The organism is Haladaptatus sp. SPP-AMP-3 (assembly GCF_049568665.1).
GTDB classification, from domain to species: domain Archaea; phylum Halobacteriota; class Halobacteria; order Halobacteriales; family Haladaptataceae; genus Haladaptatus; species Haladaptatus paucihalophilus.
Genome location: NZ_CP145899.1, coordinates 1 through 57671, shown reverse-complemented (window position 1 = coordinate 57671; position 57671 = coordinate 1). Strand labels below are relative to the sequence as shown.

General features: G+C 59.3%; 55 protein-coding genes. 31 read left to right on the top strand and 24 right to left on the bottom strand.

The window, feature by feature from the left end; all coding sequences use genetic code 11:
* Positions 1-134: 134 nt before the first annotated feature.
* On the bottom strand, positions 135-1571 hold the full coding sequence (locus tag V5735_RS18770; RefSeq protein WP_423746409.1) for a DUF7343 domain-containing protein: 1437 nt from the start codon (positions 1569-1571) through the stop codon (positions 135-137).
* Positions 1572-1834: 263 nt separating this feature from the next.
* Positions 1835-2407, bottom strand: coding sequence for a DUF7344 domain-containing protein (locus V5735_RS18765; RefSeq protein WP_423746408.1), 573 nt, complete (start codon positions 2405-2407; stop codon positions 1835-1837).
* A gap of 525 nt (positions 2408-2932) precedes the next feature.
* Between V5735_RS18765 and V5735_RS18760 the strand changes: the two genes are divergently transcribed.
* The 5 genes from V5735_RS18760 (at position 2933) to V5735_RS18740 (ending at position 9356) form a co-directional block, all read left to right on the top strand.
* A complete protein-coding gene (locus V5735_RS18760; protein WP_423746407.1) occupies positions 2933-4303 on the top strand; it encodes a nucleotide sugar dehydrogenase in 1371 nt (456 codons plus the stop codon).
* Entirely contained in the window at positions 4304-5260 is a 957-nt protein-coding gene (locus V5735_RS18755; protein ID WP_423746406.1) for a glycosyltransferase family 2 protein, read from the top strand. It begins immediately after the preceding gene.
* A complete protein-coding gene (locus tag V5735_RS18750) occupies positions 5257-6318 on the top strand; it encodes a DUF354 domain-containing protein (protein WP_423746405.1) in 1062 nt (353 codons plus the stop codon). The genes V5735_RS18755 and V5735_RS18750 overlap by 4 nt, the downstream gene beginning before the upstream one ends.
* Positions 6319-6362: 44 nt before the next feature.
* The gene (locus V5735_RS18745) at positions 6363-8369 is read left to right on the top strand and encodes a hypothetical protein (protein WP_423746404.1); all 2007 of its coding nucleotides are present in this window, start codon (positions 6363-6365) and stop codon (positions 8367-8369) included.
* A 69-nt stretch (positions 8370-8438) separates the two neighbouring features.
* Complete coding sequence (locus V5735_RS18740) at positions 8439-9356, top strand: NAD-dependent epimerase/dehydratase family protein (RefSeq protein WP_423746403.1); 918 nt, start codon at positions 8439-8441, stop codon at positions 9354-9356.
* Between the two features lie 71 nt (positions 9357-9427).
* Here V5735_RS18740 and V5735_RS18735 read toward each other — a convergent pair whose 3' ends face one another.
* The 4 genes from V5735_RS18735 to V5735_RS18720 form a co-directional block, all read right to left on the bottom strand.
* On the bottom strand, positions 9428-10675 hold the full coding sequence (locus V5735_RS18735; RefSeq protein WP_423746402.1) for a DUF1616 domain-containing protein: 1248 nt from the start codon (positions 10673-10675) through the stop codon (positions 9428-9430).
* A 45-nt stretch (positions 10676-10720) separates the two neighbouring features.
* Entirely contained in the window at positions 10721-12469 is a 1749-nt protein-coding gene (locus tag V5735_RS18730; protein ID WP_423746401.1) for an asparagine synthase-related protein, read from the bottom strand.
* Positions 12470-12667: 198 nt separating this feature from the next.
* On the bottom strand, positions 12668-14191 hold the full coding sequence (locus V5735_RS18725; protein ID WP_423746400.1) for a lipopolysaccharide biosynthesis protein: 1524 nt from the start codon (positions 14189-14191) through the stop codon (positions 12668-12670).
* The gene (locus tag V5735_RS18720; protein WP_423746399.1) at positions 14188-14862 is read right to left on the bottom strand and encodes a glycosyltransferase; all 675 of its coding nucleotides are present in this window, start codon (positions 14860-14862) and stop codon (positions 14188-14190) included. Before V5735_RS18720 ends, V5735_RS18725 begins: the two co-directional genes overlap by 4 nt.
* A 168-nt stretch (positions 14863-15030) precedes the next feature.
* Between V5735_RS18720 and V5735_RS18715 the strand changes: the two genes are divergently transcribed.
* On the top strand, positions 15031-15849 hold the full coding sequence (locus V5735_RS18715) for an FkbM family methyltransferase (protein ID WP_423746398.1): 819 nt from the start codon (positions 15031-15033) through the stop codon (positions 15847-15849).
* A 17-nt stretch (positions 15850-15866) separates the two neighbouring features.
* Here V5735_RS18715 and V5735_RS18710 read toward each other — a convergent pair whose 3' ends face one another.
* On the bottom strand, positions 15867-17318 hold the full coding sequence (locus tag V5735_RS18710; RefSeq protein ID WP_423746464.1) for a right-handed parallel beta-helix repeat-containing protein: 1452 nt from the start codon (positions 17316-17318) through the stop codon (positions 15867-15869).
* A gap of 273 nt (positions 17319-17591) precedes the next feature.
* On the opposite strand from V5735_RS18710, the gene V5735_RS18705 reads away from it, so the two are divergent.
* A complete protein-coding gene (locus V5735_RS18705) occupies positions 17592-18911 on the top strand; it encodes a polysaccharide deacetylase family protein (RefSeq protein WP_423746463.1) in 1320 nt (439 codons plus the stop codon).
* Between the two features lie 63 nt (positions 18912-18974).
* Here the strand turns inward: V5735_RS18705 and V5735_RS18700 are convergent, their stop codons facing one another.
* From V5735_RS18700 to V5735_RS18680, 5 genes are all read right to left on the bottom strand, one after another.
* On the bottom strand, positions 18975-19205 hold the full coding sequence (locus tag V5735_RS18700) for a hypothetical protein (RefSeq protein ID WP_423746462.1): 231 nt from the start codon (positions 19203-19205) through the stop codon (positions 18975-18977).
* A gap of 171 nt (positions 19206-19376) precedes the next feature.
* On the bottom strand, positions 19377-21629 hold the full coding sequence (locus V5735_RS18695; RefSeq protein WP_423746461.1) for a polysaccharide biosynthesis C-terminal domain-containing protein: 2253 nt from the start codon (positions 21627-21629) through the stop codon (positions 19377-19379).
* 91 nt (positions 21630-21720) lie between these two features.
* Positions 21721-22626: a hypothetical protein gene (locus V5735_RS18690; protein ID WP_423746460.1), complete on the bottom strand. Its 906-nt coding sequence runs from the start codon at positions 22624-22626 to the stop codon at positions 21721-21723.
* Positions 22627-22689: 63 nt separating this feature from the next.
* Positions 22690-24147 (bottom strand): hypothetical protein, encoded by a 1458-nt coding sequence (locus V5735_RS18685; RefSeq protein WP_423746459.1) that lies wholly within the window; start codon positions 24145-24147, stop codon positions 22690-22692.
* Positions 24148-24591: 444 nt separating this feature from the next.
* Positions 24592-25842 carry a glycosyltransferase gene (locus V5735_RS18680; protein WP_423746458.1) on the bottom strand — a complete coding sequence of 417 codons (1251 nt, stop codon included), beginning with the start codon at positions 25840-25842 and terminating at the stop codon, positions 24592-24594.
* Positions 25843-26060: 218 nt separating this feature from the next.
* On the opposite strand from V5735_RS18680, the gene V5735_RS18675 reads away from it, so the two are divergent.
* From V5735_RS18675 to V5735_RS18640, 8 genes are all read left to right on the top strand, one after another.
* The gene (locus V5735_RS18675) at positions 26061-26804 is read left to right on the top strand and encodes a DUF4129 domain-containing protein (RefSeq protein ID WP_423746457.1); all 744 of its coding nucleotides are present in this window, start codon (positions 26061-26063) and stop codon (positions 26802-26804) included.
* Positions 26801-27382, top strand: a complete 582-nt coding sequence (locus V5735_RS18670; RefSeq protein ID WP_423746456.1) for a DUF7269 family protein — start codon at positions 26801-26803, stop codon at positions 27380-27382. Before V5735_RS18675 ends, V5735_RS18670 begins: the two co-directional genes overlap by 4 nt.
* Complete coding sequence (locus V5735_RS18665; RefSeq protein WP_423746455.1) at positions 27379-28626, top strand: DUF58 domain-containing protein; 1248 nt, start codon at positions 27379-27381, stop codon at positions 28624-28626. The genes V5735_RS18670 and V5735_RS18665 overlap by 4 nt, the downstream gene beginning before the upstream one ends.
* Positions 28623-29321, top strand: coding sequence for a DUF7519 family protein (locus V5735_RS18660; protein WP_423746454.1), 699 nt, complete (start codon positions 28623-28625; stop codon positions 29319-29321). The genes V5735_RS18665 and V5735_RS18660 overlap by 4 nt, the downstream gene beginning before the upstream one ends.
* A 45-nt stretch (positions 29322-29366) precedes the next feature.
* A complete protein-coding gene (locus V5735_RS18655; RefSeq protein ID WP_423746453.1) occupies positions 29367-30281 on the top strand; it encodes a glycosyltransferase family 2 protein in 915 nt (304 codons plus the stop codon).
* Between the two features lie 356 nt (positions 30282-30637).
* Positions 30638-31234: a DUF7344 domain-containing protein gene (locus V5735_RS18650; RefSeq protein WP_423746452.1), complete on the top strand. Its 597-nt coding sequence runs from the start codon at positions 30638-30640 to the stop codon at positions 31232-31234.
* Between the two features lie 141 nt (positions 31235-31375).
* On the top strand, positions 31376-32599 hold the full coding sequence (locus V5735_RS18645; RefSeq protein ID WP_423746451.1) for a DUF7343 domain-containing protein: 1224 nt from the start codon (positions 31376-31378) through the stop codon (positions 32597-32599).
* Positions 32600-32718: 119 nt separating this feature from the next.
* Positions 32719-32955 (top strand): DUF7563 family protein, encoded by a 237-nt coding sequence (locus tag V5735_RS18640; protein ID WP_007981253.1) that lies wholly within the window; start codon positions 32719-32721, stop codon positions 32953-32955.
* Positions 32956-33053: 98 nt separating this feature from the next.
* Here the strand turns inward: V5735_RS18640 and glmU are convergent, their stop codons facing one another.
* Together glmU and V5735_RS18630 are read right to left on the bottom strand one after the other, a co-directional pair.
* Positions 33054-34235 (bottom strand): bifunctional sugar-1-phosphate nucleotidylyltransferase/acetyltransferase, encoded by a 1182-nt coding sequence (gene glmU, locus V5735_RS18635; RefSeq protein ID WP_423746450.1) that lies wholly within the window; start codon positions 34233-34235, stop codon positions 33054-33056.
* Between the two features lie 52 nt (positions 34236-34287).
* Positions 34288-34656 (bottom strand): hypothetical protein, encoded by a 369-nt coding sequence (locus tag V5735_RS18630; RefSeq protein WP_423746449.1) that lies wholly within the window; start codon positions 34654-34656, stop codon positions 34288-34290.
* 245 nt (positions 34657-34901) lie between these two features.
* On the opposite strand from V5735_RS18630, the gene V5735_RS18625 reads away from it, so the two are divergent.
* Positions 34902-35198: a hypothetical protein gene (locus tag V5735_RS18625; RefSeq protein ID WP_069450747.1), complete on the top strand. Its 297-nt coding sequence runs from the start codon at positions 34902-34904 to the stop codon at positions 35196-35198.
* Positions 35199-35251: 53 nt separating this feature from the next.
* Here the strand turns inward: V5735_RS18625 and V5735_RS18620 are convergent, their stop codons facing one another.
* Complete coding sequence (locus tag V5735_RS18620; RefSeq protein WP_423746448.1) at positions 35252-35557, bottom strand: hypothetical protein; 306 nt, start codon at positions 35555-35557, stop codon at positions 35252-35254.
* 192 nt (positions 35558-35749) lie between these two features.
* The gene (locus V5735_RS18615; RefSeq protein ID WP_423746447.1) at positions 35750-36247 is read right to left on the bottom strand and encodes a PH domain-containing protein; all 498 of its coding nucleotides are present in this window, start codon (positions 36245-36247) and stop codon (positions 35750-35752) included.
* A gap of 191 nt (positions 36248-36438) precedes the next feature.
* Between V5735_RS18615 and V5735_RS18610 the strand changes: the two genes are divergently transcribed.
* Both V5735_RS18610 and V5735_RS18605 read left to right on the top strand, forming a co-directional pair.
* A complete protein-coding gene (locus tag V5735_RS18610) occupies positions 36439-38112 on the top strand; it encodes an NAD+ synthase (protein ID WP_423746465.1) in 1674 nt (557 codons plus the stop codon).
* A gap of 123 nt (positions 38113-38235) precedes the next feature.
* Positions 38236-38436 (top strand): hypothetical protein, encoded by a 201-nt coding sequence (locus tag V5735_RS18605; protein WP_423746446.1) that lies wholly within the window; start codon positions 38236-38238, stop codon positions 38434-38436.
* Between the two features lie 27 nt (positions 38437-38463).
* Here the strand turns inward: V5735_RS18605 and V5735_RS18600 are convergent, their stop codons facing one another.
* Positions 38464-39927, bottom strand: a complete 1464-nt coding sequence (locus V5735_RS18600) for a glycyl aminopeptidase (protein ID WP_423746445.1) — start codon at positions 39925-39927, stop codon at positions 38464-38466.
* A gap of 597 nt (positions 39928-40524) precedes the next feature.
* Between V5735_RS18600 and V5735_RS18595 the strand changes: the two genes are divergently transcribed.
* The 5 genes from V5735_RS18595 to V5735_RS18575 all read left to right on the top strand — a co-directional run bounded on the left by V5735_RS18595 (position 40525) and on the right by V5735_RS18575 (position 44605).
* A complete protein-coding gene (locus tag V5735_RS18595) occupies positions 40525-41496 on the top strand; it encodes a hypothetical protein (RefSeq protein WP_423746444.1) in 972 nt (323 codons plus the stop codon).
* A 283-nt stretch (positions 41497-41779) separates the two neighbouring features.
* On the top strand, positions 41780-43078 hold the full coding sequence (gene hisS / locus V5735_RS18590; protein WP_423746443.1) for a histidine--tRNA ligase: 1299 nt from the start codon (positions 41780-41782) through the stop codon (positions 43076-43078).
* A 154-nt stretch (positions 43079-43232) separates the two neighbouring features.
* Positions 43233-43898 carry a thiaminase II gene (gene tenA, locus V5735_RS18585; protein ID WP_423746442.1) on the top strand — a complete coding sequence of 222 codons (666 nt, stop codon included), beginning with the start codon at positions 43233-43235 and terminating at the stop codon, positions 43896-43898.
* Positions 43899-44154: 256 nt separating this feature from the next.
* Entirely contained in the window at positions 44155-44358 is a 204-nt protein-coding gene (locus V5735_RS18580) for a hypothetical protein (protein ID WP_007981228.1), read from the top strand.
* Positions 44351-44605, top strand: a complete 255-nt coding sequence (locus tag V5735_RS18575; RefSeq protein WP_423746441.1) for a DUF7563 family protein — start codon at positions 44351-44353, stop codon at positions 44603-44605. Before V5735_RS18580 ends, V5735_RS18575 begins: the two co-directional genes overlap by 8 nt.
* A 207-nt stretch (positions 44606-44812) precedes the next feature.
* Here the strand turns inward: V5735_RS18575 and V5735_RS18570 are convergent, their stop codons facing one another.
* Together V5735_RS18570 and V5735_RS18565 are read right to left on the bottom strand one after the other, a co-directional pair.
* Entirely contained in the window at positions 44813-46219 is a 1407-nt protein-coding gene (locus V5735_RS18570) for a PAS domain S-box protein (RefSeq protein WP_423746440.1), read from the bottom strand.
* 189 nt (positions 46220-46408) lie between these two features.
* On the bottom strand, positions 46409-47032 hold the full coding sequence (locus V5735_RS18565) for a response regulator transcription factor (protein ID WP_423746439.1): 624 nt from the start codon (positions 47030-47032) through the stop codon (positions 46409-46411).
* 233 nt (positions 47033-47265) lie between these two features.
* Here V5735_RS18565 and V5735_RS18560 point away from each other — a divergent pair, with 233 nt between their 5' ends.
* Positions 47266-47913 (top strand): helix-turn-helix domain-containing protein, encoded by a 648-nt coding sequence (locus tag V5735_RS18560; RefSeq protein WP_423746438.1) that lies wholly within the window; start codon positions 47266-47268, stop codon positions 47911-47913.
* A 437-nt stretch (positions 47914-48350) separates the two neighbouring features.
* The gene (locus V5735_RS18555) at positions 48351-49424 is read left to right on the top strand and encodes a helix-turn-helix transcriptional regulator (RefSeq protein WP_423746437.1); all 1074 of its coding nucleotides are present in this window, start codon (positions 48351-48353) and stop codon (positions 49422-49424) included.
* Here the strand turns inward: V5735_RS18555 and V5735_RS18550 are convergent.
* Complete coding sequence (locus V5735_RS18550; protein WP_423746436.1) at positions 49421-49981, bottom strand: helix-turn-helix domain-containing protein; 561 nt, start codon at positions 49979-49981, stop codon at positions 49421-49423. The genes V5735_RS18555 and V5735_RS18550 overlap by 4 nt on opposite strands.
* 898 nt (positions 49982-50879) lie before the next feature.
* On the opposite strand from V5735_RS18550, the gene V5735_RS18545 reads away from it, so the two are divergent.
* Positions 50880-51476: a DUF7344 domain-containing protein gene (locus V5735_RS18545; protein ID WP_423746435.1), complete on the top strand. Its 597-nt coding sequence runs from the start codon at positions 50880-50882 to the stop codon at positions 51474-51476.
* A gap of 41 nt (positions 51477-51517) precedes the next feature.
* Here V5735_RS18545 and V5735_RS18540 read toward each other — a convergent pair whose 3' ends face one another.
* Positions 51518-51751, bottom strand: a complete 234-nt coding sequence (locus V5735_RS18540) for a UPF0058 family protein (protein WP_423746434.1) — start codon at positions 51749-51751, stop codon at positions 51518-51520.
* A 219-nt stretch (positions 51752-51970) separates the two neighbouring features.
* Between V5735_RS18540 and V5735_RS18535 the strand changes: the two genes are divergently transcribed.
* Positions 51971-52270 carry a PadR family transcriptional regulator gene (locus V5735_RS18535; protein WP_007981213.1) on the top strand — a complete coding sequence of 100 codons (300 nt, stop codon included), beginning with the start codon at positions 51971-51973 and terminating at the stop codon, positions 52268-52270.
* Positions 52271-52550: 280 nt separating this feature from the next.
* Here V5735_RS18535 and V5735_RS18530 read toward each other — a convergent pair whose 3' ends face one another.
* Positions 52551-53159: a DUF7344 domain-containing protein gene (locus tag V5735_RS18530; RefSeq protein WP_423746433.1), complete on the bottom strand. Its 609-nt coding sequence runs from the start codon at positions 53157-53159 to the stop codon at positions 52551-52553.
* A 158-nt stretch (positions 53160-53317) separates the two neighbouring features.
* On the opposite strand from V5735_RS18530, the gene V5735_RS18525 reads away from it, so the two are divergent.
* From V5735_RS18525 to V5735_RS18510, 4 genes are all read left to right on the top strand, one after another.
* On the top strand, positions 53318-53698 hold the full coding sequence (locus V5735_RS18525; protein WP_423746432.1) for a hypothetical protein: 381 nt from the start codon (positions 53318-53320) through the stop codon (positions 53696-53698).
* Positions 53699-53856: 158 nt separating this feature from the next.
* The gene (locus V5735_RS18520) at positions 53857-54816 is read left to right on the top strand and encodes a transcription initiation factor IIB (RefSeq protein ID WP_007981208.1); all 960 of its coding nucleotides are present in this window, start codon (positions 53857-53859) and stop codon (positions 54814-54816) included.
* 679 nt (positions 54817-55495) lie between these two features.
* Complete coding sequence (locus V5735_RS18515) at positions 55496-55792, top strand: hypothetical protein (RefSeq protein WP_423746431.1); 297 nt, start codon at positions 55496-55498, stop codon at positions 55790-55792.
* 261 nt (positions 55793-56053) lie between these two features.
* Positions 56054-56401: a PadR family transcriptional regulator gene (locus V5735_RS18510; RefSeq protein ID WP_423746430.1), complete on the top strand. Its 348-nt coding sequence runs from the start codon at positions 56054-56056 to the stop codon at positions 56399-56401.
* A 77-nt stretch (positions 56402-56478) separates the two neighbouring features.
* On the opposite strand, the gene V5735_RS18505 is transcribed toward V5735_RS18510, so the two are convergent.
* Both V5735_RS18505 and V5735_RS18500 read right to left on the bottom strand, forming a co-directional pair.
* Positions 56479-56883 (bottom strand): hypothetical protein, encoded by a 405-nt coding sequence (locus V5735_RS18505; protein WP_423746429.1) that lies wholly within the window; start codon positions 56881-56883, stop codon positions 56479-56481.
* On the bottom strand, positions 56880-57671 hold the full coding sequence (locus tag V5735_RS18500; protein ID WP_423746428.1) for a ParA family protein: 792 nt from the start codon (positions 57669-57671) through the stop codon (positions 56880-56882). Before V5735_RS18500 ends, V5735_RS18505 begins: the two co-directional genes overlap by 4 nt.

Genomic DNA, 57671 nt, shown 5'->3' with positions numbered 1-57671 from the left:
GTATCTTAGCAGGGATGTAAGACGAATGTATGAGTGCTTGCCGCCGTTCCCCCCCGTTCAAATGTGATTTCTACTACCTAAACCTTCATCCGATATGGGTGGAACGAGTGGAAAACCGGCGGTTTCAGCGACTTTTACTGCGGCTTCTCGGATGTGCTGTCCGTATTCCCGGGTTCCTGTCCGTAGAGGATGACAATGTTCTTCCGCCCGATGTTGATCTTGCTGATCTGCTTCCGATCTTCCATCTTCGAAAGGAGGCGACTCACTTTCGATTTCGACCAGCCGGTTCGTTCGATAATCTTTCCCTGTGGAAGCCGTCCGCTGTTCTCGTGCAGGAGTTGCAGCACGCGGTCCGCGTCCGTCGTCACCGTTCCGCCCTGAACCGGTGGCTCCGGTTCGGGTTCGTGACTCGCCTCGTCGCCACCTCCCAACACCATCGGGAGCCAATCCGTCCCGTTCCGTTGTACCAGCAACACCGTTCCGACGAGTAGACTGAGGAGGACGAGGTACAGACCGCCGGTGAGAACGCGACTGTTCGGATTCGTCCCGAAGCGGTGTTCGAATCCGTCGTTCAGACCGTCGCCGTCGCTATCTTTGTTCAGCGGGTTTGTCCCGATCGTGACTTCTTTTCCGTCTTTCAGTCCGTCCCCGTCGGTATCCGCTCTCGATGGGTTGGTGCCGAACTCCTTCTCTCGTCCGTCGTCTAATCCATCGCCGTCGGTGTCCGGTTTGGTTGGGTCCGTGACGCTTGCGACCTCTTCGCTGTCGCTCAGGCCGTCTCCGTCGGTATCCTTCTTCACGGGGTTAGTTCCGACGTCCACCTCCGCGACGTCGGTTAGTCCATCGCCGTCGGTGTCCGCCCGACTGACGTTCGTTCCGAGTTCCTTTTCGCGGCCATCGGTCAACCCATCCGCGTCCGTGTCCTTTCGGGTCGGGTTCGCACCGAGACTTATCTCTTGATAGTCACGGAGTCCGTCGCTGTCCGTATCCGCTTTCGTCGCGTTCGTCCCGTAGTTGTTCACCTCCTCCCCGTCTTCGATACCGTCCTTGTCCGAATCCTTGCTCGATACGTTGGTTCCTATCTCGATCTCCTTTTCGTTCGTCAGCCCATCGTCGTCATCGTCACCCGTTTTCACCATGACGTATACTGAAACAGTCTGCTGTGCGATGACGGTTCCACCGTTTTCGACCGTAACGACGGCTGTTTGAGCGCCATTGATCTTCGACGGAATGCTACCGAACGAGAAGTTGATACGCTCCACCCCGTCCGAGGAGAACGACGCGGCTTGGCACGTCGCGGTGTTCGTAGTCGTGGTATTGTTCGGCGCACGGAAACTCGTACAGATTTGGAACCTCCCGGAGCGGTTTCCGGTGTACACCGTCACGCTCTGGTTGTGTGGTTCGGATCGCCACAGGTAGGTCGTATTCGCCCCGCTTTCCGCGACACCCGACCCAGCGTACGTCACGCTTTGAATAGTGAGCTGGTTACCCGACGGTGTTGCACCGACGGAGGAGGCGGTGGCGAGGAGAAGCAGACAGACGGAGAAGACGGCTAGTTGCCTGTTTGTCATATTGATGTGAAGTCTAGCACCCTGTTTCGTGCGGTGAACCGTTCTATGTTTGGTATTTCCGCGCTCGGTATTTTTCCTTTGGGGTTGGATTTCTACTGCTTCTACCTTTTGTATTTAGCCTGTCTTACTAGTAGGTTACGACCGATATTTACCGTCTTTTCGGGAAATATCGCGAATAGAGATGTGTAAACATGAAAAACACTACTTGTATTAGTGCCAAACTAATACGGAAACGTATCCGTTTTCTCCACTTTGTTCGGTCGTTAGGCGAGCCGTTGTCCAAGCGTTAGCGTCCAGAACATTCCGAGAATCGCGAGACCAACCGTGCCGTGTGGGAGCAGTGCGAAGGGTGAAAATCCGAGCGTCGACCCGGCGAGAAGGGTCGCCCCGAGGCCGGATGCACCGAGGTAGTAGCGCTCCCATCGGGTCGGCTCGTCGTCGCTCCCGTCATCGCTCGTGTCGTCGGCCGTCGTCGGTTCCAAGTATTCGTACAGCACGTTCGCCGTTTCCGTCTTTGTGACCGTCCCGCGACTCTGGTCGTAGTCGATAACCCCTTCTTCGTCGAGTTTCGGCAGGTGGGACTGGTAGAGTGGAATGTACACGCGTTGGCGCTCGCTGGACGTAATCGCCTGAACGGTGCTATCGTTCTCCCACGCGGCGACCTGTTCCGCGAGGTCGCGCATCGAGACTTGTCCCTCCGTGTCGTGGAGGTACCGAAGAACGTTCCGTCGTCGCTCGTTCTGAAGGAGGTGATAGATCTGATCCTCGCTCAGTTCTACGGACGTCATGTCCGTGGAGTTAGACTGTTCTTCGACCTGTTGTGTCGTTGCGCTCATACATGCTGGATTTTTCGGGAAGGTAATAAACGGAGAAGCTACTCCCGGAAGTTGCAGCCAGTTTTCCACATTGTTCATTTTGATTTTCTTACTTTTCAGACCGTTGTATCGAGTTTATCACGGTTCCATCTTGCGATTTCTCACTTTCATGTATTTTCATACTGGATGTGATACGGTATCCTCCTCGGATATCGGATACCATCTCGGATGAGTGTGTTATCTCGAACGAGTGTATTCGTATTACGCGCCCGCGACTAGTCCCTTTAGATACTTGTTAGATGATTGTCTGTGATTCGAGATCTGTTCTTTGTCCCCGTTCCACAATGTACTCGCCCCGAAAAACAGCAATTCTGCGGTGCGAGGCCCTTAGTCAGTGTATAATAAAGCCTACAGGGTTTAATGGATTTCAACGAGGATCGCGTCCGACCGGAGAACCGAGGGTAAGCATCTACCTCCTCTTCCCCTCGCGACTGGTCTCCGGTGTCGGTCGGTAACGGAGAGCAACCGAATGGAGGACAATCACCCATGAACTCGACGATAGGAGACATCGACAGCCAGCGAGACTACGCTGGAAGTGACCAGAGTGACGTAAACGATAGCCGAGAAGCGACGATATGCGTCGTCGGTCTCGGCTACGTTGGACTCCCGTTGGCGGTCGGTTTCGACCAGGAAGGGTACAACGTCGTCGGCTTCGATATCGACGACAGCAAAGTCGAAACCCTTCGCGGCGGCATCGACACGACGGGCGACCTCGGCGACGACGCAATCGCCGAGAGCGAGATCACCTACACGAACGACCCCGAAGATATCACCCGCGCGGACTACGTGATGATCACGGTTCCGACGCCGGTGGACGAACACGACCAGCCGAACCTCGACTTCGTGAAGGCGGCCGGGCGGACGGTGGGCGACTACATGTCCCCCGACACGACCGTCATTCTCGAATCGACGGTCTTCCCGGGTGCGACCCGAGAAGCCCTCGTCCCTGCAATCGAGGAAGCGTCGGGACTGACGTGCGGCGAGGACTTCTTCGTCGGCTACTCGCCCGAGCGCGCGACGCCGGGCGACCCGGAGCACGGTCTCCGTGACGTGGTGAAAGTCGTCGGCGGAATGGACGACGACGTGCGCGACGACATCGCCGAACTGTACTCGACGGTCATCGACGCGGGTGTCCACAAGGCCGCGTCACTCGAAGTTGCGGAGGCGAGCAAAGTCGTGGAGAACGTCCAGCGCGACTTGAACATCGCCCTCGTGAACGAGTTGGCGATGGCCTTCGACAACATGGATATGGACATCGACACGCGTGCGGTGCTCGAAGCCGCTGGCACGAAGTGGAACTTCCACGACTATCGCCCCGGACTGGTCGGTGGACACTGCATCCCCGTCGACCCGTACTTCTTCATCCACCGGTCTAAGCAGGCCGGATTTTCCCCCAACCTCATCCAAAAAGGGCGCGACGTGAACGAGTCTATGCCCGCTCACGTCTCGAACATGATGATAAAGGAGCTGAATCAGGCCGGGAAAGCGCTCCGGGACAGCCGCGTCCTCATCTTCGGGATGACTTACAAACCGGATGTGGCCGACATCCGGACCTCGAAAGTGGACGGCATCATTCGACAGCTCCGCGAGTTCGACATCGAAACCGTCGGCTACGACCCGCACGGCGACAACGACCTCATGGGCGAGAAGTTTGGGATTCCGATTCTGGAGGACGAGGAGTTCTCCGTCGAGGGATTCGACGGCATCGTCCTCGCGACGCCCCACCACGAGTTCTACGACCTCGACTTGGCGGAGCTCGCGGCGGTGATGAACGACGACCCGTGCTTCGTGGACATCACGGGCGCGTTCAAGCCGGAGAAAGTAACCGACGCCGGATTCGCTTACCGGAGGGTGTAGATGTACGAAGGGCACACGATAGGCGTCGTCGTGCCCGCGTACAACGAAGAAGGGTTCGTTGGCGACGTCCTCGACTCGCTTCCCGACTTCGTAGACCGCGTCTATGCTGTCGACGACGCCTCGACTGACGGTACGTGGGACGAAATTAGAGCGCACGCGGCGCTCGAACGTGCGCCGCGTGCTGGCGAGAGCGACGACACCGACGGACAGGTCGTCGCTATCCAGCACGAAGTGAACAGAGGTGCTGGCGCGGCCATCAAGACGGGGTATCTCGCCGCCCGTGAGGACCAGACCGACATCACCGTCACCATCGACGCGGACGGCCAGATGGACCCCGGCATGATGACGCGGTTTCTCGACCCCATCGTGGCGGGAGACGCGGACTACGCGAAAGGGAATCGCCTTTCGAATCCCGAATTCCGCCACGAGATGCCGCGGTTCCGCCTGCTCGGCAATTGGATGCTGACGTGGTTGACGCGCATCGCCAGCGGCTACTGGGACGTGACGGACCCGCAGAACGGTTACACTGCGATTTCGCTCCCCGCGCTCGAAGCCATCGACCTCGAAGGGATGTACGAGTACTACGGCTACTGCAACGACATCCTCGTGAAACTGAACGTGGCCGGAATGCGCGTGACGGACGTGGATATGCCCGCGACCTACGGCGACGAGGAGAGTAGCATCGAGTACAACGACTACGTTCCGAAGGTGTCGCTCATGCTCCTCAGGAACTTCCTCTGGCGGCTCGGGTCGCGCTATCGCACCCATCCCCTCGGTATCGCCTACCTCGTCGGCATCGTTAGCGGCGTGGTTGGTATCGCGCTCGGCGTTCGGGCCGCTGGCGCGACGCTCACCGGCTCGGAGAGCGACGACGGCCGAAAGTCACTCACGTCGCTCGTCGTCGGCGTGGTCGGCATCATCGTCGGGGTCGTTCTCGACCGGAGGGAGAACACATGAAGGTGTTCGTCACCATTCAGCACCCGGCACACGTCCACTTCTTCCGCAACGCCATCGCGGAACTGGAGGCGGACGACCACGACGTGCACGTCTTCGCCCGCGAGAAGGAGATGGCGGTCGAACTCCTCCGGCGATACGATATCAGCCACGAAGTGCTGGCCGGTACCGCCTCGGGGCTGTCGCAACTGGCGCGAGTACAGGCGACCTACGAGGCACGTCTGCTCCGCCGCGCGGTCCAGTTGAAGCCCGACGTGATAACCGCTATCGGCGGCGTCGCGGCCGCGCACGTGGCGAAAGTCACGGGTGCACGGAGCGCCATCTTCTACGACACGGAACACGCGAAGCTCATCCAGAATCTCGCGTTCCCGTTCGCGGACGCCGTTTACACCCCTGATTGCTATACGAGAAACGTCGGCTCGAAACAGGTGCGGTATCCCGGGTATCACGAACTCGCGTATCTCCACCCCGACCGCTTCACCCCCGACCCGACGGTGGTCGAAGACCTCGGCCTCGACCCGGAAGAGACGTTCACCGTCCTTCGTCTCGTCGAGTGGGGTGCCTCACACGACGTTGGGCAGGGTGGATTCGACGACGTGCGCGACGTGGTGGAACGGTTGGAGGACGCCGGTTCCGAGGTGCTCATCACCTCGGAGCGGACGCTCCCCTCGTCGCTCGAATCGCGCAGGGCGACCGTTCCGCCCCATCGGATGCACGACCTACTCGCCTTCGCCGACCTGTTCGTCGGCGAGGGTGCGACGATGGCCGCGGAGAGCGCCGTTCTCGGCACCCCGGCCATCTACGTCAACACGCTCACGATGGGCTACACGGACGAACTGGACGAGCGCTACGAACTCCTGTTCAACTATCAGCAGGAGGACCGACACGCGCGAGCGCTCGAACAAGCAGTCTCCATCCTCGAAGGCGACGCCGACTGGCAGGAACGTCGGCAGCGACTGCTCGACGACAAGGTGGACACGACAGACGTCATTTTGCGTGCGATTACGGGCCGCTCCCGGAATGCACGCGGTCGGACGGCGCAGACCGGCGCGGAGGTTTAAATACGATGAACGAACCACGATTCGACGAACGGAGGCACTGATCGATGTTCGGGAGAATGTCCGGCTGGCTGAAACAGCGACGCTTCGACGTTGATGCCGCGATTATCGGCTTCGTAATCGCGCTCGGGCTGTTTCCGCTGCGGTTTTTCGCCTCACAGATATACATCAAGACGATTCCCATCGTCCTCGGACTGGGGTGTGCGCTCTACCTGCTCGCGGTTCGCAACGACCGCGAGACGATGAACGCGTATCCGTCCGTCTCACGGCTCGTGGCCCAGATACTGCCGACCATTGGTTTCCTAACGATGGCCGCGATGGTCGCCATCGCGCTGCACGCGGGTCAGCGGTCCCTGCTCTTCCACGTCCTTTCGGGCGCGACGGGGACGCTCATCATGCTGCAAATCCTGTTCGTCGACGACGAGGACTTCCTCCCGTCGCTCCTGCTGGTGCAGATACTCTCACTCGCGTTCGTCATCCGATTCATGGCGGTGTACACCACGCCGTCGTACATCGGAATCGACATCTGGACGCACATGACGCAGTTGGCGGGAGGCGTGCTCGAACAGCACTCCCTGTCCGCGATGAACGGGAACAAACACATTGCGGCACCGCTGTTCCATCTGCTCGTCGCGTCCTCGTCGATGTTGTACGACGTATCCCTCCGCAACGCGCTGTACCTTTCCATCGGGGTCGTGATGCCCATGACGATAGTGTTCGTCTACGGGGCGACGAAACTGCTCGTCCCGGCTCGATGGGCCGTGTTCGCGGCGATGCTCTACTCCGTCGGTGACTATTTCATCGAGTGGGGAATTCACCTCATCCCGACGAGCCACGGCCTGTTGTTCTTCGTCGCCATCGTCTACGCGCTCCTGCGCATCATGCGATTGGAGTACAACGCACGGGACTTCAGCCTGCTCGTGTTCCTCTCCATCGCCATCATCCTAACCCACCAAGTCTCGACGTTCATCATGCTCGTCGTGCTGTTCTCGGGACTGCTCGCCCAGTTCGTCCTCAAACTGGGACTCTTCCAGACGACCGCGCGTCGGCCGGGCGTGTATCGCAAGCTGGAGCCGGTCAACCTCGCGGGACTGCTCGCGTTCGACGTGGGACTTATCACCTTCATGTGGTCGTTCACCCCGTACAACGGGAACTCGTTCCTCGAAACCGTGCTGTTGTATCTCGAACAGACGCTGGTGTCGAGTGCGGGCCTGTTGAACCTCGCGAGCAACAACTCCCAATACATCTCCCTTCCCGCCCCGACGTTCATGCAGAAAGTGGCGACGTACGTCGATACGATGGGATTCCTCATCCTGTTCGGGTTGACGGTCGTCGGTTGTCTGTACGTCCTTCGGCGGAAGCGCATCTCGCATTCCGTGTTCACGCTCCTGTTCGCAACCGTCGTGATGACGGGGTTCACACTCGGACTGCCGATGTTCGGTATCCGTAATTTCATCCCGCAGCGATGGTTCGCGTTCCTCTACGCGCCGATGGCCATCCTCGCCGCTCTCGGCGTCGGGTATCTCGTCCACAATCTCAACCGAAACGTCGTCGTCGTGGCGTTGCTGGTCGTCGCGCTCGTCTATCCGAGCGTGATGGTGATGTCCAGTCACGGCGCTATCGACAGCCCCGTGTTCAAGGACGAGCAGGCGCGCTTGACGTACACGAAACCGGAAGTCGCCGCCGTCTACACCATCTCGGACATGACCGGTTCTCCCGACTCGGCGAACATCTTGTCGAGTCAAGTGATACACACGGACCACCCGTATCAGACGGTGTTTTCGAGAACGGGGTCGTATCCGGCGGCGGCGGCCAACCTCTCCGCCGACAATCGGGACGGACCGACGGACCACCCGATAACCGTTTACCGTCGGTATCAATCCACGGGGACGCCGAAGTTCGTCCTCGTGAAGCACGTCACGAAGGACGGCGAGCCGATAACCGCCACCGTTCCCGTTCGGCGGAAGGTGTCACAGCAACAGTTGTGTCGCCCCGACCAGAGCATCCTCTACAACAACAGCGACGTGATGCTCTGTGCCAACCGGACGATATAGAGAGCACCCGCTTCTTTCATTCTCCTAAAGAGAGCAACCCTTTTCTCACATCCTCTTGCATGCTGTATCATGCACGGAAAACGCGTCCTCGTCACCGGGGGTGCCGGATTTATCGGTTCGAATCTCGCCAATCACCTCGCCGAAGCGAACGACGTTATCGCCATCGACGACGGCTATCTCGGCACCGAAGAAAACCTCGACGAGGCGGTCGAATTCCACGAACGAAGCGTTCTCGAAGACGACCTGCCGACGGACGTGGACGTCGTCTTCCACCTCGCGGCGCTGTCGTCCTACGCGATGCACGAGGAGAACCCGACGAAGGGCGTTCGGGTGAACGTCGAGGGATTCGTCAACACCGTCGAACAGGCCCGAAAGGACGGCTGTGATACCGTCGTCTACGCGACGACCTCCTCCATCTACGGGAGTCGAACGGAACCGTCCCCGGAAGAGATGGACGTGGAAGCTCGAACCGGCTACGAGGCGTCCAAACTGGCCCGCGAACGCTACGCGGAATACTTCGCCCACCACTACGACATGAACATGGCCGGAATGCGGTTTTTTTCCGTGTATCAGGGCTACGGCGGCGCGGAAGAGCACAAGGGCGAGTTCGCCAACATCATCGCCCAGTTCGCCGACGACATCGCGAACGGTGACTCGCCGGAAATCTACGGTGACGGCGGTCAGACGCGCGATTTCACGTACGTCTCGGATATCGTCAGCGGTCTCGAACTCGCGGCCGAGAACGAACTCACCGGCGTCTACAACCTCGGTACGGGCGAAAGCTACGACTTCGATACCGTCGTCGAGTACATCAACGAGGAACTCGGGACCGACGTGGAACCGGTGTACGTCGAGAACCCCATCCCGGAGGACGTGTACGTCCACGACACGATGGCCGACGTGAGCAAGTTCACCGAAGCCACCGGCTGGGAACCGGAGATCACCTTCGAGGAAGGCGTCCGTCGCGTCTGCTCCCAGTACCAGTAATCCGTTTTCTTTCTTTTCGGCCGTCGTTCGAGACGACAGCGGTTCGTCGTGTGGGGTACGGGTTCCGACCTTTACGAGAAGAAGCCGCCGTCGTCGGTAGTCGTCGTGGTGGTTCCCGTCGTAGTGGTCCCCGTCGAAGTCGTCGTGGTGGTTCCCGTCGTAGTGGTCCCCGTCGAAGTCGTCGTGGCGGTGGTCGTGGTGGTGGTCGTCGATGGCGGTTGCGAACTCGTCGACGTCGTTTGCTGTTGTGTCGTCTGTTGTTGTTCCGTCGTTTGCCGTTGTGTCGTTTGCTGTTGTTCCGTCGTCTGTTGGTCGTCTCCGCCGTCGCTACTCGTTCCGCTGTCTGACCCCTGGTTATCGCCTCCCGCATCCGCCTGTTTCGAGAGCCCGCTCCGCGAGGAAACCCACGCGCGAGCCTTCGTGTACGGTTCGCCCGACGCAGACCCCTTGTACAGGAGGAGTTGGACGCGGACGTTCTCGCCGGTGAACGCCGGGTCGCCGGTGAGTTTCACCTGCTTTTTCTCCCCGGCATCGACCGTCACCTGCTCTTTGGCGAACTGGGCCTGCTCCGTGACCTCTCCTCCGTCGACCTGCTGGATGACCGCGACGACGGTGTACTTCGTCCGCTCTCGCTCGTGATTGTGAACGCTGACCGTCACGCCGTCAGCGGCGAGGTCGGTGTCGTACATCGTATTCGTATTGCTGTTCACGTCGTTCGTGTTGCTCACGTAGAATTCCGTGAACGCCTTCCCCTGTGGTGGGTTGAGCACCGCGAACCCGACGCTTGACGCCAACAGGAGGAACGCGATTACGATGCCGACGTTCAGCGCTACCGTTACGCCGCTTCCCGAACGGCCGCTCGGATTGAACAGCACGCCGGGTACCCCGGGCGAATATCGTCGCTCGGCCGGGACGCGCAGTCGCCGTATAAACGCGATAACTCCGAAAATCGCGGTGAACCCGACGATACCGTACAGAATCGGATGGACGCGAACGCCCCACGGCGTGAAGTTCGAAAGCGCGGCGATCATGGGGACGACGGCGACGCTGAGCGCCGCCGCGAGCGCCACTCGCTCGGGTCCGCCGACGGCGTACGCGGCGTCGTCGTTCCCCGATCCGAACGTCCGCGTTTCGCCCTCGCTGCCCTCCGGGAACAGTGCCGAGATGAGCACGTATCCCGGGAGAAAGACGACGAGCGGGAGTACGAGGGCGACACGTACCCGTCCACCGAGTTCAACATACGCCGCTACTCCGCCGACAGCGGTCAGCATAAGCGCTAGTACGAGGTCGAGAAACCACCAGCGGCTATTCGTACTCATTGACGTGAAAATCGACCGGAGCGGGTTTTATTATACGGCTCCTAATCAGTTCTCCGACCGTACTTCGTCGGCTCCGCGCCGCTTCGACCCCGCGTCGTCGGTTCCCTGTGCCTCGGTCGGCATGTGCAGAACGTCCGTCGGGTTGACCATGTTCTCCGAACACTGCGCGACCCAACCGACCATATCGTTGATCCGGAGCTTGTGACGCGACGGCAGGTCGTGAATCGTCTCGTTTTCGGGGAACAACCGCTGGTCCAAGTTGTAGCGGTCGTACACCTTCTGCCGGTCGGGCCACGCGGGTTGGAACTCCGTGATGAACGGGAGTTTTCGGCGCACGAACTGCTCCATCTGGGACAAGAACGTCGACGTGTACGGCCGATCCGGAGGACGGTGGCGGAACAGGTCCTCGTCCAACTGCCGAATCGCCCGGATGAACGTCGACGTGTTCCGGTACTCCGGCGGCGTTTGCAGGTGCCACTCCAGCAGTTCCGTGTCGGCCGCGATGAACGATTCGAGGTAGTTGTCCGCGAGGTGGGTCCGCGACGGAATCGTCGGCTGGTTCCGGATGCTGAACAGCGCGAGGGCGTTCTGCACGGAGTCGGTCCGCGTCCAGCAGCGGTCGAACTCCGAATCGATGGCTTGCCGGACGAACTTTCCGGCGGCGTCCGGGTCGGACGTGTACTTCTCCGCGACCTTCCTACTCCGCTCGGGGAGGTAGCCGAAGTTGTCGAGCGACGCCTCGACCGGGTCGGGGTCCGACTCCATCTTCTTGGTCGGGATGGTCTTGCCGAACAGTTTCAATTCGGTTCGCTTGTGGCCGAATCCCTTCAACAGCGTGTCGAACAACAGGGCGTGGTACATCGTGTCCACTTCCATCTCGCTGTTGTAGCCCGCGTGGTGGATGTGGATGGACTCCTTGATGCCCTGCGTGTCGCGCACCTTCTGTTCCCCGGGCGTGATGTACCGGTCGTTCGTCACCAGCGTCGTGTGGTCCACGTTGTACTGTTTCGCCAAGCGCCGGGCGACCTTCACCTCCTGTGCGTCCGGCATTCCGACGGTGTAGCTGTGGTCGAGGTCGGGGAGCTGTGACAGCAGCGTCCGCGAATCGTACCCCGCCGACAGCAACAGACCCTTCTTGCCCGGCTGACGCGAACGGAGTCGAATCGCACGCTGCATCCGGTCCGCGAGTTCGCTCGCGTAGTCCATCTCCCGCTCCTCGTAGACGAACCGGTCGAGTTCGCCCGCCTCGTCCGGGGTCAGATAGCCGTCGAACGGCGCGCGATGGAGCTCGTGAAACAGCGTTTTGTCGCCGAGGACGACGCCCATGTGGAGGAACTCGCCGACCGACTGTCGGCGCATCGTCGGGTTGTCGATGGTCTTTGCGACCTCCGCCGCATCGGACCCGAACACGCGCACGCCGGGGTCGTCGGTGTAGAAACACTCCCACGACCGGATGGAGTCGGTGAGCACGATGGTGTCCCCGTCGTGTTCGATGAACGCGAGGTACGACCCGTTGAGCGACCTGATGGCGTCCACTCCCTGTTCGGCGTACCGTTCCAACAGCCAGCGGGCGGGTTCGGACCAGCCGCGTTTGTTGGGGTACGCCTCTCCCCAGATGATACACGACCCGAGTTCGCCCGAGTACGAGGCACTTCGACCGGGAATTCCGAGTCCCGTATCTCGAATTCCGACGGTAGCAACGTCGCTCGTCACGATATCGTCGAACTCCCGCTCGGAGCGGAACCGTTCGAACTCGTCTCGATCACCGAAGACACCAAATATCTCTTTGTTCATCCTTCGTGCTCCTCCGTTGGGTCTGTGGGCGGTCGCTCCGTGCCACGGCGGCATCGGACTGCGCGCCGATTTCGTCTCGTGCCTTCCTCTCTCGCTCGTGTCACGGTTGGCTCTACTGCTGTCTATAGCGTCAATGAGGGTTAACTATACACAGTATAACATCAGGAAAATTGTGTTTAGGAGCCTCTAAAACCGTTTTCACTCCCCGACAGCACCGACCATCGTCCGGAACACGTCGCGGATTCCGTAGTTCCCCCACAGCTCCATGGCGACGATGGCGGCACCGTACACGACGACGCCCGTTGCGACCATGAGGGCGAACTTCGGGATACCGCCGATATGCACGTTCATTCCGACGAAGACCACGACGGCCACCATTCCGATGCTCGCCGCGAGCGGGTACAACAGGAGGCGAAGGAACTGCCTGTAGCTCCCTTCCACCTCGCGGACGGCGAGGTAGGTCGAAACCGGCTCGGAGAACAGAACGGAGTTGCCGACGATGACCGCGCTCGTTCCGATGACCCCGTACGCCGCGGTTGCCGGGTAGATGGTCAACAGGATGATGGCGAGCTTTCCGACCTGTATCTTGGTGGCGAGGTCGGGTTTGCCGACCGCCTGAAACAGCGGCCCGGTCGTCGCTCCGATGGACCGGAGCAGGCCCCACACCGCGAGCAACTGCATGATGGGAATCGCGGGCACCCACTCCGGACCGAGGAACGCGTGAACGAACGCGGGCGCGACCGCCACGATGCCCGCCGCCAACGGAATCGAGATGAACGTGGTCAGTTGCACCGTCTTGAAGAACGCGCGGCGGAGGTTCGCGGCGTCGTTCTGTAGCTTCGAGTACGTCGGGAAGATGACGCTCGTCAGCACCTTCGTCACCTCGGTCGCCGGGGCGTTCGACACCTTGTACGAGTACTGGTAGAGGCCGATAGCGGCGCTGCCGAGCAACCATCCGACGAACACGTCGTCCCCTTCCGTGATGAGGAAGACGATGATTCCCGACGCCGTGATCCACTTTCCGTACCCCACGAGTTCCCGCGTCTGGTTCATATCGATGCTCGGCCACGGTCGGTATCCGTGGAGGACGTACGACAGCGACGTCGCCACCACTACGCCCGCGATGTCGCCGACCACGAGCGACCACACGTTGCCCCAGAGCAACGCCAACCCGATGGTCACGCTCACCGCGGCGACCGCTTTGCCGACGAGGTAGACGAACTGCTTGTCGTAGTCCAAATCCTTGCGGAAGTAGACGATGCCGGGGTTCTGAATTCCGGTTATCAACGGCACCAACGACATCACCTGAATCACCTGCGTCGCTGGCGGTTGCGCGCCGAAGAAGTCGCGCGCGATGTACGGTGCCGCGAGGAACCCGATGGCGGCCAGTATCGTCCCGCGCACCGCCGATAGCGTCCACGCGGTGTCGAGGTACTCGTTGATGTTGTCCTCTTCTTTCTGGATGAGCGCCTGCTTGATGCCGAGGTTCGAAAAGCGGCGCATCGCCGCCAACGTCAACAGCGCGTATGCGACCAATCCGAACTGCACCGGAGTCAGAATGTTGGCGAGCACGACGAGTTTGACCAGTTGCAGGCCGCGTCCGATGACGTTCGCCATCGACGCCCAGATACCGCTCGTCACCGCACGACCCGAGATATCGTCACCCGGCGTCAGCGTCGCTTTCACCCACCGAAGTAGTTCGATCGGCGACCGTCCGCTCATCGTCTCTCCTCCTTCGTGTTCCGCCCGTTCGCGCTCGGTTCACCCGTCACACCCGCCGCTTCGCCGTCCGACGCATCGTCTGTGCCGCCGTCGGTGACCGCTTCCGCCGAGCCGTTCACCTTCGTGTCGTACGCATCGCTTTCGGGGAACCGCGTCTCGACCGGCCGGTCGTCGGTCGCCGACCGATACACCGCCGCCGTCCATTCGCCGACGACATCCCAGTCGAACGACATCGAGCGTTCCCGTGTTTGCCGTCCGATTTCGTCGAGGTCGAGCGTCGGTGCGCGTTTCATCGCCGCCCGAAGGTCGTTCGGGTCGTCAGGGTCGTACAACAGTTCGGTTTTCGGTCCGAGCACGTCGGGTAGACAGCCCAGTCGCGGCGCGATGACCGGCGTTCCGAACGACATGGCGAGGATGACGCTCCCGGACAGCACTTCGAAGGCGAATCGGACCGCGGCCACGTAGCTCCGCGTTCGCGTCCGCTCGATTACGGACTGGTGGAGCCAGTGAAAATGCAACACGTCCGGGTCGTTTCGTGCGACTCCGGAGAGAACGGGAGCGAGGCCGCTGGAACTCCCACGCGAGACGGAGACGCCGTGTGATTCGAGCGCATCCGCCAGCAGCAGTTGGTCCGGATTGTCGTCGTGGTTCGGAAGAAACAACGCGTTCATCGGTGTGATTTTGCATTCCTCTCGTACGCCGTATGTCGGCAACCGGTGCTCATCGAAACAGATACTCTTTGCGACCTTTGTTATGGGGCTGCTAAGTCGCCCGTCCGCCTCCGTCCTCCCGTTTATCGATGATATATATTTATCAGTCGACCTCCGATTGTGCTTTGTATGCGTGATTTGGAGCGATGGGCCGCCCAAAGCCGTCTGTGGAATTTCTGTAAGCAGGCGGGTATCGCGCCAGCGGTCGCGACACTCTACTGGCACGCGAAACTGGCACTCCATCTCTGGTCCGTCCCCGTGACCGTCGGGGGATATACGGTCGAATTCGCCACCGACTCTCGGACCGAATATTCCCGCGTGACATCGCTCGTCGGCGAACAACCCGTCATCGAGTCGCTGCTCAACGATGTCCGTGAATCGGACGTGGTGTACGACATCGGCGCCAACATCGGGACACACACCTGTTTCGTCGGGAAACGGCTCGATAGCGGCGTGGTCGTCGCGTTCGAACCGATGCCGACGAATGCGATTCGACTTCGACACAACCTCTCCGCGAACGTCCCCGTCAACCGATGGGATATCGCCGAGTTCGCCCTCTCGGACCAGGACGGTGCGGGCTCACTCGCCGTCGAGAGCCGAAACTACGGTGAGGGAAAACACGCCCTTTCGGTCGATGGCGAACTCGAAATCGACGTGTTTCAGGGGAAAACGCTGGTCGAGACGGGACGGTACCCCGAACCGGATATCCTCAAAATCGACGTCGAGGGTGCCGAACTCCAAGTTCTCCGTGGGTTCGACGACATCCTATCCGACGTTCGCGTCGTCTACGCGGAACTTCACCACGAGTTGAGCGAACAGTACGACTCCTCGACGGCGGAAATAGAAGCGTATCTCCGCGAACATGGGTTCGAAATCGAACGCCTCAGCGAGCGCTCGGACGCGTACCATATCCGCGCGGTAAACTTCCGAGGTACCGAGTCGAAGTGAGAGCGGGCGGTCGGTCGTTAGAACTCGTTGCCCCAGCCGTCGTATCCGTCGGCGCTGTTGTCCTCGATGCCGTTTTCGAGGTTGCACTTTTTGACGTAGACGTCCTCGGCCTCTGGTTTGAGCAACAGGCCGACGTCGCCGCGCCGCGACCGAGCGGAGACGCCTTCTATCCACGTTCCCGTCCCCTTGTCCGTTATCGGGCGGTCCTCCGAGACGTAGTCCCCCTCGTAGATGAGGCAGTTGTCTCCGGTGTTCGTCAAGGCGCGTCGGCCCCAGCCACCGCCGTAATCGACGTTGACGCCGCGGAAATCGCAGTTGTCGCGGTAGTTCTGGATGGCGCTTCGGGTCCCCTCGGTGGGCGATTCGCCGGTGATAGTAACGTCTTCGAGGTAAACGGGTTCGTCGCCATCGCGGATCTTGATGACCGGGCCGCCGCCGGTCTCGTGTTCCACGTGCGTGTGCTTGATGCGCGTCCGTCCGCCCGATCCTCGAATCGAGATTCCCGTACACGGGTCGTCGGTGTGAACGGCAACGGTACAGTTATCGATGTAGTTGTAGTTCGCACCCGCGGTAATCCAGATCGCCGGGCTATCCGAGACGTTCGTCTGGAAATCGACGTTCTGCGCGACGAGAAGGCTCCCGTCTTCCATGCGGAGGCCCCGTTGGGAAATCCCGTGCGGGTTCTCCTTGTCCACGATGATCGTCGCGTCCTTGATGTAGCTGTCGTGCCCTCCGAGACGTACGTTCGCGCCCGTGCTGTTCTGGAAGCGGCCCCCCTCGATCTGAATCGAGCCGGAACCGTGTGCGGCGTACAGGCCGTTGTCCGGGAAGCTGCCGAGGATGCAATCGCGGAAGGTGAGCGTCCCTTTGTTGTGATTCGAGAGGATTCCGGTCGGACCGCGCCACAGCGAATCGCTCGGCGTGTTTCCTTCCCACGCGGCGCCGTCGGGAGCGTGGAACCGTTCGACGAGTCCTTCGCCGTCGGAATCTGTGATGACGAACCGCCCCGGTCCCCACGTCCCGCTGTCGTGTTGGCCGAGGATTTCGATGTCCCGAACGATGAGGCCGTCGTCGATGGCGGCTTCGATGACGCGGATGCCGGTGTCGTCCGCCGTTTGGTCCACGGTGAACCCCTCGATTCGCAGGTCCGTTCCGGGGTCGTAGTCCACGCCCATTCGGAAGAGTCGGTAGTTTCCGTCGCCGTCGTCGTCGAAGTCGTGGTAGCTCGCCGGGACGAGTTCCGCGTTGTCCCCGGCCATCCCGAAGTTGTCGAAGCCGGTGAAACGGAACTGGTCGTCCATGTAATACCGCCCGGATGGGAAATAGAGGAGCGTATCGTCGTCCGCGTGTTCCCGAAGAACGGGTGTGATAGACTCGTTCCCGTCGTTGTCCGCCCCGACGTCCGTTATGTCAATGACCGTATCGTATTGGCCTTCGTAATCCGATTTGCTCGCAGAAGCAGACCCCATGACAGCGGCCGTCGCCGCGATTGCTCCGGTGAGCTTGAGATATGTTCTTCGACTCGTAATGCTTCGATTTTGCCTGTCTGACGCCATCAAAACACCCAAATAAATCCCTCATATTAATTATCTGGTGCCTAGTTCAGTCCCTCCCCGTTTTCCCGCTGTTGGAAACGTTGCAAACGGTGTTTCGTACCCGGATTTCCCACATGCACAATCATTGACATTGCGCCCTTAAGCGCCATATAAGAAAATACCTATGTCTGTTTGGATAGGGTAGCGATGAGACGACAGACACGACGCACGTTTCTGACGACCGTCGGTGCAGCCGGTACCGCTGGTCTCGCCGGTTGTTCCGGTGTTATCGGCAACGATAGCGATAACTCCTCCACGACGAGTAGCACTAGTGACAAAGACAACGGGACGAACACCAGCGGCGGCGGGGAAACCACGACCGAGGGTGGTGACGATGCCTCCGCCGGTCCACAGACCTTCGAGGGCTTCGAAAAACTCGGCCCGTGGAGCGCCGTCGACGGGCAGGGAAGCCTCAAGAAGAGCACGAAGATGAAATACGAAGGGTCACAGTCCGCCCACATCGTCGGCAGCAAGCAGACCAAGCAGGGGATGATCCACCGCGTAAACTTCGGTGACAATCCCGCCGACCTCAGCGGCAAGAACCTCTCCCTCGCGTTCAAGTGCACGTCACACGACTTCGTGAAGATCGCCGTGCAACTGTACGCGCCGGACCGCGGCCACATCGTCGAGATGAAACGGACGCTCTACGGGCCGAAGGGCAAGTGGGTTCGCGTCAACCTCGGTGTCACCAGCGAGATGGACCCGAAGAAGATCGATCTCTCGAAGGTTTACGAAGTCCGCATCATCGGTCGTTCGACGGACCCCAACACCCAGAAACCAATCGAGTTCTACGTGGACGACCTGAAAACTGTCCCCGCCCCCGACAAGGGGATGGTGATGCTCACGTTCGATGACGGTCTCGAATCGCAGTACACGAAGGCGTACAAGACCATGAAAAAGTACGGCTTCTCCGGCGTCGACGCCATCATCTCGGATGCCGTCTTCGACGACGGGTTCCTCAACCGAACCCAGATGAACGAGATGGTACAGGATGGTTGGGACATGATCTGTCATCCCAACACGCAGGCGACGCCGATGGACAAACGGCCGAAAAAAGAGCAGGAGAAGCTCATGAAGGAGTGCCAGCAGTGGCTCAAGAAGTACGGCTACGACGGTCACAAGTACATGGCCGTCCCGAAGAACGTCGTCGGGCCGAACACGTTCGACCTCGCGCAGAAGCACTTCGACCTGACGCTCTCGTTCGGCGCGTCGCCGAACGCGCTCCCGGCGATTAAGAAGAACACCATCATCTCGCGGATGTACGGTCAGAGTGACCTCAAGAACGTCAAACAGAAGATCGACCACGCCGCCAAGTACAAACAGCTCTCGCCGCTCCTGTTCCACAATATCGGCGGGAAGGGCGGCGTTCCCGAGAAGCGGTTCGAGAACATCCTGAAGTACATCAAAAACAAGAACGTCGAAGTGGTCACCATCACGGACCTGGAAGAGAAGGGAATGCTCATCTAAGCCCGCTCGACGCCTGTCATTCGCTTTCTCCGCCCATCCCCGCACGACTGTCGTGCGTCTCTTTTAGCCGCGGGCCGGAATTTCTCCGCCCGCGTTTCGACCCGCTGAACCGACGGTCGTTTGCTTTTCACCTCGCCGTCGTCCGTGACTCACCCGTGAGACGTCTCTCCGTCGTTCGTCCGTTTCCGTTCCGTCCACGTCGCGCACATCGCCCGCGACGACCGCGCCGCTTGGACGCCCGTGCTTCTCCCTCGGACTAAACGCCTGTCTCGCTCGCGTCTCTCGGTTGCTCACGTCACTCGGTTCTCGAACCCCTCGGGTACGGCGGTCGGGCAGTCTCGTTCAGTCCGAAAGCAAAAACAGCACCGTCGGTCCTCCTTTCGCCCTCGTTCATCGCTCATCCCGAACTCCCGTTCCCGCGGTTCCGGTCCGCGTTCTGGCTGAAGTCGTCGTTCGTATCGTCGCTCACAACCACGACGACGAATTCGTCGTCGTATTCGACGTGGAACCGCTACTCGTCGCCGAGGACGTCGTGTCCGTCGTCGACGATGTGGTGCCCGCCGTTGACGATGTGGTACCCGCCGTTGACCCCGTAGTCGTCGTGGACGACTGTGACGTCGTACTCGCGCTCCCCGTCGTTGTCGTACCGGTGGTAGTTGTTGTTGTCGATGGCGGTGTCGTGGTGGTCGTGGTCGTCGTTGTCGTACTGGTGGTAGTCGTGGTCGTCGGCGGTGTCGTGGTGGTGGTCGTACTGCTCGTCGTTGTGGTCGTGGGCGGCGGTGTGGTGGTCGTCGTCGTGGACGGTGGCGGGTTAGTATCCGTCGTGGTGGACGGCGGTGGACTCGTAGTCGTGGATGGTGGCGGATTGGTATCCGTTGTCGTCGGCGGCGACGTACTCGTCTTCTTCGTGGTGGATTTCGCTTGCGTCGTCTTCTGTTCGGTCGTCGATTTCGTCGGCGTCGTACCGTGCGTCGTTTCGGCCACCGTCGTTCCCGCAACCGTTTGCGTGTTGTTTATGGACGATCCTTGGTTCGCACCGCCGACTCCGCCGATTCCGCCGATTCCGGGGTCGAGGAACGCGTACCCGATCCCCGAGACGAACAGCAGAATGCCGGTGACGACCATCAGCTTCTGTATCGAGTCGGATGACATCGTATTTTCTCTCACTTTGGTCTGTAGTGTTTCGGCCCGCGAGCCGAGCGGTTCGGGGAACGACGAGAGCGTATCGAAGACCTCTCCGAAACCGAGCGCTCCCGTCGCGAACGCGAAGAACGTGAAGACGCCCAGTCCGAGCGGCGGGACGAGGACGAGCGCCAGCGGGACGTGGACCCCCGCGATGAGGGGGCGAACGTCGAGCACTCGCGCAAGAACGAAGATGGGGGGTGCCGACAGTATCGTCGTCCCCAAAATCCGACCCAGGCGGGCGTCCGATAGGGGGTCGAAGCCGACCTTTCGGGCGCTCCAGAGGTGGAAGACGAACATCGACCCGTAGCCGATACTCGTCGAAACGGCTGCTCCCTGCATCCCGTACCGTGGAATGAGCAGGAAGTTCAGGACGAAGTTTATGCCCGCCGCCGTCCCCGTGGCGATAATCGGGTATTTCAGGTCACCCTTCCCTTGCGAGATGGCGAGGATGGGTCGGGCGACCGCGAACCCGAGCGACCCCGGCAACAGCAAGAGCAGGGGTGTCACCGCGGGCAGGTACTTTGCACTGAAGTAGACCGGGACGGCGATGTTCGCGAGCGCCGCTAGACCCAACCCCATCACGCCGGTCAGGAGGAACGTGTAGCGGGTCGTCCGTGCCGACAACTCCGAGATGCGCTCGGTCTTCCCGTTCGACCACAGTTCGGACGTGGAGTGGACGAACACCGTCTGGAGCGCCATCGGAATGAACCACAGGAACTCCGCGAGTTTCAGCGCCGCGCGGTAGTACCCGACCTGTTCGTTGCTCCCCGACATTAGCTGGAGCATCAGGATGTCGACGTGGTACAGGGACATGAGGAGCAGGATGAGCACGATGGACAGCGAATTGAACGCGAGCATCCTGCGCCGCGGGAAGTCCTCCGGCGTCGACCGAAGGAAACTACGGAGCGACGTTCGTTTTATGATGAGCGCGAACCCGATGACCGCCACCATGGTCGCCGCGGCGATTTTCCCGGCCAACGCGCCGAGGACGGCGATTTCGAGCATTCCCCGGTTTCGCATGTAGTAGACGAGCGGCAGGGCGACGACGATGAACGTCACCCGCTGGACGACCTTCAGGGGTTCCGAGTATCGCTCCAAACCGAACCCCATCAGCGTCCGACGAGCGTACGCTTGGAACTGGCTCGCTATCGTCATCACCGTGAGGAGGTAGAAGTACAACTCGTACTCCGGGCCGAAAATCCACGCGACGACCCCGGTTCGCGTCGCGAGCGCGAGCAGTATCGCTCCTGCAACCGCGAGCACGAGCGCGAGTCGGAAGTAAAAGCCGACGACGTACTCCTCCCAGCAGTCCATCTCGTGCTCCTCGGCGATGAACTTCCGAACGCCGTCGGAGATGCCGGAGCTGACGAGTATCATGAACAGGGAGAACACCGACAGAACAGTGGTGTAGACGCCGATACCGGTCGGTCCGAGCAACCGATACAGTATCGGCGTCGTCATGATACCGATGACGAGTGTGAGAACTTTCGTCCCGGCGACCGAAAGGACGCCGCTCAGAATGCTTCGTTGCACGAAAGCCCCCCCGATGCAGTGCTCGTCATTCCAGTATCTATCATCACAGTGTTGCTAAAGGGACTTTATTATGAATCGGATAGAGACGGTTTTACGCGTATCCGAGGTCCTGTAATCGCTGCTCGACGTCGACTGACACGTCCTCTTCCATGTGTTCTCCCTCGTCGCCCTCGGTGATGCTCCGTCGTGCACCGTTCTGGTGAACGAGCCACGGGACCGTCGTCAGTTGCGGGATGTAGATGCCGTTCGGATGGCCGTACTCCGCCATCGGAATCGGCCGCGCGCGTTCGCCGAACGCTTCGCCGTGGTCCGCCGTCACGACGCTCTTGCCTTGGAGCGTCGAGAGCAGTTCCTCGACGTGCGGGAGCACCATCTCGACGTTCTCCTCGTAGGCCTGGTAGAGGACGCTGACCGGAACGTCCACTTCTCCGGCCATCACGCGGTTCCAGAAGTCGAGCGAGTCGAGGTCGAGGTGTTCTTTCCCCGTCGGTCCGATGAACGGATAGTGGGGTTGGATGAAGTGGACGACCAACCGCTTGTCCGGGTACTGCTCTGCGGCGTCCTTCGCGACGTCGACGACCGTTTCGGGGCGGACGGTTCGGAACTCGTCGTCCCAGCCCTCGTCCTGCCAGATGTTGATGACGTCGTGGAGTTGCACGTCTATCCGGTCGCGCTTCCGGTAGAGCTGGGGATTCGCGGTCACGTAGACGGTATCGCGGAGGTCGGCACCGTCGAAATACGTGGCGAGAAAGTCCGGTGTCGAACTCGATTTGGTTTGCCGTGACTGAAGCTCCCCGGGAAGCGTGTTGCACTTTTTGAAGGTATCGTAGCGGCAGGCGTCGAGAATAATGAGGTTGTCCCAGTCCTCGTCGAAGAATTCGACGGCGTCGGGACTCGGCTCCTTGCGCTTATAATAGTGCTTATTCAGCTCCCGAGTAACGAGATGTGGCTCCTTGATGCCACGTCGGACACGCCGAATCGTCTCCGTGATGTTCATGTACCGGAGAACAGGGTTCGTGTCTATATTATTATCCGTCCCTTAAGCCTTCTCCCGGCCGAATCAGGCGCTAAAGTCGTTCCCCCAGCCGCTTACGTCGTTGCTATCGTCGCGGATTCCGTCCACGATGTGGCTCTTTTTGACGTACGTATCGCTCGCCGATTCTGTCAGTCGGAGTCCCGGGAGGTCGCGCTCCGAGTTCGCATAAACCCCTTCTATCCACGAGCTGACGCCGTGGTCGATGATGGGGTACTCCTCGGAACGGAACTCCCCTTTGTAGACCAAGTTGTTTTCCCCGGTGTTGACCAACGCTCGGCGGCGGGACGACCCCAACTGCTTGACGTAGAGGTCCCGGAAGTTACACTCGTCCCGGTCGCATCGGACGGCCGCCCGCGCACTTTCGTCGCCGCCGTTTCCGACGAAGCGGCTGTTCTCGACGTGTACCGGGTCCTCGCCGTCCTGAATCCAGAGCGAGAAGCCGCCGGACGCTTCGTGGGTGAACGTGGAGTTCTTGATACGCGATTGGCGCGTGTCGTCCTGCAATCGGAGCGCGTGACAGACGTCGTTCCCGGATGTTTTGACGTTTAGACCGTCGACGTACAGCAATCCGACGTTCTTCGACTTGATGGCGTCGCCGTTCGGGTCCGAAACCGCCACGTCGCAGTCGATAATCCGCATGTATCCCGCGTTCTCCGCTCGGATGGCGTGTTGGTTACCGTGACCGCTGCTCTCGTTTACCGAGATGGTCGCGTTCTTGACGATGCTATCGCGCCCGCCGATTCGGATGCTCGCCGTTTGGCTGTTCTCGTAGTAGCCGCCGTCGACGATTATCTGACCCGACCCGTTGGCGGCGTAGAGACCGTTGTCCGGGAACCGACCGAGCTTGCAGTCCTTGAACGTGATGCTCCCCTTGTTGTAGCGGTTGCAGATGATGCCCGTCGGACCGCGCCACAGTTGGTCGGCCGGCGTATTTCCGCTCCACGCGCCGCCGTCCGCCGCGCTGAAGTTATCGACGAGTCCCTCACCGTTAGAATCGGTGATGACGAACCGCCCCGGCCCCCACGTCCCGCTGTCGTGCTGGCCGTTGACGGTGACGTCCCGGACGATGAGACCGTCGTCCATCGCTGTTTCGATGACGCGGACCCCGGTGTCGTCCGCCGTTTGGTCCACGGTGATGTTCTGGAATCGGAGGTCACGACCCGGGCTGTAGGCGATGCCGAGGCGGAAGAGGCGGTAATTCCAGTCGCCGCCGTCGTCGAAATCGTAGTAGTCGGCCGGAACGATGGTCGTGTCGTCTTCGCCGATGATGCCGAAGTTGTTGAAGCCGGTGAAGCGGAACTGTTCGTCCATGTAGTATCGACCACCGGGAAGATACAGAAGCGTGTCATCGTCGGCGTACTCCCGAAGCAGCGGCGTGATGGAATCGCCCTCGTTCGGGTCCGCACCCGCGTCGTCGACCATGTTGACGACCGTCCCGTAGTCGCTCGCGTACGGAATTTCGGCGCTCGCCGTCCCGGACATCGTTTGCGTCCCTATGGCAAATACCCCCGCGGCGGTTACCCCTTTCAAGAACGTTCGGCGCGTCGCTCCAATGGATGATTTCGAATCGTTAGTGTCGTGTATGTCGCTTTGATGAGTCATTCTGAATCCCAGAGTTTCCTGACAACCGTCGTGAGAGAGGAATACAACCCCGATTTACCGGATTCTCGGTACGTTGGCAGCCCTGACGGTCAACAATAATATCTACTAGTATCTTTCGGCCAAAGTCTGTGGCTTAGTAGTTCCATTCTTTAAGTAACCAACGTATGACAACTCATGTCACGAACTGGGTGACGACAAAAGGACGGAGAGACCGCTGTTCGGCTACGGAACGGTTCCGTAGCCGAACAGAATAATGATAAAAATTCAATAATAATTCAGATTAGACAGTTCTACAAATACAATACTGATGAGAATTAAACAATACTACAAATCCAACACGTCCGCGTGGAGGTGTGCGATATCCACGCAGACGCGTTCCCACGTGAACTGTTCGGCGTGCGCTTCGATTCCGTCGCGGTCCCAGTCCTTTCGGAGGGCGCGCACCACGGCGTCCGAAAGCGCGTCGTGGTCCTCCGGGCTATCGACGAGGAAACCGTGGTCCTCGGAGGTGACGGCCTCTTCGCTCCCGCCGTTTATCGTGGAGACGACGGGCGACCCGCACGCCATGGCTTCCAACTGCACGAGGCCGAAGCTTTCGCTGTAACTCGGAAGCACGAACGCGTCACAGGCGCTCATCCAGTACCGGAGGTCGTCGTTCGAGACGTACCCCAGCAACCGAACGTCGTTCTCCAATCCCAACTCCTCGATCTGCTCTTCGAGTTCCGAACGCATTCCGCCGTGACCGCCGATGGCGCAAACGACGTCGCCTTCCCGTTCGATAATCTCCGGCATCACGTCGATGAGGTGGTGGAATCCCTTGCGCTCCTTGAGATGTCCCAGCGCGAAGAGCAGGTTCGTGTCGTCCGCGATGCCGAGTTTCTTCTTCGCGTCGGCCTGTGGAACGCGTCGAAGGCGGTCCTGACTGAACCCGTTCGGGATGTAGAACACGTCGTCGTTGAACCGCCGAAGCGTGTCTTGGTCCTGCCGATTGACGCGAACGATGGCGTCGGCGGCGGCCCACGTTCGGTCGATTTTGTCGTTCGAGGATTCGAGTTGGTCCATGAACAGGTCGTGATTCTCGTGGACCGTGAGGACGAACGGAATCCCGAGGTCGCGCCGGAGGACGCGTGCGACGTACCCGGCGGTCCACGTCAGGTGGGCGTGAATCACGTCGAATTCGACGGGCACGTCGTCGAGGAGTTTCTTCACCTTTCGAGCGTGCTGGTCGCCGAGAAATCGACGGTGGAGGTCGAGCGGGAGATAGAGCAGCGGCGTGCTGATGACGGTAACGTTGTCCGGTTTGTCTTCTTCGTTTATCTTCGCGTCCTTGCTGAACGGCTTGGCGTACTCGACCGGCAGATAGCGCGAGACGTCGGCGAACCGGTTGTAGCGAACGAGGACGTACACCTCAGAGAAGTAGTCGGCGAGGACGTCGACCTGCCCCTTGACGAAGTGGTTGTAGCTGTGTGAGACGATGAGCAAGTTCTTGTCCGCTAGCGCATCCAAGTCGTGATTCCTGGGAACATCCCCGGAATCCGGCGGTTCGACGGCTTGCGCGCGCGTGTCGCTCGACATACGTGGTGAAAGGCATCCGTCGGTGTTTATTATCGGGTGACTAAGCGCGGTGGTGTTGCTCCGAAAACACGGGTTGCAACAGACCGGAACCACCCCTTGTCGGTCGTTCTGGTCCCCCTACTGAGTGTTTACGAGGTCTATAATTAACCCGGGAAGACGTGATACTCTATTCATGTTACCGGTGGAACTGGCTCATCGAGCGTGTGGAGGGGTACGGTATGAATACGGATAGGCTCCTCGCGGCGGGTATCGCGCTGTGCTGTATCTTCGCTATCGGGACCTCCGCTTCGACGCTCGGCGCGTCGGTCCACACCAAACCCGACGACGTAATCGATGTCAACTACAAGTCGCTTCCCATCAATCCGAACGACGCGGGCGAGTTGAAGCGGGAAGCCCAGTCGAAGGGATCACCGGCGTCATCGCAGTCGAATAAGCAGCAGGAGAATCAGCAGGCGAGCCAACAGCGGCAACAGCAATCCAGTGCGAACACGCAGAAACAGCAGTCGAAGTCGAAAGCCTCGTGGAAGCAGTTCGACTTCCTCGAAGACCTCCTCGCACTGCTCCGGAAGCTCATGCGCGCCCTCGTTTGGGTCGTTCCGGCCGCCGTGCTCGTCGGGGGCGTCGCGGTCGGCGTCCGGTTCCGCGACCACCTGTTCGACGATTCGACGACCGAAACGATGTCCAGTAACGGCCCGGCGTCGCCACCAGCGCCGACTCCCGACCCGTCGAACGAAGTCGAGCGGGCGTGGTGGTCGATGGTCGAACGGTTCGGGGTGGACCGTCCGCACACTAAGACACCGGGAGAGTGTGCGCGGGAGGCGATAGATGCCGGTGGCGACGAGGACGCCGTTCGAACGCTGACGCGGACGTTCGAGGAGGTGCGCTACGGCGGTGAGCCGATCACCGACGACCGACTCGACCGAATCCATCACGATAGCGACAGATTCGGGAGTGAAACATGAAGGGTCGTCGAGTCACGCTCGGACTCGCTGGCACCGTCGCGCTCGTTCTCGCGGTCGCTGGGGGGGCGAACGCGGTGCCGGTTCGCTCGCTCGTCACCGCGCTCGGTAACGACTACCTGCTCGTCGTCGCCATCGGCGGGGTCGGCCTCCTCGTGGCAATACCCGTCCTCACGTCGGGGAGGGACGGTAACCTCGTTCAAGCCGACATGCCCGCACCGGAGCGCCCCGTCACCGTTCCGCCCGCCGGACACGATTTCGACGAAACCGTCGGGTCGTGGCGCTATCGACTTCCGCTCGTCGGTCGAAAGCGACGGCGTGCCGTCGAAGAACGTCTTCGAACGGCGGCAGTGGAAACGGTCATGCGCGCCGAAAACTGCTCCCGGAACGAGGCGAAACGCCTCGTCGAAACCGGGGAGTGGACAGACGACCCGACCGCCGCCGCGTATCTCGGCGGCTCCGACGTGCCCAGTTCGAGTGGGGGCCGCCGCGTCTCGTCCTTGCTTACCGGCCGGACGTGGCACCAACACTGCGCCCACCGAACCGCCGCGGAAATCTCAGACAAGGGTGAAGAGCTGTGACCGAAACGCACCGATGGCGGGGCGTCATCGCGCTTTCGCTCGCCGCGGGCGCGGTCGGTCTGGCAGTCGATAGACCGTCGATGCTCCTGCTCGCCGTCATCGGCGTCGTCTTCGCCGCCTATCCGCGTGTGGTTGCCGACCCGGAGCCGAAACTCCGACTCGAACGGCGGCTGAGCAACAGCACGCCGCGTCCCGGCGACGAAGTGACAGTCACGGTCACGGTGACGAACGAGGGTGGGTTCCTCCCCGACGTCCGAATCGTGGACGGCGTACCCGCGCTACTCTCCGTTTCCGGCGGGTCCCCGCGGGACGGCGCCGTCTTCTGGCCCGGTCGCTCGGTGCGTTTTTCCTACCGAATACAGGCCAAACACGGCAAACACCCGTTCGAACCCGCGACCGTCGTCGCCCGCGATTTGAGCGGCGCGCGGGAAGTCGAAACCACCGTGGCCGCGGATACGGAACTCGACTGCACCGCGACCGGTGCCGAGGGACCGCTCCGGGACAAAACGCTCGACCAAGTGGGCCGTATCGTCGCCCAGAAAGGCGGGAGCGGCATCGAATTCCACCGGATTCGGGAGTACCGCGCTGGCGACGCGATGCACCGCATCGACTGGAACCGCTACGCCCGAACCGGCTCCCTGACGACCGTCGAATACCGCGAGGAAAACGCCGCGACGGTCGTCGTCCTCGTCGATGCGCGGCAGGTCGCCTACCGAGCGACGACGGACGAACCCCACGCCGTCGCCTACAGCGTCTCCGCGGCCGAGCAGTTGCTCGCGTCGCTTCACCGCGACCGAAATCTCGTCGGCCTCGCGGCGTTCGGGTGCGAACAGTGCTGGTTGGAACCCGGCGCGGGGCGGTCGCATCGGGCCAACGCCCAGCGACTGTTAGCGACACATACGGCGTTCGCATCGCTCCCGCCGACGGAGGAGGCCGACCACGGCGAACAGGTCGAACAGCTTCGAACGCGCCTCCCCAGCGCGGCGCAGGTGGTGTTGCTCTCGCCGCTCTCCGACCAAACCATCGTCGAGACGGCGCGCCGCCTCGACGCGTACGGCCACCGGATAAGCGTCATCAGTCCCGACGTCACCGCCGACGAGAGCGTCGGGCAGCGTCTCGCGGGCGTCGAACGCGAAAATCGCCTCAGTGAGCTCCGAAAAGCGGACATCCCGGTCGTCGAGTGGGACCCGGAGACGCCGCTCGCCGCGGCGTTACTGGACCGACCGAGGAGGGTTCGAGCATGAGCGCGGGGGCGACGAGAACGACGACGGCCACGCAACGGCCGACGCGCGTTGCGAGCGGACTCGCGGTCTGTATCGCGCTGTTCGCGCTGTGGAAACTCGGTGCGTCGTCGCTTTCGCTCGCGTTGGAACTGCTCGGCGTGGCGGCGTTCGCCACTGGCGTCGGTCTGTGGCGACGCGACTGGCTCGTCTCCGGTTCGGTGATCGGATTCGTCGGTGTCGCCGGGTTCGCCGGGTCGCTCGGCGTCGCGTTCGCCGCGATTACCAAACTAAGCGGCTTCATCCGGCTGATTCCCGGGTTGATCGGCGTCATCGTTCTCGCGCTCGCGCTCGTCCCGGCGCGCGGAACGGGGTCCCGGGCGCTCGTCAAGGTGGGTACCGCGCTCGTCTTCATCGGCGTGCTGGCGTCCGGCATCTTCAACGCGGTCACGCTCGGGACGCTTCTGTTGGCCGGCGCCGCGACGGTCGTCGCGTGGGATGCGGGCGAGCACGCCATCAACGTCGGCGAACACCTCGGCCGGGGTCAGGACACGCGCGAAATCGAACTCGTTCACGTCGCGGGAACCGGTGTGGTCGCACTCGTCGCCGTCGAGGCGGCGACGTTCTCGGGCGGCGTCGGTCCGTCGGGACTCTCGCTGGCGTCTCTGGTGCTGTTGTTGGTCGCAATCGTCCTGCTCGCGGTGGCCCTCCACGATTAGCAAGTCGATAATAAAGCACGGAGAACGCTCACGATTGAGCAACAAATGGCACCGACTGTTAGCGTCATCGTGCCGACGTACAACCGCGCGGACGCCATCCCTCGAACCATCGAGAGCGTCCTCTCGCAGACGCTGGAGGACTTGGAACTCATCATCGTGGACGACGCATCGCAGGACGACACCGAGGAGGTCGTTGCATCCTACGACGACGACCGAATCCAGTTCGTCCAGCACGAGGAAAATCAGGGCGCGAGTGCCGCGCGAAACACCGGCATCGAACGGGCGAAAGGAGAGTACATGGCGTTTCTCGACTCGGACGACGTGTGGCTCCCCACCAAACTCGAAAAGCAGGTCCTCACGCTCGAACTGCGGTCCGACGAATGGGTCGCCGCGTACTGCAAGGCGGAAACCGTCCACCCAGACGGACAGAATCCGTTGGTGAAAGCCGCGACACAACTCATCTCACGCCGGAACAAGACCGAGGGTGCGGAAGGTGGGAAGGAACTCATCGGGCCGATGTTGAGCGATGACCTCCATACGAGCGCGGGCTCGACGCTCATCGTCGAGAGCGATATCGTCCGCGAAATCGACGGGTTCGACGAGTCGTTCTCCCGGTTTCAGGACCCGGAGTTCCTCATCCGCGTTCTCAAGCACGGGAAGCTCGCCTGCGTGAACGAGACCCTGCTGCTCCGATACGAAACGGGGTCGCCACCGGCCGATTCGGTCGCCAAAGCGGACGAACACTTCCGTCGGACGTTCTCCGAGGAAGTTGAACGGCTCGAACAGCAGGGAATCGACGTGACCGGCGCACATCATTACATTCTCGCCCGCCACTATTTGGATGAGGGTCAGTTCCGGACGGGGTTTCGATACCTGCGCCAGTCGCGTCGGCCGGAACCACGACAGCTTCCGGGACTGCTGTTGAACCTCTATAAGGGAGTCAAAACAAACATCGGATGACACAACCCCGATACGCACACTACTATCTGGCGCTCTCGGTACTCTCGACCCTCTTATTCGGCGGTAGCGTCTTCGATTTTGGTCCGTTGGGGATGCTGTCGCCGACGGAAACGACGGGGGTAGTGATCGTATCGTTCCTGGTACTGACTATTTTTCAGTCAATGACAAAAAGATAGACACTCCCACACATTTTTCGAATCTCACGAATGCTCTCCGAAGAAACATAAATTCGCGCTCAGTTCACTCTGTTCAAACCGTACAATCGCAAGACGTGAACGGAATGCAACGGCTCGCAAGAAAGCGAGAGAGTCGGTCTGATTTATGATGTGTCGCCGTATGCAATCCATCGAAGAATCATGAGCGCTACGACGCAAACTCTCTCTGAAGCCACGTCGTTGCCGAACGAGGATGAACCGGTCGCGCTGACGAAGGACAAAATCTTCCACATCCTCCAAACGCAACGTCGGCGACACGCACTCCGATACCTGAAAGAACACGACACGCCGGTCGAGATGCGCGACCTCGCAGAACAGGTCGCGGCGTGGGAAAACGATACGACCGTGCAGGCGCTCGCTTCGGACGAACGCCAGCGCGTGTACATAGCCCTGTACCAATCTCACCTCCCGAAACTCGACGAAGAAGGGATCATCGAGTACAACAAAAGTCGCGGCATCGTCGAACGCGGCCAGTTAGCTGACGAGTTCGACCCCTATCTCGAACCGACTGAAGGTACTGACGCCGACACTGACGTGTCGGAAACCGATATCGACATCGAATCGGAGAACAACCGCTGGTTCAGTTACTATCGGTGGGCGACCGCACTGAGCGCGGGAACGTTCGCGGCCGCGTGGCTGAACGCGCCGCTCATTTCCGCTGCCTCGACCAACGCTCTCGGTGCGTTCGTCGTCGGTCTCTACGCGATGATCTCCGCGATGCAATTCATACTTCGGTAAGGTTCCGGTCCCGGTCCGACCGATCCAGAACAGTCTGTTTTTATATGTGTTTTATCAAATATAAATGTATATGATTAACATTTGTCTGACACAGAACTATATGCCAAAGGAACTAAGCACCCCACTACGTAGTCGAAACAAATGTTCGGTCCCCGGAACCGTGACTGGTGGTCTATCTGCGCTATCCTTGTCGCTTTCCTCGTCGTCGGTGTCGCGTTGGTTCCGGCGTCAGTCGGAGGGAAAGACGAGGCGGATACCGGACGGATTATCTCGATAAATCGAACCGGTAACGCCGTCGTCACGACCACGAACGGCGTGACGTACGTCTGGCAATCGGAGAAGTACACCGCCGATGTCACATATCAGATAAACGCGAGCGAGGGAAAGTACTCGGTCTGTCTGTACGATAACCGTACCGGCAGCGACCCGGAGGAACTCGACTGTCAGAGCACGACGATCGGAAACGGTTCGAAAGCGACCGTCTCGCTCAACGGTTCCAACGCGACGAAAACCGGCGAGCGAACGCTCTACTTCCGCCTTCGACCGACCTTCGGGAGCAACGTCCCGACGTTCGACAGCCGCAGTATCAACCAGACGGTCATCACGAAAGGGGGCGACCTCGACCAGGACGGTCTGACGAACGAGTTCGAGGTTTCGAAAATACGAACGGACGATTGGCCGAAAGACGCGTTCAACGACCCGGACATGGACAGCGACGGCATCAACGACGGGGAAGAGATACACAAACGGAAGACGAACCCGATCAGCAACGACAGCGACGGCGACGGTCTCCTCGACGGAAAGGAGATCCTCGTCGGGACGAACCCGAGGAACGCGGACAGCGACGGTGATGGGATAGACGACGGAAAGGACCCGAAACCGATGAGCACCGCGGACACCACGTCGTCCACGACGATCGCGGGTGGGGGACAGGAAAAATCGGGGGGATTCTCCGGGTTACAATGGTTCCTTATCGGCCTCCTCGGATTCGCTATCGGCGGTGGTGCGGTGGCCTTCTGGCGGAACAACCACGATAACGACGACTCGAATGCGGACGCATCGATGCCGGTTTCCGGTGACACAGCACCACCGCCGACTGAACCGGAGGGGGACGACGAGGACGACATCCTCACGGACGAAGGGCTCGTTCTCAAGCTGCTCAACGAGAACCGCGGACGGATGAAACAAGTCGATATCGTCGACGAAACCGGGTGGTCGAAGTCGAAAGTCAGCAGACTGCTCTCCCGGATGGAAGAACGGGGCGACATCAACCGATTGCGCGTCGGTCGGGGGAACATTGTATACCTCGATGGCGCGAAACCCAGCGGCGCACGGTCGCCACACGAAGGAGATTCGTATAGCTGAATAGATATTTAAAAACCGCGCACAGGCAAGGGGGAACCGTTTCAACAATACAGAGTTTCGACACGGTTCCGTCCAGTTTCATCTCCTTAATCCCTGGATAATAATGGTGGTACCCTGTGATGGCGGAAACGATGTCGATAGACATGAGCAGTTCCCGGAACGCCGACGACAGCACGATGGCCGATACGCAGTGTCGCAATTGCGATTCGTTCGTGACGCCGCAGTTCGCCCGCGTGTTCGGGAACAACCGAAACGAGGTGTACGGGTGTTTCGAATGTATGACGGCGACCGAAGTGAAGAAAGGTCGCGCCAACGACCCGGTGGAAGCCAACCGCGCCCGTGAGGAAATGCGGTAGTGTCCGTTAGGCACCTTTTCTCCACCGCAGTTCTCTCGGACGCGAACGATGCGAGTGACTACTGAAACCGAATCGTAACGAAAAGCGCGGCGGATGTACTACTTGTCGCGAGAGACTTCCTCGTTCGGGCGTGTCATCGACCCCTCGGAGAGGGAGACACCGGGATAGAGGCTGGTGTTGATACCGGTTTTCACGTCGTCACCGACGACGACGCCGAACTTCCGTCGGCCCGTCGAAACGCGGTCACCCTTCACGGTGTGTTTTACCGACTCCCCGTCGTGGCGGAGATTGGCGACGTTCGTCCCCGCGCCGAAGTTCACGTCGCGGCCGAGGACGCTATCCCCGACGTACGAGAGGTGGCCGACCGTCGCACCGGGCGACATGACGCTGTTTTTGACTTCGACGCTGTGGCCGACTTTCGCATCCTCGTCCACGAGCGTCGCCCCGCGGATGTAGGCGTTCGGTCCGACGGACGCACCCGAACGGATGAGTGCCGGTCCCTCGATGACGACGCCGGATTTGACGGTGGCACCATCCTCGACGACGACGTTTCCGTCGAGCGTGGCTCGCTCGCTCACGTCCCCGCGGACGTCGCGTTCCAATTCGTCGAGTTTCCACTCGTTCGCTTCGAGCAGTTCCCACGGACGACCCACGTCGAGCCATCGCTCCACTTCGACGGCGGTGACGTCGTACTCCTCGATGACGCGTTCCACGACGTCCGTAATTTCGAACTCCCCGCGTTCGCTTTCGCCCACGTCGAGCCAGTCGCGCGCTTCCTCGGGGAAGACGTAGGCCCCCGTGTTGGCGAGGTTCGTCGGCGGGTCGTCCGGTTTCTCGACGATACCCGTCGCGCGCGCTCCGTCCGTGGAGATGACGCCGTAGTTCGAGGGGTCCTCGACGTGATACGTCCCGACCCCCGGACCGTTCGAGAGGAGTCGTTTCACAGCCGCGGTGTCATAGAGGTTGTCGCCGTTGAGGACGGCGAACGGGCCGTCGATGTGCTCGCGTGCCGCACGAACCGCGTCCGCGGTCCCGCGCTGTTCTTCCTGTACCGAGTATTTGACCGGGATACCGGCGTACTCCGCGCCGAAGTACTCCCGAACCGTATCAGCTTCGTACCCGACGACGAGGACGAGTTCGTCCGCACCCGCCTCGACGGCGGCGCGCGCGGTATGTGCGACGAGTGGTTCCTCTGCAACCGGCAACATGGGTTTCGGACACGATGCGGAAAGGGGTCGCATTCGTGTACCCTCACCCGCGGCCAGAACGATTGCCTGCATAGCAGTACCTTCCGCTAGAAGGCGTATAATTATTCACGGACTAACGTCGGGACTACAGTCGAGTCGTGGAGCGGTTCGACGAGAGGATGTCGCGAAACGGATTCGATTGCTCACGGGATGGCAGTTCCGACCAGACGTCCGTCCCCTCGTAGGTTCGACCGAACTCCACGTATTCACGGAGCAGCCACAGCGCGTGATTTTTCGACCCGAGTCCGGGGAGAAGCGTCCGCGTGACCCCCTTCCGAGCAACGAGGGCCTGCCACTCGTCGCCGACGCGACGACAGAACACCGACTCCTTCCCATCCGACCACTCGATGGCACCGTAGACGTTCCGCAGAAGCCGATAATCGCCGAGACGGGCCGGAATAGCGCCGTGGTATCCGTCCGCCTCCTTGACGACGTGGCTGGCGACCTGACTCATAGATATCCCTCGCTCGCGTCGTGGCACACCCGAATCATCTCTACCAACTCGTTTCGGAGAACAGGGGAAAGGTGTTGACCTTCGTGTCCCCATTCTTTATATAGGGGGACGATATATTGGCGTCCGTTCAACATAAAATGGCGAAAAACGCAAGACGTAGACCGTTTTTCTGCTGTCGGGCAGCGAATAGAACGGTGTGAAACCGTATTCCCCCTTTTTGGGTCTCGGGGAAAAAGGGAGGTGTAATGAGTGCGACCGAAAGCCGCCACGAGGTTTCCGACTTGGTTGATTCGTTCGTCGGCCTCGAAATCGAAGACCCCCTCCGCGTTACCGTCGCAGATGTCGATATCGATTGTCACGTTCACGACATCGACCGGACGAACGACCGATTCACCATCCTCGTGAAAACGTTCGCCGGAGACTATCTCCGCGTCGAAACCCAGTGGGCCGGTGGATGGCTCGACCCGCAAGTGGACCGACTCAAGCCGGTGGCGGAAGAGCGACAGCCGCTCGGCAAGCTACAGGACGTCGAAGCGGTGTGAAAAGGCGCCAGGGAGAGCGGCGTCGGGGTGAGCCGTTTGGAGGAGGACTGTTCTTATCGTTTGGCGAGCCGTGTGATTTCGACCATCAGGTCGATACCATCGGCACAGCGGAACGTCCACGCACGGTCGAAGCCGATGCCCGACCGAGAGGCACTACGGAGGAGGGATGACAGTTCGGTTTCGAACTCCGTTTCCCCCATCGTCGGGGCGTATTCGTCACAGGAATGCGTGGTGTCGGGATCACCCACGAGTCGCGTCACTTCGACCATGAGGTCAGGATGGTCATCGTCGTGACGGAACGTCCACGAGCGGTCGAAGGTGGCGCCACCGCGGCGGGCCGCAACTAAAAGGGTTTTCAATGAACCCTCGAATTCTTGGGGACCTGTCCAGAGAGCGGCACTGTCAGTTTGGCTCATTTTCGCTTTCCTCGATTTTGCCATCTCTTCGGGGGGTAATAAAAACAGAAACTCGTCGTGCACCGTTTCAGATAGTTTCAAACCGCGTAGGTTGCGGTTTGGGAGCCTGAAACCCGAAAACAGACACCTCGAAATTTACCGCCGAGGAGAGACGCGATCCAGCTGCTCAGTCAACAGTCCGTTGACGGATTGCGGGTTGGAAACGTTTTCGAACACGAGGTTGTCCGTCGTAACGCCCGCCGTGTGTATAGTTACCGTGCCATAGTCGAGGACGCGCTCCAAAACCGACTGTGAGAAGGCGGTGTTTCGAACCCGGTCGAGTCGTATCTGCGTGACGTCCTGCGCGAAGACGCCGCGTTTGTGATACACCTCTTCCGTCGTGAGGACGAACCACTCGCTTCGCCACCGAACGAAGGGGGGAATGGCGATGGCGAAACCGACCGGGATGAGGAGGACGCCGACCCAGCTGATCCCACCGAAGACGTTGCTTCCAACGACTCCCGCGCCGAGCAAGAGGAGGGCGATACCGAGGACGATGGGCGGGAGAACGAAATAGACGCTTCGATGACTGGCCCATAGTACCTCTTCGTTGGGCGTGAGGTGAAGCCACGGCACGTCGAAATCTCTTGCCATGATATGCCAGAACGAGAACGGCAAGCGTCTTTATGTTTTGCCGCGAATGCGGGGAAAATCGAACCGGAAACGATGACGAAGGCGATTCGATCACTCCTCACCCGTCGTCGGTGGCCGCGCTCCTCGCCGACGTGGCTCACGACGACAGTACGATTTTCCCGCTCGGTGACGTTCGATACACCGTGGGAGAGATGAGCACAGTTCGGGTCGCACTGGGACAGCGGAACTACACCGTGGGTGATATCGCGGGGAACGAACGAAAAATCGTGGACGACATCCACCGCGCACGCGAAGCGAACGCCGACCTCGTGGTGTTTTCGGAACTCGCACTAGTCGGCTACCCGCCGCAGGACCTCGTGAAACGGACGGCGTTCGTCGACACACAGCGCGAAGCGCTCGACCGAATCGCGGCGGAGACGACCGACATCACCGCCCTCGTCGGATTCGTGGCCCGAAATCCCGAGGCGTACGGGAAGGAGGTGCGAAACGCGGTCGCGGTCTGTCGGGATGGAAACGTGGTAGGCCGAACCGTAAAACGACTCCTCCCGACCTACGACGTGTTCGACGAGGACAGATTCTTCCAACCCGCGACGCGGCAACCGGTCCACGCGCTCCCCGACGGCACCGAACTCGGCGTGAGCGTCTGTGAGGACGCGTGGAACGAACCCGACGTGTGGGAGCGGCCGGAGTACGACGAAGACCCCATCGAGGACCTCGTTGACGCGGGAACGGACCTGCTCGTGAACTGCTCCGCGAGTCCGTTCTACGGCGGGAAAGGTGCGTTTCGGGAACGACTGTTCGGCGCACACGCGAAAGACCACGGCAAATGGCTCGTCTTCGTGAACCAAGTCGGGGCGAACGACGAACTCGTCTTCGACGGTCGGTCGTTCGTCGTCGCACCCGACGGGACGTTAGCCTGCCGACTCGCCGCCTTCGAGGAGGATTTCGCCGTCTACGACGTCCCACTCGATGTCGAGTCACCCCCGACGTACGACGTCGCCGACGAACCCACGACGGGCCCGGCCGAAATCCGGTCGGCACTCGCCCTCGGAATTCGGGATTACGTCCACAAGACGGGGTTCGGGAAAGTCGTCGTCGGTCTCTCGGGCGGTATCGACTCCTCGATAACGGCCGCGCTGGCCGCCGACGCGCTCGGCCCGGAGAACGTCCTCGGAGTCGGCATGCCGACCCGATACACCAGCGACGCGAGCGAAATCGACGCCCGCGAGCTCGCCGAAAACCTCGGCATCGACTTTCTCGACCTCCCGATAGAGGACACCTTCCAAGCGTTCGAGCGCGAGCTGACGCCGATTCTCGACGAAACGCCGGGCGTCACGGAGGAGAACGTACAGGCCCGAATCCGAGCGACGACGCTGATGGCGATCGCCAACGAACAGAGTCGTCTGCTCCTCGCCACGAGCAACCGGAGCGAACTCGCGGTGGGCTACACCACCCTCTACGGCGACATGTGCGGTGCGCTCGCTCCCATCGCCGACTGTCCGAAGACGTTCGTCTACGACCTCGCAAAACATCTGAACGAACGCGAGGAAACCATCCCCGAGCGCGTCATCGAGAAACCGCCCTCCGCCGAGCTTCGAGCGGACCAAACGGACGAGGACGACCTCCCGCCGTACGAGATACTCGATTCGATTCTCGCGGGATACGTGGACGAGGGGCAAACGACCGACGAACTGGTCGAATCAGGACACGACCGCGAGACGGTCGAGCGCGTGCTTTCGATGCTCCATCGCGCCGAGTACAAGCGCTTTCAGGCCGCCCCCGTGCTGAAGGTGTCGCCGAAGGCGTTCGGCGTCGGGTGGCGGTACCCGCTCGCGGCGAACTACGAGGGTGTACTGTCGAAGTGAGCGGAACGTGCTACGTCGTCTCGTTTCACTTTCACCGAACTTAGAAATGGTTTTTATACCCGTGTAGCGTAAATAAAGTTCGGTGAGGAGGCCGGTCCGTCCTTTGCATCGAGGAATGGTTGTATGAGAATCAGTAGTACAACGACGGGGGACTCTCCGTCAAACGATTCGAGAGACGAATCGCTCGCCGAACCGACGACGCGGTGTCGTCGGTTCGGCGAGTTGCTGAAGGTGTGGGGAAGCGCTATCGAGGTGTGGCTGAAAATCCTCGGGTTGCTGGTCGTCGGACTGGCGACGCTGTTGCGGTCGCTCCCGCTCCACTGATCCGGAAAGCGAGGGCGAATCGTTCCGTTACTTCCCGCCACGGAAGCGGGACACGAAGCCCGAGACGTACTGTGCGAGCGTCAACCCGAACACCAACCCGACGAGACCGAGCCCGCCCCAGAGGACGAGCGTCGAAGGAAGGTCGCCCGTCTCGGCGGGGGGCCGGACGTCACCCAATCCGTCGGACTCCTTCCCGGAGTTACCGTTGTCGTTCGAACCGCTAGCGGCCTTCCCGACGTACCCCGCATTATCCGAGTTTTGCAACGGCTCGAGGTTCGGCTTCGTGGTGGTCGTGACGTGTTCGTCCAACCACGGCGTCATCGACTGTCCGGCCACGTCGGCAACGATTTTCTCGAAGTCGGCGTAGGTGACCGTCCCGTCCCGTCGGTTCATCCGGTCGAACACGTCCATGAGACTCCGCTTTCCGTCCGTTGCCTTCTGTATCTTCTCGTCGAGCGCCCAGAGGGTGAGCGCGCCGCGGTAGTACGGAACCTCGCGGTTTGCCCACGTGTCCGGGTTCGAGAGCACGGACTCGTCGTACGGCTTCAACGAGAGCGTGTCTGCGACGGCGGATTTGGACGTCCGCCCCTGCTGCATGGCCAAGTCGGACGCGAAGTACGCGGCGCTCGCCTCGCGGAACCAGCTCATTCGGTCGCCGAGGTCGAACGACTGGCGCGTGTGGATGTACTCGTGCAGCCAGAGGTTCTGCGGGTCGTCGAGCCGAGCGGCCTCGTGTACCCACAGTTCGTCGTACTTCGGCGAGGCGTACCCGCCGCGCCATATCGGGTCGGGGAGGACGAACAGCAACACGTCGTCCGGAGCCTCCCCCGGAATCCGCTCGCTCGCCGCGGCGAGCGAGTCGAAAACGTTCCGCGGCGACTCGGCGGGTGCCGCGTCGGCGGCGACGATCATCCGGAATCGTTGCCCGTTCTCACGGCGGACGTGTTCGTCGTACTTGCCCACGTAGGTGAACGCCGACCCGAGAACACCGGCGTCGGCGAACGAGACGCTCCGCTTCGGATACTCGTCCTGAAACGGATGGAAGTAACTCCACTCGCCGTCTCCGCTCTCCCCCCACGCGACCGACACCCGCGGCGTCGGCGCGAGCGTCCAGTCGTCGGTGGCCGCGAACTCCCGGCCGCTCCGCGATTTCACGCTGGTGGTTATCGTCATCGAGGGCGATTCCGTCTCCCCGTCCCACCGGAGCGCGTGGTTTCCGTTCTTCGTGCTGTCGGCGACGAATCCCTCGGGGGACACCACGTTTCCGGTGTAATTGATGAGCCAGAATCGGTGTGCGTCATCCGGCGTCTCGAAATCGAGGTGGTACCGAACCACCCCGTGATCCGCCGGACGACGCTCGACGGAAATCGAAACTCGCGGCGGGCCCGACGACGATTGCGCCGTCGCTGGCGGGACGAACGTCCCGGCGACGAGCGACAGCACGAGTAGCAGTGCAACTGTCCTCCCGGAAACCAGACCCACAGACCCCATCGACAGTGCCGTCGAGAGGATGGCGTTTTGTTATACGTCGCCTGAAGCGAAACAGGGGACGTCAAACCCGTAGCGCGGCGTTACGAAGCAAGCAGATAGAAAGGAAAACATGTCTTGTGGCTAAGCACCGTTTCGCTCTGAATCCCCGCGGTTGGTATCGTCCATCAAGAGCCTAATTGAGTTGATTGTGGTTGTAGTGGTGTCCGAACCGCTGCAACCATCAACGAGTGCTCAACCGACTTCCTTACAAAATGAGTGAAAGCAGTCGATTCGAGCGTCACGGTCTGAAAACTTCTCCTCGAAATTCACACTGTCTTTCGCATCGTTCGATCGATCGTCGCATATCATCTCCACACCCAAACATTGATACAAAAATAATATATCCCATATCATAGTATACTATTTTAATTAATGGGGAAATCATACAGTCATCTAGCATTCGGTGCGATACTAATCCTCGCTTTGCTCGCGGGATTCTATGTGAATAGCACTCATGATTCCGTGAGACGTGACCGAAACATCACAGTCTCAACGTGCGCGTCATTACCCGACTACAACTACCAGCAGATACTCTCACGCGTCGAACGCATTAAAGGAATGCAACTGCGGCAAAATCTCTCGATGTGTATCGAAAGATTCCAGGGAGGGGTCGATACAACGCCAAATGGGGGACGGTTTGCACGCGTCGACGAGGCGGGTCTCACCTTCTTCGAACTCGACGCGACGATAAATTCGCGGCAACGATCATCACTTGGCCATACAACGTTTTCACCAAGTGGTGGGCCAATAGAGATCTATCTTGCGAACGAAACGGTCGTCGAAAACGTCACGTGGATCTCGTACGAAGGGCTTGTCACCCACGAACTGAGCGACGCCATCGAAGCATCAGAAGCGACTGCCGTTGACGGTTCTTCGAACGAGCGTGCAGCCACGATACGAACAACTGATGCGATTCTCGCCCGAGAGGCAGTCGCAAACGGCATCTCGCTGTACGTCTCGGATTTGTACATCGAACAATATGGAGGACATTTGAACGTTTCCGCATTGAACACCGATGATCGCAACTGGAAGCGCCAGGTGGTTCAGTCGGTGTACTACTCGGGGTATCGTTACAGCAAGCAAACAGACCAGCGAGCCACCCCAGAATCTGATCGACCAAATTCGACGGCACAGATTCTACATCCAGACGAGTCAATCCACGTTCATGGGTATCCATTGCGTCCGAACCTATCGATGAACTCACTGGACCACATCCAAACAGACCGCATCGGCGAGTTGTTCCTCCGAGAAACGTTTAGAAGTAAAGGCGTCAGTTCCGACCGTGCAACCACCGCCGCTGATGGATGGACGAACGATCGGATGGACTACTTTCGGGCGAACGACTCCACTATCGTTACATGGAGGGTTACATGGGAGAATACAGACGAAATGACTGAATTTCTCGAAACATATAACGAAGTCTACGATTACGAACGAGTCGATTCGCTTCGTTCAATCACATGTGGAAAACCAAGTCGCTATCTCACGACCTCCGAAAAAACGGTGACGGTTGTCTCCTGTAGTGATTAACAACGGGTGAGTGGGTCACAGCACTGACGTCTGCTGCCGAATGGTTGGTACAGTCGCAGGTGGTTGTGATAGTGTACGAGCGGCACAATTCGTCGGTGACTGCTCTCCCAACCGCCAATCCACGAATTGCGGAAACAGCTGGCCTGCATCTCGTGCGTGTATGTGTGCAAAACCATTATTCGGTGAGGCTTCAGTCGGTATCACCAACCCATCCGCTCAATCCAAATCGTTCGATGGTAATCAGATAGCCAAACGTAAATCGCTCGCCTGCGATACCCGAAGCATGGACGACTTCGAGAGCCTCAAAGGCTTTTACGACCGCTACCCCGAGGAGTGGGCGGCGTGGCGCGAAATCGTGGACACCGTCGAGGAGACGGCCCGCGAGTTCGGCTTCCGCGAAATCGACGCCCCGAGCGTCGAACCGACCGACCTCTTCCGAGTGAAATCGGGCGACGAAATCGTCGAACAGACCTACAGCTTCGAGGACAAGGGCGGACGCGAGGTCACGCTCATTCCCGAGCAGACGCCGACCCGTTCGCGGTTGGTTCAACAGCGAAAAGACCTCGGAACGCCGATAAAGTGGTTCGACACCTCGAAACGCTGGCGCTACGAGGCGGTCCAGAAGGGCCGCGACCGCGAGTTCTTCCAGACCGACATCGACATCTTCGGCGTCGAATCGGTCGAGGCCGACGCCGAAATCATCGCCTGTGCGGCCACCATCTACGAGAAACTCGGCGTCGCCGACGCGGTGGAGTTCAGGCTGAACGACCGGCAACTGCTCGACGCCCTCCTCACGGCCATGGACGTGGAAGGGAGCAAGGACGTGATGCGCGTCATCGACAAGAAGGAGAAGCTCAGCCGCGAGGAGTTCCTCGACAACCTCGAACTCGAAGGCGTGGACCGCGCGACCGCCGAGGAGATCGACGAACTCACGGCCATCAGCGGCGAGATGGAGAGCGCGCTGGTCGAACTTTCGGACAAAGCGCCCGAGGGCGACGCGGCGGACGACGCCATCGAGCGGATGCACGACCTCTACGACGTGCTGTCGGCCTACGGCGTCGAGGATATGTGTACGTTCGACCTCTCCATCGTGCGCGGGATGGACTACTACACCGGCCTCGTCTTCGAGGCGTTTTCGACGGAGGGTGACCTCCGCGCGCTGTTCGGCGGCGGACGCTACGACCACCTCATCGAGCAGTTCGGAAGCCGCGAAGTGCCGGCCATCGGCTTCGCGTTCGGCTACTCCACGACGATGCACTTGCTCAAGGAACTGGGCGAGTGGCCCGACGAGGCGCTTTCGACCGACGCCTACGTGCTGACGATTTCGGATTCGGTGCGCGAAATCGGACTGGAGTACGCGAAGGGGTTGCGCAGTGCAGGACTGACCGTCGAAACCGACCTCACCGGACGAAGCGTCGGCGAGCAGTTCGGCTACGCCGACCGCATCAACGCCGAGTACACCGTCGTCGTGGGCGAGCGCGACCTGAACGAGGGCGTCGTAACCGTCCAGAACATGGATTCCGGCGAGGAAGAGCAGGTGCCGAAGGACGACGTCGTCGAGCACGTTCTCGACCGACTGTAAACCAACTCGGCCCGCTTTGGGCCGTTCCAGCGTTTCGTTTTTCAGTATTTTCGGTGTCTTCCACTCTCTACTCGAGGAGATGGTCCAGCGACGAGGGGAAGTAATTCGTCGTCAATACCACTAGATTATACCACGGGAGAATAAATCGTGGGACATGGCGTTCAGCGACCGACTGCTCGCGGCAGGCGACCGACTCTGGGAGGAACAGAAAGCACACCCGTTCGTCGTCGAACTGGCCGACGGAACGCTCGACCCGGCGGCGTTCCGCCACTGGGTCGAACAGGATTATCTATATCTCAAAGACTACGCCCGCGTATTCGCACTCGCCGGATGCAAGGCGCGCGACGAGGAGACGATGACCCACGCGTTCGACGTCGCTCACGCGATTCTCGCCGACGAGATGGACCTCCACCGGGCGTTCGCCGCCGAGTACGGAATCTCCCGCGGGGAACTCGAATCGGTGGAGAAGGCACCGACCTGCCTCGCGTACACGAACTACCTCCTTCGGATTGCCTACGAGGGAACCCTCGCCGAACTCGCGGCGGCCGTCTACCCTTGTGGACAGGGATACCTCGATATTGCAGATCACATGGCATCCATCGCGGACGGCGACCACCGTTACACGCCGTTCATCGAGAAGTACACGAGCGACGAGTTTCGGAACTCCGTCGCGTGGATGCGGACCTTCGTGGACCAGCAGGCCGAGGCGTCCCCCGGCATGCACGACGCGATGGAGGACGCGTTTCTGACCAGCACGCGCCTTGAAACGGCGTTCTGGGGCATGGCGTACGACCGCGAAACGTGGTCGAACACGAGATAGCGGACCCATCGAAGGGTCGCAATCAAAACTGTAAAAACTAGCAAAACTGGCAAAATTGTCAAAACCGTTCAAACAGTCCAAACCGCCAAATTCCGAATCCGCCGGAGCAATTTCGGACGTTCACTTTCACCCGACAGTGAATCGAAATGCGTCCGAAATGCGGGAAGAGGGAGGGTGAGCGGCGAGAACCGCGGGTCGTTTACTTTCGCCTCGGGTAAGAGTCGATATTTAGGACGGAATTATCGTACGGTACGATATGAGCGTACACGACATCGACGGACCGATTTCGAAGTGGCGCTACACCTGTCCGAACGGCCACACCAGTTGGGAACCGACGAACAGCCACTTTTGGTGTCACCAGTGTAGTCGATCATCCGGAACGGACGCCGAATTCTGGAAACTCCTGGACAGGAAGACGGGCGAACGACTCGCACGCGAAAAGGTGAGTATCCATGGCTAAGGCCGAGCGGGAGGACGCCGACGGCTCCGGACGCAGCGGTATCTGGAACCGACACAACCGTTCGAGTCGGCGCTGTCGCAATCCGAACTGCCGAAACGAACACGTCGACCCCACGTTCGCGCGAACGATGGGAACCGAGGACGGCATCGTTTTCGCCTGTCCGGAGTGTACCCGCTGGGCGGCCTTGAAGCGCGGAGCCGCCGCAGACCCGACTATCGACCACCGCGTCGATAGGGACTGGCGATAGCGTGTCCGGCGTTCGACGGGGCACGTCGAAACCACCGGCCTCGCCCACATCCCAAACAGTATCGCTTCACTTTCACCCCGGGTAAGAGCAAGCTCTTTTCAGGTGAACCACGTAGATTCGAGCGCGGGAGTACCCGCGGGGACGTGACCACCATCCCACACGAACCCGATTTTGTTTCCAGCACGGCGGGCGGTCACTCTTCGCCCGCTATTCGAAATCGATACCGGTGATTTCGAACCGCGAACCGCCGGTGCTTCCCTCCAACACGTCGATTTCCCAGCCGTGCGCTTCCACGATTTGCTGGACAATCGATAGGCCCAAACCGGTTCCGTTGTCCGTCGTGTACCCGCTCTGGAACACCAATTCGCGCTCGTCGTCCGAGATTCCGGGACCGTCGTCCACGATACAGACGCCGTTCGAGATACGTTTGACGTGAACGGTGACGTCCCGTCCGACGTGCTCGATGGCGTTCCGGAACAGGTTTTCGAACACCTGACTCAGCCTATCGATGTCCGCCGAAATCTCTTCTTCCACGTTCTCCAGCATCAACGTCGCCTCGGGCGGAGCGGCGCGTGACCACGCATCCTCGACGATATCGTGAAACTCCGTCACCTCCTTCTCCGCGAGCGCATCGGGTTTGCGCGCGAGGTCGAGCATTTCGTTTATCATCCGTTCCATTCGGTCGAGCGCACCGCTTACCTCGTCGAATGCGTCCCCGGAGTCTTCCGCCTTCGCAACGCGGAGATACCCCTGGGCGATACCGAGGGGGTTGCGAAGCTCGTGGGCGAGCATGCTGGCGAACTCGTCGAGACGCTCGTTTTGGCGCTGTAGTTCCTGCTTTCGGCGCTTGTGCTCGGTTACGTCCCGAATGATGCCGATGATTTCCGGGTTCTCCTCGTCGAAGCACATCCGCGTCGTGTTGATCTCGGCGTAGCGATTTTCCCCGTCCGGGGTCATGTACGTCACCGAGTACGGAGAGGAGTTTCCTCGCTTCCGTTCGCGCATATCCGCGGTGAGTTCGTCGATGGAATCGTTGGGGAACGCATCGATGTCTTCGAGCCGTTCGCCGAGAACAGCGGGTCGGTTGAACCCGGAAACGCGACAAAACGCGTCGTTTACCGACTGAATCCTCCCGTTCGCATCGAGGACGAACACGGGGTCGGGAGCCGTCTGGAACAGCGTTCGGAACCGTTGTTCACTCTGTTCTTTCTCGCGCTCGATTTCGACGGAAAGCCGCCGTCGTTCGAGCAGTCCGTCCAGACGGGCCTGTAACACCGCCTTCTCGATGGGTGTCGTGATAACCTCGTCGACGCCCTGCCACACTTCCGGCGTCCGCGCCGGGGAGGTCGTCGAGGTGACGAGGAGATAGGGGAGAAACGTCGGGAGAGACGCCTTCTTTTTGGCTTCGAGTTCGTCACGATAGCGACTGAACGACGCTTCGTCCACGATACACAGGTCGAACGACGTATCGACGCCGTGTTTCGGAAACACCACTTCGTACTCCGACGTGAGCCAGTCGGCCAACAAACGACGGTTTCGGCGGTGGTCGATAAGCAGAAGGATACTCCCCTTCGTGACCGACTCCTGACTGGATACTGACCGATTTTCGCTCATATTATCGTTCCCGTACGTAGTCGGCCAAACGGAGTCGTCGGAACGCGGAGTATCTCGAAGGAGATGACGCAAAACCCCTCGGGAGACGCGCCGTGGAGGCCAGTATCATAGATGTTATTTTCGTAGTGGATTCATGACCGAAATTCACACTTCAATCGACTATCCGACACGACCACACGTTCGGAACCCTTAGTCTCTGGACTCCGACGCGTTCCCTCCCTCCGCGGATTTCATGAGTTTAGACCCCGAGTCGTTGCGGTCGTGAAACTCCGCACGAAGGTCGTCGTCGTCCAACTCCATGGCCGTGGACGAAAGCTCGTTTCGAAGCGATGCTAACCGCGTCTCGAGTTCGGTGTAATCCTCGTTTTGCGACAACTCGTCCGATTCTTTGCGTTCTTCGAGTGCCGCTTTCTTCGATGACAGCGCAAGCAACTCCTGAACTTGCGAGTCGTACGTTGAGCGGGTTTCGAGCGACACGACGATTTCACGGAGCTGTTCCGGGTCGGAAACCGGTTTGCAGATGTAGGCATCGAATCCGAGTTCGAGAATGTCGAAATCGGGTTCGACCGCGGTCACCATCGCCACCCGACAGTCGAACCCCTGCTCGCGGATTTCGTCGAGGACCTCCTGTCCGGAGCGGTCGGGCATCCGACGGTCGAGGAGGACGATATCGACATCCTCGTCGATAGTCTCTAGCGCCTCGGTTCCGTTGTACGCCTTCCGGACTTCGTAGGAATCTTCGAGCCAGCGTGCGTGTAAGTCAGTGATAGCATGTTCGTCGTCAACGATGAGAACAGTTGGCTCGTCAGACATTGGTTGCGTTGAGATTCACTGCCGTTGCTATATCAAATGTAAGGTTGCGATACATACACCGACAGAGACTTCGAATATAATCCATAAACGACACTCACTCGTCTTGCAATCAATATACGGGTGGAGTCCATTTTTATAAAAGCTTTTCGGAAGTGGTTCTAAAGACAGCGGAAAGAAACCGAGTGAGCCGCCAATAACTACAATATTCCCGAACGTATGCCTCGGCTAGAGAAATGAGCGTTTTAACCGAGTTCACCGTGCCATCGGAGGAGTTCATCCTTCACGAGACGCTGGAGCGAATCTCCAATATCCATGTCGAAATAGAGCGCGTCGTTGCGGACAGTGAGTACGTGACACCGTACTTCTGGGCGAGTGGTGGATCGGTCGAGCGGTTCGAGCGTGCACTCGGCGAGGACGTAACCGTCGAGACGATGACGTTGCGCGAAAACCACGACAACGAACGGTTCTATCGCGTCTCGTGGCGGCAGCGCACGGGGACCGTCGGTCACGCCGTCTCGGAGTTGAAAGCTAGCATTCTGGAGGCGACGAGCGATGGAGACGACTGGTATCTCAAACTGTTGTTTCCGAGCGAGTCGTCGCTGACGGAGTTCCACGACTACTGCTCGAGCTACGACCTCTCGTTTCAGTTGACTCGAATGTACGAATCACGACATCCGAACGCGTTCGGGAAGTACGAAGTGACGCCGAAACAGCGGGAAGCACTGATAACGGCGCTCGATTCCGGCTACTTCAGCGTCCCTCGCGGAGCGACGTTGGAACACGTGGCAGAAGAACTCGACATATCACCGAACGCACTTTCGACACGATTACGTCGCGGGCATGCAAATCTTATCACGAACACACTGCGACACGAAGGATAGCACCTGCATTTGCAAGCCAATACTTTTTGACAACCGGGTAGCTAATAAGGGATGGTAATAGTCACACACTGGCTTTAGGGCAAGCTACTGTATGGCTTATAACGAATACGGGTTGTCACAACGGCTCGCAGGTATGAACAACGATAGATGGGTACGAGGCGACGGGGAAAACACGTGTACACCTCCATGTCTATCCGGACGTCTTGCGGAACATTCTCACGCTTGTGCCGAAAACGACGAGACAAAAACGGTTCGAATTTCTATAAAAAATCGACCAAAGATAATGGAACGGCTGGGGATTCAACGAACAAAGATACAAGCGTATATTAGAGGATAGTATAGGAGAGCAATACATTGATATCGAGTTCCAGTGTATTTAGCATGCAAAATAGCGTCGCTAATGTAAAAATAAAATTATATATTAGGAAATGTCATAAATGAACGTCCGCAAAATAGAAGAAGATCTCCAGGGAGCGTCAAACGTTCTCGTCCTCGCCCCTCTTACGCCTGATGGCAACCGAGCACACATGGAGCTCGTAGCTTCGACGCGACCCGAAAACGTCAGTCTCGCGGCCGTCACCTACACGCAACCGCCGGGACAGTGGCTCGGGGACTGGGAACGGAGCGTCGGAAGATCACCGCGAGAGGTTCGTTTCATCCACGCGAGCGGGATGGCACAGTCCGAAACGTACGACGAACAGACGTCCGACACCGTGACGACAAAGGTCGTCGACCCGACCGACCCGATGGAGATAATCGTCCCGTTGAGCGACCAGCTGAAGGAGTGGTCGGACGGGGAAACACAGCCGGTCGTCTCGGTACAGACGCTGACCGTCCTCCTCGAATACGTCGATTTCGATACCGCATTCCGATATCTCCACATACTCACTCACCGAATACAGGCCGCGGGGGGCATCGGGTATTTCCAAATGGACCCCGACATTCACGACCCCGAGACGACGAATACCCTGAAAACGCTGTTCGATGTCGTCGTCGAGATTTCCGACAACGGTGCCGAGTGGACGACCACACCAGCCTACTCTCCGGACGACGAGGCGAGCGAATCGAACGAAACCGAAGAGGCTACCGAGTCGACCGACCAGCGGAGCGACGGACCGCTCTCTTCCATCCGCTCCGTCCTGTCCGGGCTGTTCGAACGAAAGAAACCGGAAGATGAGGAAGAGGAAACGACCGTGGAAACCACCACGGAGGGATCACCCCAACAACCGGAACAAAAACAGGAACCCGAACAGCCACCGGTCGGAAACCTGGCCGACGAGGAGATGCTCACCGACGAAGAGAGAATTCGGTCGCTCCTCATCCAGTACGGCGGCCGGATGAAGCAGGCAGATATCACGACCGAAACTTCGTGGTCGAAATCGACCGTGAGCAGAAAACTCTCGAAGATGGAGGAAAACGACGAGATAACACGGGTACAAATCGGACGGGGGAATCTCGTCTTCCTCAACGGGTCCGAACCGGAAGCGTCGAAATCCCCGTTCGAAGCCTAATCCTGTTCGACGGCAAACGTGCTGGCGATAAGCTGTCGAGTTGCACGCCGGAGTTGTTGTGAAATCGCCGACGTAGAGACGCCGAGTTCCTCGGCGAGTTCGCCCTGTGAGATACCACGGGGCACGTCGTAGTAGCCCGATTGATACGCGGTGAGAACCGTGTCGCGCTGGCGACCGGTCAGCCGCGCGCCGTCGGGGTTCGTGTTCGGGTCCGCGTCGAACAGTTGCCGCACACGGAACGTGATTCCGTGCTCCAAACACGCTTCCCGGAGTTGGATGAGCGGTTCACGCGAGAGCATCTGGATACGGATTACCCACCCACCGGTGCCGCTCTTTACGTCGAGGACGCGAATACCGAGGTCGGCGGCGGTAGGGAGGAACGGAACGACATCCGATTCGGGCCGAATCCGATACACGCGCCGGTCGGCGGCGGCGGAGAAAAACGTCGCCGCACGGACGGTCGCATCCGTCTCGAGCGAGCGCTCGAACGAGGAAAAATCGTCTCCGACGACGGAAACAAACAGAAGCGAGCCGTCGGCCATCGGCGTTTCCTCCATCTGAATAGTCACCTCAGAGGACGATTCTATCGTCGGAACGAGAACGAGATGCCCATGTGAGACGAAAATCTCGGCAAAGAGAGTTCTCGATGGAGCGGAAAGAGCGAAATCGTCCTGTACAGCGCCCTTCGACGAGCCGTCCGGTTCGTTAAGAGGGCCATCGGAGTTAGATGCGCCATGTGCCATTGTCGAGGAACCCGAACTCGATTGTGGTATTTCATTACGTCACATTAAACTTTCGGGAATCGAACATGGGCTAAGATTCTACCAGAATGTCACAACGACCGTCGATTACGTGGGTCGTCGAATGACGCCCCGTCTTGCCCTTCGACACCGCTCGTGGATGGAGAACTGAGCACGAGGGGGATTGGAGTCATGAGCGCTAACGACCCTCGCGGCCGGATATTGTAAGACCCCGCCTCCGCGCTGGGCGTATCTTGCTACGTCTCGTTCCCTGTTTACTATAGGGCGATTAATCGAATCTTTTAATTTCATATTTTTAATGTTGAAAGCAATAGACGAGGGGATGAGAGAGGGACATCGTCCACAATTGTTTCAGCAGACATCTCGTACGACAATATAGACCAATCGAGGGATAGTACGACCAGTAATTGGACAATACCGGTCCGACAAGTGCAGACAGACGGGTCGTAGAAGGAACCGACCACCGTCGTAAAACCAGCCCTACAAGGTCAGAAAGCGGCGTTTTCTAGCGATGATGCCAAGAATAACGACATACACACGCATTCTAGTTCGCGTGTTTTTAGTATAAATGATAAGTACATGATCGAACAATTTATAGGTGTGCTAAGCGGTATAACAAGCAATCACAACCGTTCGCAACAAATTGGGAGCGCATTATTGGTTTATTACCTATTCTATCGATAATTCATCCGTCATGAGCGCTACAGAAGTTCACACCGACGATGGAGGAACGCATACCGTTCCGGAAGTAAGTGCCGAGACTGAGCTCTCAAAGGATAAAATCTTCCACCTCCTTCAAACGCCTCGTCGCCGTCACGTACTACGGTATCTCAAGGAACGCGACGGGACGGTCGAGATGCGCAACTTGGCAGAACAGGTCGCGGCGTGGGAGAACGACACGACCGTGCAGGCGCTCACCTCGGACGAACGCCAGCGCGTGTACATTCCACTCTATCAGTCACACCTGCCGAAACTCGACGAGGAAGGGATCATCGACTACGACCAGAGCCGCGGAACGGTCAAACGGACGAAGCTTGCGGACCAACTCGACCGGTATCTCACCGTCGAAGCGGAGGAAGCCGACCGCGAGGAAGTCGGTCGAGAACCACCGTGGGAATTTTACTACCTCGGCGTTTCGGTGTTCAGCACCATCGTCCTCGCCGGTGCTGTCCTTGGCATCCCCGTCCTCACCACGCTCCCGAGCGTCGCTATCGGCGGCGTCATCATCGCCATGTTTTCGTTCGTAACGCTCGCCCAATTCATGTCGGGGTGGACGGCGCGGGAAGAATAGACGGGACCGAAACGACAACGAATTGGACCAGAATGAACCTGTCAGTCAGCGTGTGATGTTAGCTGTTCTTCTTCCACTGCCATCGTATCAGTGAGGCAGTCAACGAGTGCGAAGATGGCCTCCTGATGGGCGGTTTTCGAATGATGTATCGATGTCGGTTTCACACCAGTTTGCTCGTACTCGGATAGGTCTACCGTTCGGCCACTCCGCTCCTCGTACTGGTTTCGAACCGCCGCGAGTAAGCCGTGAACGTGGATCAGCTCCTGTTTCTTCATATTGTAGCCACGTGATGACTCGTCGCATATATTATCTTTGGCCAAGAGTAAACGGATAGTTCGTAACGGATTACACGAACACGGTCATTATGATGAAACTTTGTAACGATGGCGGATTTGTCTAGTTTCAAACGGACCGTTTAATCCGTTTTCCATCGCCTGAGGAGGGCATTATCATGCACTTAACTAATACCCTGTAGACATAACATCGAGTCGAACATGTACGACCTGACTGGCTTCCAGCGAGACCTGTTGTACGTCATCAACGGGTTGACCGAACCACACGGACTCGCCATCAAAGAAGAGCTCGAAGATTACTACGAGAAGGACATCCACCACGGCCGGCTCTACCCGAACCTCGATACGTTGGTCGACAAAGGATTGGTCGAGAAGGGGCAAGTGGACCGTCGAACCAACTACTACACCCTCACCCGACGCGGACAGCGGGAGATCGAAGCGCGTCGTGAATGGGAATCGAAGTACGTCAGCGAGAAAGAAAGCGCCGAACTCGCGGACTAACGACCGACCCCTTTTCCCCCCTCACAGGTCGTTTGTACTTAAAACACGGAAATACTAACGCATACCTTTTGGGGGGTTCCTTTTCATACTCCATCTGATGGCCGTCGGGTAGAGACGGGAAACGCACACTATGCCGAGAAACCACGACATATCAAATCGGGTGGACGCTATCGAACGTTGCGCGTACTGTAAGGATTACGTCCCAGTAACACGCATCGAAATGGAGTTGGAGGAAAAGGGAACCTATCTCCAAGCGAGCGTAGATATCTGCGAAAACTGCCTAGAGAAATCGCGGTAACCGCGGGTAGCAATCACACGGGAAGCGAGTGAGTAACCGAAACGGACCAAAATGCGGGAGAACGAAGATCATAACAGCGAGACTGGGAACGTGGACCAAAAGCGGAAATCGAAAGGCGGCACCGGTAAACAGAACCGACCCGAGAACGGAAACGCTCAGATAGTACGTATTCCATTGACGCCTCTCATCCTCGGATTCGATGTCGGGGTCGCGGCCGACATCGAGGTAGCATTCTAACTGTGATACGAGGGGAGTTTGCTCCACGATACCGCGGTTTTTGTCGTAGTCGATGACCCCTTTTTCGTCGAGTTTCGGGAGGTGAGATTGGTACGACGGGATGTGCGCTCGCTGACGTTCGTCCGAGGTGGGCGCGTGGGCGGTCGTGTCGTTTTCCCACGCCGCGACCTGCTCCGCGAGGTCGCACATCTCGACCGGTCCGTCCGCATCCCCGAGATAGCGAATCGCGGCGCGGCGTCGCTGACTCTGTAGCAGGTGGAACGCGCCATCAGTCGATAGATCGTTTTCGACGGGCGGTTCGTCGACGGAAACCCGCCCGTCGGATTTGGTCGAGAGTTTCTCCCTCGCACTCATGACATTCACCACCAGAAACAGGAGCGATAATAAACCGGTGACGCGCCCGGTGACGCGCTCCCAGACCGTTTCGAACTGTTTCAAACGGTGAGAAGGACCGAAACTAGACGGGACGGCATTCCGAGTTTATGTAGGGTATGTACGTAGGAGAAATCGAAATGAGCCAGGCAAACCACATACCCGCCTGGGCAGCCTCTCCAGGGGAGTTCGAGCGAACCCTCGAAGTCCTCGTCTCCACGGCACGAGACAACGACGTCGAACTCGACCGTTCGTGGACGTTCCGCCACGAGAAATACGACGACGTGATGGTGGAGATAACGAGCCTCGCCCCGCGACCCGAACTAGCCGAGCCGACACCGAGTCAACCATCCGTATCCGAGGGGACGACAACCGACGATTTCGAGCTCGCGCTCGACGAACTGCTGATGAAAGGGCAAGACGAAGGAATGACGTTCGACCGCTCGTGGACGTTCCGAAATTCGAACCCCAACAGCAACGATACGATGGTCGAAATCTCGCGCTTGGCGAAGTCAGCGTGAAAGCTAAATTAGGCCATCGGCGGTACAGATAATAGAGACGTTAACCGAACCACGCCGCGGTCTACGTGTTTTCAGGATGAGGATATCTATGGTATCTGAAAGACACGCATGAGGTACCATCCGGGGATTTAAATGTTTGCATTGAGTATAGAACGTTGATGAAACGGTCCACTCGCCAACGGGAGCGCCGCGCGGAGCAAACCGAAACCGAGGAGGAGGAGGGGGTCACGGGATGTCCCGAGTGCGGGTCGAAAAACCTCGTTAACAGTGCGGACCAGTCCGAACTCGTCTGTGACGACTGTGGACTGGTCGTCGAAGAAGATCACGTCGACCGCGGGCCCGAGTGGCGCGCGTTCAACCACAGCGAGCGACAGAGCAAGTCGCGCGTGGGAGCGCCAACCACGCAGACGATGCACGACAAAGGACTGACCACGACCATCGACTGGAAGAACCAGGACGCGTACGGTCGGTCGCTGTCGTCGGAAAAACGAAGTCAGATGCACCGACTGCGCAAGTGGCAAGAGCGCATTCGGACGAAGGACGCGGGCGAGCGCAACTTGCAGTTCGCGCTCTCCGAAATCGACCGGATGGCGTCCGCGCTGGGTGTCCCACGGTCGGTACGCGAAGTCGCATCGGTTATCTACCGACGTGCATTGGCCGAAGACCTGATTCGCGGACGTTCCATCGAAGGCGTCGCAACGAGCACGCTGTACGCCGCCTGTCGGCAGGAGGGAATCCCACGAAGCCTCGAAGAAGTCGCGGAGGTCTCACGGGTGGATCAGAAGGAGATCGGTCGAACATATCGATACATCTCCCAAGAACTCGGCCTCGAAATGAAGCCGGTCGACCCGAAGCAGTACGTTCCTCGATTCTGTTCCGACCTCGGTGTCAGTGAAGAAGTGCAGTCCAAAGCGAACGAAATTATCGATACGACCGCGGAACAGGGGCTTCTCTCCGGGAAATCGCCGACCGGCTACGCCGCCGCCGCGATTTACGCCGCCTCACTGTTGTGTAACGAGAAGAAGACCCAGCGTGAAGTTGCCGACGTCGCACAGGTGACGGAAGTCACCATCCGCAACCGGTACCAAGAGCAGATCGAAGCGCTCGGTATCCACTAGACGTATAAGCACTTCACACATCCAGCCGAATTTTTACACACGGTCGTCGTCTTCGACTAGTCGCGAGACCGGTCGGCGCCGTCGGATTTCAGGGAATTCGACGAGCATAGACGCGTCCGTCATCGAACAGTGGATTCCGGTTGGATCCACCTAACTCGAATATCACGTGACGCCGTTTGAACATCGGACGCGAGACGATAGAAGTCGTGTGAACGTCTGGCATTCTCCATCTCCCTCGGGCGTGGCTGCTGGGGGAGAACACACTGTTGGATATTTCCATGCGAATCGGGACGGAGGTTCACTCCGTCACTTTTCGCCGGGACGAAGGATACCGACCAGTAAAACGTACTGAAAGACGTCAGGCACATTTCATCGAAAGCGAACGGAAACGCCCGCCCGGGAGGAGAACTTTCGTAGGAGGATGGTGACACGAGGTGGGATGCCGGCCCACGGCCATCGCCTCCGGCAACGCCGAGCGAGTCGGTTACCGTAACGCACATGGGACGCCCGTCTTGGGCGTACCGGAGACGAAAAGCGGTATCTACTTTGTTATACACCATCTAAATTATATGAAAGACAGGTATTCCGACACCGTTGTCGATATAGAGGATGTCAGAATCAATTATCATACGCGATATTTGCAAGCAAGTTTAAGCAGTTCGGTGACTGATTCGGCGTTATGATTGATATTATTGAACTCGTCGAGGACAATCTCGAATCGATGTTAAATTCTGGGGAGGTAGAATGCCCATCGGCGGAGTGTAACAATCGACGATTTCGTGTCGATATCTGGCAGGACGACGAGGGGGGAATCGTGGGCGATGCGTACTGCCGTAACTGTGACCTACAGATACGGTTGGACCTGTCAGACGAACCGATAGACGAGGCCGAATCCACGCTCAAAGAAGTCGAAGCCGAACTGCATCGATCGACGCCGCCCAAAACCGATGGAGAGCAGTTGGAGGCAGTCAAGTAACAACTTACCGACAATCAAATAATATTGTATTATTTCGCCACACTCTTTCCGACAGGTACTTATCTAACGGCCAAAAAGCAAGCATTGAGAGTCGCGGGAAAATTCAATTTGATTAATTATCGTCCCAAATAACAGCCAGAATAACACAATTATCTTCGACCAGAGGATTGATGTTATATAAGATTTATAATAGAATTCATAAATATTGTTCGGAGTAGGAAGTTTTATATCCTCTGTCAATGAATATCACACCATACTACCATGTCAGAGGCAGAAACCGTTAGTAACGTGGAAACCGCGCGCGATCTCACCGCGTTCCAACAAAACGTCCTGATAGTGCTCTCGGAGGAATCTCGATACGGTCTCGCGATCAAGCGCGAGCTCGAAGATTACTACGACGAGGAAGTAAATCACGGTCGCTTGTACCCCAACCTCGACACGCTCATCGAGCGTGGGCTGGTCGAGAAGAGCGAACTGGACAAGCGAACGAACGAGTACGCCATCACCGACGACGGAATCGCTGTCCTGCTCGACTCGTTCGAGTGGCGGTTCCAGAAGTTCATCACGAACGATGAACGCGGGGAAGAGATTCGAGCGCTCCTCGAATAGTAGCGGCGCTGCTTCTCACGGTCCTCGACCGTTTCCCGAACCGAAAAGCCACGGCGTTCGACACGGAGATTCCTAATTCACTCGAAACGGTCCAGGCGCTCCCGAATCGCCTCGCCGTCGATACCGTCGAGCGCCTCGAGACCGGCCTGAACGACCAGCGGATAGAAGTGGCGATTTTTCTCCAGTTCCTCGCCGACCGCTCGTTCGTAGGCGAGGTTAAGCTCCTTGTAGCGGAAGTTCAGCTCGGAGCGCTGCTCTTCGGGGAGATACATGTAGGTCCCGACGCGAGTCTCCTTGACGCTCTCAGATGCAGTGGAATCGGCTTCGTCGGTTCCATCGTCGGTTTCGGATGGGTCGGACGCCACATCCGTTTCACCTCCCGACACGGAGTCGGCCCGTTCGGTGGATTCGGACGCCGCGGACGGTTTGTCACGCTGCGCGCGACGGCGACGAAGACGGTCGGCACGGCTCTCGTCGCTCATGCCGACATCTCCATCGAATCGAACTGCCGTTCGAGGTCCTCGGCGATGGTGAGGAACACGGCGGTCATATCACACTCCTCCTCGACTTCGAACAGGGAACAACCGGCCGAGAACGCACGTTGGAGCGTCACCCGTTTTCTGACCTCCCAGACGGGAATGTCGGTGAACACATCGTCGAACCACGTGAGCATCGCATCCGCTTCGTTGGTCGTCTCGACGCGGTTGGCGACGAGTCCGAGGTCGTGGATCTGCGTGTCGTACTCCGCTTCGAGGACTTCCATCTGGTCGAACAGGATTTCCAATGCGCGCTTGCTCGTCGATTCCGCGAGCGCCGGAATGAGAACGTTTCCGGCGGCGAGTAGGGCGTTATCGGTGAGGTTTCCGAGATACGGCGGGCAGTCGATGATGATAACGTCGTAGTCAGCATCGAGCGCATCGAGGACCTGCGTCAGCCGTTCCCGACCGCGCATCGCCATGGTGAGCTCCGGCTCGACGCTGGTCATGTCGATGTTGCTCGGAAGCACGTCCATCTCCTCGTGGGAGACGATGAGCGAATCGACGTCCTCGCGCTCCTCGTGGTCGGTCAGCGTATCAAACAGGGTCGGTGGTTGTGCCTCGTACTCGGCCTCCAATCCGAGCCCTTCGGTGGCGTTCCCCTGTGGGTCGAGGTCGACGAAGAGCACGTCGTGTCCTCGCTGGTTCAACGCTCCCGCGACGTTGATCGCCACAGTCGTCTTCCCGACCCCGCCTTTCTGGTTCGAGACGGCGATTTTGGCTGTGTCGGACAT

Excerpts from the sequence above, each read along its gene's own strand:
- V5735_RS18565 (WP_423746439.1), bottom strand. The coding sequence starts at position 47,032 with ATGTCTGACGAGCCAACTGTTCTCATCGTTGACGACGAACATGCTATC.
- V5735_RS18770 (WP_423746409.1), bottom strand. The coding sequence starts at position 1,571 with ATGACAAACAGGCAACTAGCCGTCTTCTCCGTCTGTCTGCTTCTCCTC.
- hisS (WP_423746443.1), top strand. The coding sequence starts at position 41,780 with ATGGACGACTTCGAGAGCCTCAAAGGCTTTTACGACCGCTACCCCGAG.
- V5735_RS18610 (WP_423746465.1), top strand. The coding sequence starts at position 36,439 with ATGAGCACAGTTCGGGTCGCACTGGGACAGCGGAACTACACCGTGGGT.
- V5735_RS18720 (WP_423746399.1), bottom strand. The coding sequence starts at position 14,862 with ATGAACGCGTTGTTTCTTCCGAACCACGACGACAATCCGGACCAACTG.
- V5735_RS18765 (WP_423746408.1), bottom strand. The coding sequence starts at position 2,407 with ATGAGCGCAACGACACAACAGGTCGAAGAACAGTCTAACTCCACGGAC.
- V5735_RS18725 (WP_423746400.1), bottom strand. The coding sequence starts at position 14,191 with ATGAGCGGACGGTCGCCGATCGAACTACTTCGGTGGGTGAAAGCGACG.
- V5735_RS18540 (WP_423746434.1), bottom strand. The coding sequence starts at position 51,751 with ATGAAGAAACAGGAGCTGATCCACGTTCACGGCTTACTCGCGGCGGTT.
- V5735_RS18740 (WP_423746403.1), top strand. The coding sequence starts at position 8,439 with ATGCACGGAAAACGCGTCCTCGTCACCGGGGGTGCCGGATTTATCGGT.
- V5735_RS18520 (WP_007981208.1), top strand. The coding sequence starts at position 53,857 with ATGAAACGGTCCACTCGCCAACGGGAGCGCCGCGCGGAGCAAACCGAA.
- V5735_RS18575 (WP_423746441.1), top strand. The coding sequence starts at position 44,351 with ATGGCTAAGGCCGAGCGGGAGGACGCCGACGGCTCCGGACGCAGCGGT.
- V5735_RS18690 (WP_423746460.1), bottom strand. The coding sequence starts at position 22,626 with ATGAACATCACGGAGACGATTCGGCGTGTCCGACGTGGCATCAAGGAG.
- V5735_RS18615 (WP_423746447.1), bottom strand. The coding sequence starts at position 36,247 with ATGGCAAGAGATTTCGACGTGCCGTGGCTTCACCTCACGCCCAACGAA.
- V5735_RS18670 (WP_423746456.1), top strand. The coding sequence starts at position 26,801 with ATGAAGGGTCGTCGAGTCACGCTCGGACTCGCTGGCACCGTCGCGCTC.
- V5735_RS18685 (WP_423746459.1), bottom strand. The coding sequence starts at position 24,147 with ATGTCCGGGACGGCGAGCGCCGAAATTCCGTACGCGAGCGACTACGGG.
- V5735_RS18760 (WP_423746407.1), top strand. The coding sequence starts at position 2,933 with ATGAACTCGACGATAGGAGACATCGACAGCCAGCGAGACTACGCTGGA.
- V5735_RS18655 (WP_423746453.1), top strand. The coding sequence starts at position 29,367 with ATGGCACCGACTGTTAGCGTCATCGTGCCGACGTACAACCGCGCGGAC.
- V5735_RS18755 (WP_423746406.1), top strand. The coding sequence starts at position 4,304 with ATGTACGAAGGGCACACGATAGGCGTCGTCGTGCCCGCGTACAACGAA.
- V5735_RS18570 (WP_423746440.1), bottom strand. The coding sequence starts at position 46,219 with ATGAGCGAAAATCGGTCAGTATCCAGTCAGGAGTCGGTCACGAAGGGG.
- V5735_RS18545 (WP_423746435.1), top strand. The coding sequence starts at position 50,880 with ATGAGCGCTACAGAAGTTCACACCGACGATGGAGGAACGCATACCGTT.
- V5735_RS18750 (WP_423746405.1), top strand. The coding sequence starts at position 5,257 with ATGAAGGTGTTCGTCACCATTCAGCACCCGGCACACGTCCACTTCTTC.
- V5735_RS18595 (WP_423746444.1), top strand. The coding sequence starts at position 40,525 with ATGCAACTGCGGCAAAATCTCTCGATGTGTATCGAAAGATTCCAGGGA.
- V5735_RS18535 (WP_007981213.1), top strand. The coding sequence starts at position 51,971 with ATGTACGACCTGACTGGCTTCCAGCGAGACCTGTTGTACGTCATCAAC.
- V5735_RS18525 (WP_423746432.1), top strand. The coding sequence starts at position 53,318 with ATGAGCCAGGCAAACCACATACCCGCCTGGGCAGCCTCTCCAGGGGAG.
- V5735_RS18600 (WP_423746445.1), bottom strand. The coding sequence starts at position 39,927 with ATGGGGTCTGTGGGTCTGGTTTCCGGGAGGACAGTTGCACTGCTACTC.
- V5735_RS18500 (WP_423746428.1), bottom strand. The coding sequence starts at position 57,671 with ATGTCCGACACAGCCAAAATCGCCGTCTCGAACCAGAAAGGCGGGGTC.
- V5735_RS18730 (WP_423746401.1), bottom strand. The coding sequence starts at position 12,469 with ATGAACAAAGAGATATTTGGTGTCTTCGGTGATCGAGACGAGTTCGAA.
- V5735_RS18745 (WP_423746404.1), top strand. The coding sequence starts at position 6,363 with ATGTTCGGGAGAATGTCCGGCTGGCTGAAACAGCGACGCTTCGACGTT.
- V5735_RS18530 (WP_423746433.1), bottom strand. The coding sequence starts at position 53,159 with ATGAGTGCGAGGGAGAAACTCTCGACCAAATCCGACGGGCGGGTTTCC.
- V5735_RS18505 (WP_423746429.1), bottom strand. The coding sequence starts at position 56,883 with ATGAGCGACGAGAGCCGTGCCGACCGTCTTCGTCGCCGTCGCGCGCAG.
- V5735_RS18675 (WP_423746457.1), top strand. The coding sequence starts at position 26,061 with ATGAATACGGATAGGCTCCTCGCGGCGGGTATCGCGCTGTGCTGTATC.
- V5735_RS18735 (WP_423746402.1), bottom strand. The coding sequence starts at position 10,675 with ATGAGTACGAATAGCCGCTGGTGGTTTCTCGACCTCGTACTAGCGCTT.
- V5735_RS18710 (WP_423746464.1), bottom strand. The coding sequence starts at position 17,318 with ATGGGGTCTGCTTCTGCGAGCAAATCGGATTACGAAGGCCAATACGAT.
- tenA (WP_423746442.1), top strand. The coding sequence starts at position 43,233 with ATGGCGTTCAGCGACCGACTGCTCGCGGCAGGCGACCGACTCTGGGAG.
- V5735_RS18580 (WP_007981228.1), top strand. The coding sequence starts at position 44,155 with ATGAGCGTACACGACATCGACGGACCGATTTCGAAGTGGCGCTACACC.
- V5735_RS18660 (WP_423746454.1), top strand. The coding sequence starts at position 28,623 with ATGAGCGCGGGGGCGACGAGAACGACGACGGCCACGCAACGGCCGACG.
- V5735_RS18715 (WP_423746398.1), top strand. The coding sequence starts at position 15,031 with ATGCGTGATTTGGAGCGATGGGCCGCCCAAAGCCGTCTGTGGAATTTC.
- V5735_RS18625 (WP_069450747.1), top strand. The coding sequence starts at position 34,902 with ATGAGTGCGACCGAAAGCCGCCACGAGGTTTCCGACTTGGTTGATTCG.
- V5735_RS18550 (WP_423746436.1), bottom strand. The coding sequence starts at position 49,981 with ATGGAGGAAACGCCGATGGCCGACGGCTCGCTTCTGTTTGTTTCCGTC.
- V5735_RS18680 (WP_423746458.1), bottom strand. The coding sequence starts at position 25,842 with ATGTCGAGCGACACGCGCGCGCAAGCCGTCGAACCGCCGGATTCCGGG.
- V5735_RS18640 (WP_007981253.1), top strand. The coding sequence starts at position 32,719 with ATGGCGGAAACGATGTCGATAGACATGAGCAGTTCCCGGAACGCCGAC.
- V5735_RS18605 (WP_423746446.1), top strand. The coding sequence starts at position 38,236 with ATGAGAATCAGTAGTACAACGACGGGGGACTCTCCGTCAAACGATTCG.
- V5735_RS18515 (WP_423746431.1), top strand. The coding sequence starts at position 55,496 with ATGATTGATATTATTGAACTCGTCGAGGACAATCTCGAATCGATGTTA.
- V5735_RS18560 (WP_423746438.1), top strand. The coding sequence starts at position 47,266 with ATGAGCGTTTTAACCGAGTTCACCGTGCCATCGGAGGAGTTCATCCTT.
- glmU (WP_423746450.1), bottom strand. The coding sequence starts at position 34,235 with ATGCAGGCAATCGTTCTGGCCGCGGGTGAGGGTACACGAATGCGACCC.
- V5735_RS18705 (WP_423746463.1), top strand. The coding sequence starts at position 17,592 with ATGAGACGACAGACACGACGCACGTTTCTGACGACCGTCGGTGCAGCC.
- V5735_RS18645 (WP_423746451.1), top strand. The coding sequence starts at position 31,376 with ATGTTCGGTCCCCGGAACCGTGACTGGTGGTCTATCTGCGCTATCCTT.
- V5735_RS18630 (WP_423746449.1), bottom strand. The coding sequence starts at position 34,656 with ATGAGTCAGGTCGCCAGCCACGTCGTCAAGGAGGCGGACGGATACCAC.
- V5735_RS18510 (WP_423746430.1), top strand. The coding sequence starts at position 56,054 with ATGTCAGAGGCAGAAACCGTTAGTAACGTGGAAACCGCGCGCGATCTC.
- V5735_RS18555 (WP_423746437.1), top strand. The coding sequence starts at position 48,351 with ATGAACGTCCGCAAAATAGAAGAAGATCTCCAGGGAGCGTCAAACGTT.
- V5735_RS18650 (WP_423746452.1), top strand. The coding sequence starts at position 30,638 with ATGAGCGCTACGACGCAAACTCTCTCTGAAGCCACGTCGTTGCCGAAC.